We start from the raw sequence: 56063 nt of genomic DNA, 5'->3' as shown, positions 1-56063 counted from the left end.
CCATTGTGCGCCAGTCCCGTCGGCCCCTAGACAATTTCGGTGTCGAGGGTCACGGGCCCGGCCGGGGGACCTTCGTCGAGCAGCCTGCGCAGCAGCTCGGCGAGTCTGGTCGGATACACCGTCTCATGTGCCCGGGTGAGTTCCCGACACGTCCACCAGCGTGCTCCGGCCACGCTGCGCCGCTCCAGCTCGGTGAGGGCCAGTGCCTTGATCGCCGTCTGGGTCGTACGGGCCAGGTAGTACCACTCGTCCTGGTCCCAGCGGCGGCCCGCGAACGGGAACGAGCACCGGCGCCGCCACAGCACCGGGCCGAGGTCGGCGTCCGTGATGCCGGTCTCCTCCGCGAGTTCCCGCAGTGCGGCCTCTTCGCGCGTCTCGTCGCCCTCGACTCCCCCGCCCGGGGGTGAACCACCAGTCGTCGGAGGGGTCCTCCGGTTCGTGGCCGTGGAGCAGCAGGATGCGGTCCTCGGGGTCGAGCAGCACGACCCGGGCCACCCTGCGGACCCCGGCGCCGGCCTCGTCCCCGGCCTCGTACTGGCCGTCGGCCTCAGCTGGCACGCGCGGGCTCCGCTCCTCCGCGCGAACGGCCCCCGAGCCGTTTGGCGACCGGTCCGTAGGCCCCGCCGCCCAGGACGAGCACCGCCCCGGCGACGATCATGAGGCCCATGGTGCGCAGCGGTCCCTGCGCGGACAGCGGGCCGAGCTTCTCGAAGCCGGTGGCCTGCTCCAGCATGCCGTTCATGGGCCATACGACGGCTTCCACGCGGGCCGAGACGGCGCTGCGGGCGACCGTGCCGCGGGCGGCGTCGGTGAGGTGGGCGGTGGAGTCGAGGGAGCCGCTGCGCTCGTCGCCGAGGAGGAAGAGGCGTCCTTCGGGGACCTTCACGCTCGGGAAGTCCTGGAGTTCGGCGAGGCCGTCGTCGGCCAGGTAGGGCTCGTCGATCCGCTTGCCGTTGACGGTGAGCTTGCCGTCGGTGCAGCAGGCGACGGTGTCGCCGCCGACGGCGACGACGCGCTTGACGACGGGGGCGTTGCTCACCCAGGTCTTGTCGGTGAAGACGACGACGTCACCGCGGTGGATGTCGCCGCTGCCGATGCGCTGGGCGAGGACGCGGGCGCCCGCGTCGATCGTGGGGGCCATCGAGCTGGTGGGGACGGTGTAGGGCCGGTACACGATCGCTCCCCAGACGAAGCCGCCGAGGAACAGCGCCAGGCCCAGCGCCACGGCCAGCCCGGACAGCACCTGTCCGGTCCGGCCGCCCGCCGGGCCCTTGCTCGCGCCGGCACGCGGCGCCGTTCGTATCGTGCTCTCGCCACCCATGGACCCGCACCCTACCCGGCGGTACCGGCGCCGGGCAGCCCCTCAGGAGCGCCCGGAGCGGCGGCCGGGCAAAGCTCTCCCCAGCTGCGGGTGCGAAACGGAACGGCCGATGCCGCACTCCGCGGCGCGCCCCCTGAAGCGCCCACGCGAAGTACGGCACCACCCACCGGACAAGACGCCCCGTCCTCAGCGCGTCTCCGACGCCTTCGCCCGCTGCCGCCGCCACAGCACCAGCGGCACCGCGCCCGCGAGCGCGAGGCTCGGCGGGGCGATGACCGGGGCCGCGGAGCGCGCGCTCAGGTCCTGGTCGAAGGTGTCCGGAACCGGCAGGTTGTCCCAGCGGCTGATGGGCCACGCGATGACGACGGCGCGGCCGACGACCTTGTCGACGGGGACCATGCCGTGGTTCTTGTCGGACTGGTTGTAGCGCGAGTCCCGGGAGTTCTGCCGGTGGTCGCCCATCACCCAGATGAAGCCCTGGGGGATCTTCACCTTGAACTGGCCGCCCTGGTCGTCCTGGCTGCACGAGGTGTTGCCCGGGTAGACGTAGGGCTCGTTCAGCGCCTTGCCGTTGACCGTGAGCGGACCGGTGCCCTTGCACTCGACGGTGTCGCCGCCGACGCCGATCACCCGCTTGATCAGGTCCTTCTCCTCGGAGGACGGCATCAGGCCGATCCAGCTGAGGAAGGTCTGCAGGGCGTTCGGGTCGGGGGCGGGCTGGCCCGCGAGCCACTGGTCGGGGTCGTGGAACACGACGACCTCGCCGCGCTCCGGCTCGGAGCCGAACCAGGGGGTGAGCTTGTCGACGAGGACGCGGTCACCCTGCTGGAGGGTGTTCTGCATCGAGTCGGAGGGGATCGAGAACGCCTGCACCAGGAACGTCTTGATGAGCAGCGCGAGGACGAGCGCGATCCCGATCAGGATCGGCAGCTCCTTCCAGAAGGAACGCTGCTTCTTCGCGGGGGCGGCCCCGCCCGACCCCTGGCCGCCGGTCGGGGGCTCTCCGCCCGACCGTCCGCCGTCATTGCCGGATCCGGGTCCATCCCCGGAGGTCACGGCGCCGTCCGCGGCCGGGTCGGCTGCGCCCACGGGACGTCCGCGGTGCTCCTCGCCGTCGTGCCCGGACCGTGCGCCAACCGCCACATCCCCCACGCCAACTCCTTACTCTGTGCCGCTGCCTGCCCCATGCGCGGCGCAGGCCCACCACTCCCATAACGAGCGGGAGTTCCGCAGGGCTCGGGAGCTGGAGCGTTCCGTTCGATTCGTCGGAGGCAACCCTATGCGACGGCGAGAGGGACGCGGTCGACCCCGGGCCCGAGTCGGCCACGGAGGCGTAGGTGTTCGGCTCGTCGAGGCTGGTCCAGTGCCCGAGGGGCCAGGCGATCCACTTGGCGCGTCCGACGACCTCGTCCTCGGAGACGGTGCCGCCGTACTTCTGGTCCTGGTGGACGCGGGAGTCCGCGGAGTTGGACCGGTGATCCCCCATGACCCAGAGCCGGCCCTGGGGGACGGTGATGTCGAACTGGATCTTGGAGGGGGCGTTGCCCGGGTACAGGTAGTCCTCGTTCAGAGGCACGCCGTTGACGGTGACGCGGCCCTGTGCGTCGCAGCATTTGACGCGGTCGCCACCGACACCGACGACCCGTTTGATCAGGTCTTTCTCATCGTCGGAGGGCAGCAGGCCGATGAAGGTGAGGGCTTCCTTGACCTGCTTGACGACAATGGGGTCCTCTTTCTTCACGGTCGTCTGCTCGCCCTTGAGCCAGCCGCCGGGGTCCTTGAAGACCACGACGTCGCCGCGTTCGGGTTTGTTGCCGAACCAGGGGGTGAGCTTGTCGACGAGGACGCGGTCGCCGATCTGGATCGTCTGCTCCATGGAGCCGGACGGGATCACGAAGGCCTGGACGAGGAAGGTCTTCAGGACGAGCGCTATCAGGACGGCGACGCCGACGAGGAGGGGTATCTCCTTGATCGCGGAGCGCCTGCGGCGGCGTTTGACCTTGCGCTGGAGTTTGCGGCGCTCGGCGCGGCTGCGGCCGCCCGTGGGGCCGGAGGCGCGCCGCGAGCCGGTGGGGAGCAGGTTGTCGGCGGCGCTGCTGGGGACGCCGCGCGGCTTGCCGCGGTTACCCATGGGCGCCGTCCGGGGCGGGCACGCGCGCGTAGGCGTCCGGACGGTGCAGTCGGGTCCAGTGGCCGGCGGGCCAGACGACGGCGTCGGCGCGGCCGATGACGGCGTCGACGGGGATCATGCCGCCGCCGGGTGAGCCCAGGTGGTCGCGGGAGTCGCTGGAGGCGCTGCGGTGGTCGCCGAGGACGAAGAGCCGGCCGTCGGGGACGACGACGTCGAACCGTACGGAGGACGGGCGGTCGCCGGGGTACAGGAAGGCCGACTCGTCTACCGAGCGCCCGTTCACCTGGATCCTCCCCTCCTTGTCGCAGCAGACCACGTGGTCTCTCCCCACACCCACAACGCGTTTGATGTAGTCGGCGTGCCCGAAGTTCCCGGTTCCGTCGAACACGACGACATCGCCGCGCCGCGGCCCGGCATCGAAACGGTACGCCAACTTATTTACGAGGACGCGGTCGCCGATCCTCAATGCGGGCTCCATGGATCCGCTGGGAATCTCGAACGGCCGTGCGGCGAACATGGTGAGCAGCAGGGTGCACACCAGGACCAGCAGCAGGGTCAGGCTGTAGCGGCCGCCGGGGACGCGGGCGGTGATCCCGGTGGCGAACGCGAAGCGCGACCGGTCCTCCCGCGCCTCCGGTTCCGGGGTGTCCCCGGTGCCGGAAGGGCGGGAGGAGCGGTCGCGCTCCGTGTGCTGTGCTTCGGTGTCCATCGAGGCCAGATGCTATCCGGCCGCGCCGCGGACCCCTCGGGGGCGAGCCCCCGGAAGCGCTCAGTTCTCGCGCTTCTCCTTGATCTTCGCGGCCTTGCCGCGCAGCTCGCGCAGGTAGTACAGCTTGGCGCGACGCACGTCACCGCGGGTGACGAGCTCGATCTTCTCCACGATCGGGGTGTGCACCGGGAAGGTGCGCTCGACGCCGACGGAGAAGGAGACCTTGCGGACCGTGAAGGTCTCGCGCACGCCGGCACCCTGGCGGCGGATCACGACGCCCTTGAACTGCTGCACACGGGAGCGGTTGCCCTCGATGACGCGCACGTGGACGTTGACGGTGTCGCCGGGGCGGAACGCCGGGACGTCGCTGCGCAGCGACGCGGAGTCGACGGAGTCGAGCAGGTGAGACATTTCGTCTGCTTTCTTCGCTGATGCCACAGGTCATCAACGGAACTAGGTGTTCGATGAGAGTGTGCTGTGCCCGTCGGGGCGGGCGTCGTGTCCCCCTGTGGCAGGGGCGCACGCCGGACGGCGCACAACAGCGGCCTATTCTTCCACGGCCTCGGTCCTGCGCCAAAATCGGCCGAAGCGCGCGCCCTCCGGGTCGGGCATCCAGCCCAGGATGGAGAGCATCTCGCGGTCCTTCTTGTCGAAGGCGGCGGGCTCGCAGCGTTCGATCAGGTCGGGACGGTTGGCCGTGGTGCGCCGCAGCGCCTCGTCGCGGCGCCAGCGGGCGATCTTCCCGTGGTGGCCGCTGAGCAGCACCTCCGGGATGTCCCGGCCGCGCCACTCGGGCGGCTTGGTGTACACGGGGCCCTCGAGCAGGCTCGCCATGGCGCCGGGCGCGAAGGAGTCGTCGCGGTGCGACTCGGCGTTGCCGAGGACGCCGGGCAGCAGGCGGGCCACGGCCTCGGTGATGACGAGGACGGCCGCCTCGCCGCCGGCGAGGACGTAGTCGCCGATGGACACCTCGTGGACGGGCATCCGGGTGGCGTACTCGTCGATGACGCGGCGGTCGATGCCCTCGTAGCGGGCCGGGGTGAAGATCAGCCAGGGCCGCTCGGACAGCTCGACGGCGAGTTCCTGGGTGAAGGGGCATCCGCTGGGGGTGGGGACGATCAGGGTGGGCCGGCCCGCGCCGCCCTCGTAGCCGTCGGCGAGGACGGAGTCCAGCGCGTCGCCCCAGGGCTCGGTCTTCATGACCATGCCGGGGCCGCCGCCGTACGGGGTGTCGTCGACGGTGTTGTGGCGGTCGTAGGTCCACTGGCGCAGGTCGTGGACCTGGACGTTCAGCTGCCCCCGCGCGCGTGCCTTGCCGACGAGGGAGACGTTCAGCGGGTCGAGGTACTCGGGGAAGATCGTGACGACGTCGAGCCGCATCAGCTCTCGGCCTCCGCGTCGCGGGTGGAGGCGATCTCGGCGCGGTCGTCGATGAGGCCGGGCGGCGGGGTGATGACGGCCCGCTGCTCCTCCAGGTCGATCTCGGAGACGATCTCGGAGACGAACGGGATCATGACCTCGCTGCCGTCGGGCCGCTCCACGACGAAGAGGTCCTGGGAGGGCAGGTGCGAGATCTCGGTGATACGGCCGACCTCGACGCCGTCGGCGGTGACCACGTCCAGGTCCATGAGCTGGTGGTCGTAGTACTCGTCCTCCTCCTCGGGCAGCTCGTCGGGGTCGACGTCGGCGATGAGGAGGGTGTTGCGCAGGGCTTCGGCGCCGGTGCGGTCGCGTACGCCCTCGAAGCGCAGCAGGAGGCGTCCGCTGTGGACGCGGCCGCTCTCGATGGTGAGGGGTCCCGTGGAGGCGGGATCGGTGGCGAGCACGGCTCCGGGCGCGAGCCGCAGCTCCGGCTCGTCGGTGCGTACCTCGACGGTGACCTCGCCCTTGATGCCGTGGGCCCGGCCGATCCGTCCGACTACCAGCTGCACGTCTTCACTGTCTCCTGTCCTTACGACTACGGGCCGGGGACGGCCAGTGGCCCTCCCCGGCCCGAGCCGGTGCTGTGTTCGGCGTCAGCGGACGTGGTCCACGTCGACGAGGTCGACACGGACACCGCGGCCGCCGATGGCGCCCACGACGGTGCGCAGAGCGCGTGCGGTGCGGCCGTTGCGGCCGATCACCTTCCCGAGGTCGTCGGGGTGGACCCTGACCTCCAGCACACGCCCGCGGCGCAGGTTGCGCGAGGCGACCTGCACATCGTCAGGGTTGTCGACGATGCCCTTCACGAGGTGCTCGAGAGCCTCCTCGAGCATGCTCAGGCCTCGGCCGACTCGGACTCGGCCGGGGCCTCGTCCTTCTTCTCCGCCTTCTTCTTCTGGGTGATCGCCTCACCCTTGCCCTCGTCGTCGCCGCCGAGGGCCTCGAACGACGGGCGCGCCTTCTTCGGCTCGGCGGTCAGCAGCGGAGCCGGGGCGGGCTCGCCCTTGAACTTCTGCCAGTCGCCGGTCTTCTTCAGGATGGCGAGGACGGGCTCGGTCGGCTGCGCGCCGACACCCAGCCAGTACGCCACGCGCTCGGCGTCCACCTCGATGACCGACGGGTTGTAGGTCGGGTGGTACTTGCCGATCTCCTCGATCGCACGGCCGTCACGACGGGTGCGGGAGTCGGCGACGACGATGCGGTAGTGAGGCGAACGGATCTTGCCCAGACGCTTCAGCTTGATCTTGACTGCCACTGGAGTGGGTTCTCCTGGATTTGACGTGGTTGGGCACGGCAGGACTGCCGCGTGGGGTTGCGGTACCCGAGTGCCCGATGGACGCGTCAGCCGGAGGAGAGAGGGGTCCTGTGCGGCTGTCGAGTACAGCTAGCCATTGTGCCACACCCGGCGGGTCGCTCCCCGCCGCGGACGGCCGGGAGCACGCGGGCATGACGAAGGGGCACCCGGCGAACCGGGTGCCGGTGAGCATCGGCCACGACCGGCCCGACGCCGCGGGATGCCGCCCTCACCGGGCCGTGCCGCACCTCGGCGGTACGGCGGTCCGGGTCAGGACGGCACCCGCCTCGCTCCGCGTCCCTGACCGGCAGCCACGAGATGCCGGTGCCGGACGCCGCGCGAGTGCGTCACGCCGCTCCCATGACCTCCGGGATGCGGAACGGCTTGCCGCAGCCGCCGCACACGATCGGGGCCTGGGCGAGGACCGAGGGAACGACGCGGACGTTGCGGCCGCAGTCGCAGACCGCCTTGACGCGGACGCCGCCTCCGGAGGAGCCGTGCCGGGCGGCCGGGCCCCGAAAGGTCCTGCCGGTGTCGGAGGAGGTCGCCGCCGTATGGGCCTTGAGGGCCCGCTGGAGGCGCTCGATGGTCGGCCGGTAGCGGCGCTTGGCCTCGGGGTTGAGCGTGACCAGGGAGAAACCGCTGCTCGGGTGCGGCTCCTCGGGATGGTCCAGGCCCAGCTCCTCGGCGATGGTGAGGAATCTGCGGTTGTGGTAGCGGCCGGCCCGGGACGTGTCCCGGATGCCGCGGGCGGCGGCGATGCCGTGGACTGCCTCATGGAGCAGTCGCTCGAAGGAGAGTTCGTGACCGCACGCGGACGACGACTCCCCGATCAGGGACTCTGGCGCGGCGAGATCCGGCAGCTCGGGGTGGTACCGCTGAATGTCGGCCCACGCCTGTGCCAGCTCTGCGGCGAGAACAGGTGGTGTCTGTGTCGTGCTCACGTAATGACAACGAGCCGGGGTGCCCCTGTGTTCCGATTCCAGGGCATCCCAAATAATTTGCACGTACCCGTCAGTCGGGAATGATGCGCACCGACGAGGGCGGGTGCGCTGATCTGCGGAGAAAGGCTTACAGCTCGTACCAAGCCGGTGCGTAGCCTGACGTACGACCCGGCGCGTAGGCCGTGTCCAGACGCGGTCACCCCTGTGATGGGCGTGTGCGCAAGAGGCGTTTCGGTCGCTGTCGCTCCGCCGGCGTCATCTCAGTAAGCGCGCGCGACGACCGCGACGTTACCGGGTGCGTCCTCGGCGTCGGGCACCGACCCGTCCCCGGCGACCAGACACCGTACGGTCACCGCGTGTTCGGCGAGCCTGGCCTCCCCTTCCGGGCCGAGCGCGGCCCACGGCAGGCGCGCCCAGCCGCCGGCGGTCACCGCCTCCACGGCCTCGTCTGCGGTCGCCACGTCCGCGGTCCGGGAGGCGCGGCGCTCGCGGGACTGTGCGAGGAGCAGCGCCTGGTCCTCCTCGAGGAGGGCGGGCAGCCGGGCGGGAAGCGTGTCGAGGGCGACGGGCTCCTTGCCGCCGGGGATCCGCCGGGCCAGCATCGCGGTGCCGGCGGCCAGGTCACGGGGGCCGACCTCGACGCGGGCCGGTACGCCCTTGAGTTCCCAGTCGACCGCGCGGCGGCCGAAGGGGGTGTCCGTGCGGTCGTCGACATGGACGCGCAGACCCGCGGCGGCGAGCCGGTCGCCGGTCTCGCGGACCTTGGCCAGAACCTGTTCGTCGCCCTTGACCGCGATCACGACGACCTGGGTCTGCGCCAGCCGGGGCGGGACGCGCAGTCCGTCGTCGTCGCCGTGCATCATCACGAGCGCGCCGATCATGCGGGTGGTGGAGCCCCAGGAGGTCTGCCAGACGAGTTCCTGCCGGCCCTCCGGGGAGAGATAGCGGGTGTCGAACGCCTTGGCGAAGTTCTGGCCGAGTTCATGGCTGGTCGCCATCTGGAGGGCCTTGCCGTCGCCCATCATGCCTTCGAGGGTGAGGGTGTTGACGGCTCCGGCGAAGCGCTCCTTCGCGGTCTTACGGCCGGGCAGGACGTCCATGGCGAGGACGTTCACCATGAAGTCCTCGTAGACCTCGCGGTGGATGCGCGCGGCGAAGGCGCGGGCCTCCTCGTAGGTGGCGTGCGCGGTGTGGCCCTCCTGCCAGAGGAACTCGGTCGTGCGCAGGAACAGACGCGGCCGCAGCTCCCAACGCACCACGTTGGCCCACTGGTTGATCAGCAGCGGCAGATCGCGGTAGCTCTGCACCCACTTGGCGAAGTACTCGTTGACGATCATCTCGGAGGTGGGCCGGACCACGGCGGGCTCCTCCAGCGGCTTGCCGCCGCCGTGGGTGACGACCGCGAGTTCGGGGGCGAACCCCTCGACGTGGTCGGCCTCGCGGGCCAGGGAGGACTGGGGGATCAGCACCGGGAAGTACGCGTTCTGTGTGCCGGTGGCCTTGATGCGGGCGTCCATCTCGGCCTGCATGCGCTCCCACAGGCCGTACCCGTAGGGGCGGATGACCATGGTGCCGCGCACCGGTCCGTTGTCGGCCAGCTCCGCCTTGGCGACCAGGTCCTGGTACCAGCGCGGGAAGTCGTCCGTCCGGGGCGTGAGTACGGGTGCCTTGGCCATGTCGGGATCGTACGGGCTTCGATTACCGGAATGTGAATTTTGGCCACGGACACGGGGAAGCCACAAGCAGGGCCCCGCAACCCCTGGACGCGGGGACGGGCGCGGAGTTACCTGGCATACGGGGGGAGCGCGAGCGCATGCCACGGGGGCGACGGAAGCGGGCATGGCGACAACTCTCGGCGGATTGGGGCGCTTTACATGACACCTACGCTCGTGCGGCAGCATCTGCCTCGCGCGGGCCGGGCACCCCGCGTGGACCCGTGTGCACGCGCGCGTGACTGGTCCGAGATCCAGGAGCGGATGCTGGTCCCGCTCTACGAGGCGGTCTACGAGCGCTTGGAGGTGGGTCCCGGCAGCAGGCTGCTGGGCCTGGGCTGCGGCAGCGGACTCGCCCTGCTGATGGCGGCGTCCAGAGGCGCGGCCGTCACCGGCGTCGACGCGTCCGCCCCCGAGCGGCTGGCCCTGGCGCGGCAGCGGCTGCTCCCGGCGAACGGGGGCGCGGGCGCGCGGAGCGGGACCCGGCTGGTCGACGCTCTCGGGGACGCGAGGGAGCCGGGTTCGTCCGCCTTCACGGTCGTGACGGCCTTCGAGCCGATCGGGTGCCTGGCGGGTGACGCGGAGGGGCTGGCGGGTCTGCTGGCGGCCGCGACGCCGCTCGCCGGGCGGGGCGCTCCGGTGGTGCTGGCGGGCTGGGGGCCGCCGGAGCGGTGTGCGACGACGTCGGTGCTGCGGGTCGCCACGAAGCTGGCGGATCCGCTGCGGAACGCGGGCAGTTGGCGTCCGGCGCTGCGGGACGACCTGGAGGAGGTCGCCCAGCGGGCGGGGCTGCGGATCGACGGTTCGGGGCGGGTGGCCTGCCCGTTCGGGTACGCGGACGTGGACAGCGCCGTTCGGGGGCTGCTGTCGACGGGGCTGTTCGACGCCGCGGTCACGGCGACGGACCAGGTGCAGGTCGACAAGGAGCTGGCGGAGGCGCTGCATCCGTATCAGCGGCGGGACGGGACGGTGTGGATGCCGAACGTCTTCCGGTACCTCATCGCGCGCGTGCCGTGAGCCAAGGGCTCTCCCGCGATCCGCGGTGGACGCGCGATGCCGCGAATTGCGGGCCGGCCCTCAGCCGGTCTCGCCCTTCGCCAGGCGCGGGATGCCGGCGACCCGGTAGGCGTCGGCCTCCTCCAGGGTCTCCTGTTCCAGCAGGGCCGCCGCGAGGGCGTCGAGCCGGTCGCGGTGCTCGCGGAGCTTGCGGCGGGCCTCCTCGTAGCAGTCGTCGACGATCCGGCGCATCTCGGCGTCGATGACGTCCAGGGTGCGGGGGGCCGCGGAGAGCCCGTACGCCTGCTGGGCGTCGCTGGGCAGGGCGGACAGCCTGCCGACGGCCTCGCTCATGCCCCAGCGGGCGACCATGCCGCGGGCGATGGCGGTGACCTGTTCGAGGTCGTTCTCCGCGCCGGTGGTGACCACGCCGTAGACCTCTTCCTCGGCTGCCATGCCGCCCAGGGCTCCGATGATGCGGCCGCGCAGGTACTCCTCGGAGTGCGCGTACCGCTCCACCTCCGGGGTGGACATGGTGACGCCGAGGGCGCGGCCGCGCGGCACGATGGTGACCTTGCGGACGGGGTCGGCGCCGGGCTGGAGCATGCCGAGCAGGGCGTGGCCGCTCTCGTGGTAGGCGGTGCGCCGGCGGTCCTCCTCGGGCATGACGAGGGTGCGTTCGGCGCCCAGCTGGACCTTCTCCAGCGCCTCGGACAGGTCCGTGGCGGTGACCTGGGACTGACCGCGCTTGACGGCGAGGAGGGCGCCCTCGTTGGCGAGGTTGGCCAGGTCGGCGCCGGTCATGCCGGGGGTGGTGCGGGCCAGCTGGGTGAGGTCGACGTCGTCGGCGAGCGGGATGTCGCGGGTGTGGATGCGCAGGATGGCCTCGCGGCCGCGGCGGTCCGGCGGGGAGACGTTGACGACGCGGTCGAAGCGGCCGGGGCGGGTCAGGGCGGGGTCGAGGATGTCGGCGCGGTTGGTGGCCGCGATGACGATGACGCCCTCGGAACCGGTGAAGCCGTCCATCTCGGTGAGGATCTGGTTGAGGGTCTGCTCGCGTTCGTCGTGGCCGCTGACGGAGGCGCCGCCGCTACGGACGCGGCCGATGGTGTCGATCTCGTCGATGAAGATGATCGACGGTGCCACCTTGCGGGCCTCGGCGAACAGTTCCCGGACGCGGGAGGCGCCGACGCCGACGATCATCTCGATGAACTCGGAGGCGGAGGCGGAGAAGAAGGGCACGCCGGCCTCGCCGGCCACGGCCCGGGCGAGCAGGGTCTTGCCGGTGCCGGGCGAGCCCGCGAGGAGGACGCCGCGGGGCATCTTCGCGCCCATCGCGCGGTAGGCGTCGGGGTGCTCCAGGAAGTCGACGACGTCGTCGAGTTCGCCCTTGACCTCGTCGATGCCGGCGACGTCGGCGAAGGTCGTGCGGTGCCGGCCGGGCAGCAGCTCGACCGGTCTGGGCGGCGGCTTGCGTCCGAACATTCCGCCGGCGCCGCCGCGGCCGGGGCCGAAGCGCCGGGCGATGAAGATCCACACGGCGACGATGATGACGATCGGCGCGAGGGAGATCAGCAGGTTGGTGAGGGCTCCGCGTTCTTTGACGACCGGTTCGGCGGTCACGGTGACGCCTCGGCTGTTCAGCTCCTGCCAGAGGTCGTCCTCGGCGAACGCCGGGCGCTGGGTGCGGAACGTGGTGTAGTCGCCGTGGTCGCCGGGGGCGTCCCGGGCGCTCTTCAGCTCGCCCTGGATGGCGTCGCCCTTGGAGTAGATCTTGGAGACGTTGTCCGCCTGCACCTGGCGGCTGAACTCGGTGTACGAGATCGTCGGCTCGTCGCCCCGGTCGAGGTAGTTCAGACCGATGTAGGCGAGCAGGAACACGACCACCGCGGTGACGGCCAGCCCCCACCAGCGGCCGCGCATCCGCCGCCCACCGGACCGCCCGGGCGGCTCCTCCGGTGTGCCCTCGGTGCGCCACGGCTGGTCCGGAGCCTTCCGTCGTGGCGCGGAATCGCTCATATCTGGACGTTACGGCAGTCCCGGGGCCTCGGCATGCGCAAGGGCGCCCCTCCCGGAGGAGGGACGCCCTGTGCGGCGTACGGGAGCGGTCAGCCCATGAACTTCTTGAACTCGTCGGGCAGCTCGAAGTCCTGTCCGGCCTGCTGGCCCGGCACCCCGAAGGCCCCGCCGCCCTGCGCGGCGGCGGCGCGGCGGGCGGCCTCCTCCTGCTCCTGCTGCTTGCGCTTCATCGGGTTGCCGGAGCGCTGCTTGCCCTTGGCCTTCTTCGGCTGCTTCTTGGAGCGGCCGGGGCCGCCGCCCATGCCCGGCATCCCCGGCATGCCGGGCATTCCGCCGCCCTGGGCCATGCGGGACATCATCTTGCGGGCCTCGAAGAACCGCTCGACGAGGTTCTTGACGGCACTGACCTCGACGCCGGAACCCTTGGCGATACGGGCGCGACGGGAGCCGTTGATGATCGTCGGGTCCTGGCGCTCGCCCGGCGTCATCGACTTGATGATCGCGGCGGTGCGGTCGACGTCCCGCTCGTCGAGGTTGTTGATCTGGTCCTTGATCTGGCCCATGCCCGGGAGCATGCCGAGCAGCTTGGAGATGCTGCCCATCTTCCGGACCTGCTCCATCTGGGCCAGGAAGTCGTCCAGGGTGAAGTCCTGGCCCTTCTTGGACGCCAGCTTGGAGGCCATCTTCTCGGCCTCTTCCTGGCTGAACGTCTTCTCCGCCTGCTCGATCAGGGTGAGCAGGTCACCCATGTCGAGGATGCGGGAGGCCATCCGGTCCGGGTGGAAGGCGTCGAAGTCGTCGAGCTTCTCGCCGTTGGAGGCGAACATGATCGGCTTGCCGGTGATCTGCCGGATCGACAGGGCGGCACCACCGCGGGCGTCGCCGTCGAGCTTGGAGAGCACCACGCCGTCGAAGCCGACGCCGTCGCGGAAGGCCTCGGCGGTGTTGACCGCGTCCTGACCGATCATCGCGTCGACGACGAAGAGGATCTCGTCCGGGGAGACGGCGTCGCGGATGTCCGCGGCCTGCTGCATCATCTCCTGGTCGATGCCGAGCCGGCCGGCGGTGTCCACGATCACGATGTCGTGGACCTTGGCCTTGGCGTGCTCGATGGAGTCCTTGGCGACCTTCACCGGGTCGCCGACGCCGTTGCCCGGCTCGGGGGCGTAGACCGCGACACCGGCGCGCTCGGCGACGACGCTCAGCTGGTTCACGGCGTTCGGTCGCTGCAGGTCGGCGGCGACGAGCAGCGGCGAGTGGCCCTGCTCCTTCAGCCAGCGGCCGAGCTTGCCCGCGAGGGTGGTCTTACCGGCACCCTGCAGACCGGCCAGCATGATCACGGTGGGCGGCTGCTTGGCGAAGCGCAGCCGGCGGGTCTCGCCTCCCAGAATCGTGACGAGCTCGTCGTTGACGATCTTCAGGACCTGCTGGGCGGGGTTCAGCGCCTTGGAGACCTCGGCGCCGAGCGCCCGCTCCTTGACGTTCTTGATGAACGTCCGCACGACGGGCAGCGCCACGTCGGCTTCGAGGAGCGCGATACGGATCTCGCGCGCGGTGGCGTCGATGTCCGCTTCGGAGAGCCGTCCCTTGCCACGCAGGTTCTTGAACGTCGCTGAGAGGCGATCGGAAAGAGTATCGAACACGGCGCTCGCGGTCCTCGGGGTCGGTGGCAGCTGGGAATCGCCCTCCAGGGTATCCCGGCGACACAGGTGACCGGGATCCCCCGGGTCAGCCCCGCAGTGTCTCCTCCAGCTTGCGGGCCACGGACACGGCCTCCTCACCGGGCAGGGGCGCGCCCTCGGGACCTGTGACATAGAACGCGTCGACGGCGTTGGCGCCGAGCGTGCTGACGTGGGCGCTGCGCACCCGCACGCTCGCGTCCTCCAGCGCCCGGCCGATCCGGAACAGCAGGCCCGGCGCGTCCTGGGCGCGCACCTCGATGACGGTGGCCAGCCGGGACGCGGCCGGATGCACGGTGACCCGGGGCGGCGGTGCCACGACCCCGCGCCGCCGCGGATAGGCGGCGTCCCGCTCCGCGAGCCGCCCGGCGATGTCCAGCGAGCCGTCCAGGGCCCGTACGAGGTCGGCGCGCAGCCGGGCCGCCTGCGGCAGCGAGCCGTACTCGGCGGCGACCCGCCAGTTCAGCAGGAGGACGGAGCCGTCGACGCCGTCGGGCAGGTCCAGGGCCCTCAGCTCGGCGGTGCGCACGGTCAGCCGGTGCATGGCGAGAACGCCGGCCACGGCGGGCAGCACGCCCGGCTGGTCGGGTACGGCGATGAGGAGCTCCACGCCGAGGGGTTCCGGGTCGCCGGCGGGCCGTTCCTCGGCGGGCGGCTCGGTCTGGGCACGCAGGGCCAGGACGGGGCTGCCGATGGCGACGGCCTCCAGGGCGAGCCGTTCCTGCTCGGCGGTGGGCGCGGCGGCCTCCGGCTCCTCGGGGACGTCCCCGGCGAGTACCGCGCCGACCCGTTTGACCAGGTCGGCGACGAGGGAGCCGCGCCAGGCCGACCAGGCGGCGGGGCCGGTCGCGAGGGCGTCCGCCTCGGTCAGGGCGTGCAGCAGCTCCAGCGTGCCGGGCGAGCCGACGGCGTCGGCGACGGCGCGTACGGTCGCCGGGTCCTCCAGGTCGCGCCGGGTGGCGGTCTCGACGAGCAGCAGATGGTGCCGGACGAGGGTGGAGAGCACGGCCACGTCGTCGCGGTCGAAGCCGATCCGGGCCGCCATGTCCTTGACGATGATCTCGCCGGCCACCGAGTGGTCGCCGGGCCAGCCCTTGCCGATGTCGTGGAGCAGCGCGGCGACCAGGAGGAGGTCGGGGCGGTGGACGCGGCGGGTGAACTCGGAGGCGCGTACGGCGGTCTCGATGAGGTGCCGGTCGACGGTCCAGACGTGCACGGCGTTGCGCTGGGGGCGGCAGCGGACCCGCTCCCAGTCGGGCAGGAAGTGGGTGATCAGCCCTTCCGCCTCCAGGGCCTCCCAGACCTCCACGGTCGGTCGGCCCGAGCCCAGCAGCGTGACGAGCTGCTCGCGGGCCTCGGCGGGCCACGGCGTGGGCAGCGGGCGCACCCCGGTGGCCATACGGCGGACGGCGTGCAGGGAGAGCGGGAGTCCGGCCTGGGCGGCGGCGGCCGCGGCACGCAGCGGCAGGACGGGGTCGCGGTCGGGGCGCGCGGCGCGGGCGAGCACGACCTCGCCGTCCTGTTCGACGACGCCCTCGGCCAGCGGGGAGCGCTCCGCGGTGGGTTTCCCGCCGCCCAGCATGGCCCGCAGCCGGGGCCGTACGGCACGGGAGCGCAGCACACGGCCGACCTCGCGCCAGGTGACGTCGCTGGCGTACGAGATGACCCGGGCGGCCTCGTAGACCTGGCGCAGCAGGGTGTCGGCGTCGAGGAGGCCGAGTTCGGCGGCGACCTGGTCCTGTTCCTGGAGGGCGAGCCGGTCGGTGGCCCGGCCGGTGGCGAGGTGCAGGGCGTCGCGGACGTCGAGGAGCCGGCGGCGGGCGTCGGCGAGGCCCTCGCGGGGGGCGTCCGCCAGCCAGGAGGCGGCGACGGCGCGCAGGATGGTGGCGTCCCGCAGCCCGCCGCGGGCCTCCTTGAGGTCGGGTTCCAGCAGGTACTGGAGTTCGCCCTGGCGTTCGGCGCGCTCGACGGACAGCTCCTGCAGTTCGGGCAGCCGTTTGGCGGCCTGGTTGCGCCAGTCGGCGAGGACGGCGGTGCGCAGGCCCGTGGTGAGGCCGAGATCGCCGGCGATGTGCCGGGCGTCCAGCAGGCCGAGCTGCACCTTGAGGTCGTCGGCGGCGGTCTTGCGGGCCTCGGCGGGGGTGCGCACGGAGTGGTCGAGGGCGAGGCCGAGGTCCCAGACGGGGTACCAGATCCGGTCGGCGAGGGTGGCGACCGCCGCGCCGTCCCCTCCGTCGTGCAGCAGCAGGAGGTCGAGGTCGCTGCGTGGGGACAGCTCGCCGCGTCCGTAGCCGCCGACCGCGACCAGGGCGACGCCCCGGGTGGCCTCGGCGCCCGCCGCGAACAGGCCGGTCAGCCAGTCGTCGGTGAGCTCGGCGAGGGCGGAGCGGCGCGGCGGCCCGGACCGCGCCCCCTCGGTGAGGAGGCGCAGCCGGGCCGCCGCGTAGCCGCTGGGTCCCGAGTCCTCTGCTTTGTCACGCACATCCGTACTCGACACCCGGCAGCTCCTGTTCTTCGTCTGGTCAGAGCGCGTCGGGGCCGCGCTCGCCGGTCCGGACCCTGACGGCCGTCTCGACGGGCAGGGACCAGACCTTGCCGTCGCCGATCTTGCCGGTGCGGGCGGCCTTGACGATGACGTCGATCAGCTGTTCGGCGTCGTCGTCCTCGGCCAGGACCTCGATGCGGATCTTCGGGACCAGGTCGACGGTGTACTCGGCACCGCGGTAGACCTCGGTGTGGCCCCGCTGACGACCGTAGCCGCTGGCCTCGGTGACCGTCAGGCCGTGTACTCCGAAGGCCTGGAGGGCTTCCTTGATCTCGTCGAGCCGGTGGGGCTTGACGACTGCGGTGATGAGCTTCATGCGTCCACCTTCTTGCTCTCGGCCGCGGCGACCGGGGCCGGGGTCGCGGCGGTACGGGCGGCACCGCCACCGGCACCGCTGAAGTCGTATGCGGTCTCGGCGTGCTCGGCCTGGTCGATGCCGGCGATCTCCTCGTCCTCGGAGACGCGCATCCCGATCGTCTTGTCGAGCAGGAAGGCGAGGATCGCGGAGGCGATCAGCGAGTAGGCGAGGACACCGAAGACACCGGCGCACTGCTTCCAGAACTGGTCGAGGCCGCCGCCGTAGAAGAGGCCGGCCACGTCGGACTGGCCGCCGCCGGTGGCGAAGAAGCCGATCAGCAGGGAGCCGATGACACCGCCGACGAGGTGGACGCCGACCACGTCGAGGGAGTCGTCGTAGCCGAACCTGTACTTCAGGCCGACCGCCATGGCGCACAGGACACCGGCGATCAGACCGACGGCGATGGCGCCGAGCGGGGAGACCGCGCCACCGGCCGGGGTGATGGCGACGAGGCCGGCGACCGCGCCGGAGGCGGCACCGAGGGTGGTGAACGCGCCGTGGCGGATCTTCTCGTAGGCGAGCCAGCCGAGGACGGCGGCACCGGTGGCGACCTGCGTGTTGACGAACATCAGCGCGCCCACGCCGTCGTCGTTGCCGAGCCACGAGCCGGCGTTGAAGCCGAACCAGCCGAACCACAGCAGGCCGGCGCCGAGCATGACCAGCGGGAGGCTGTGCGGGCGCATCGGGTCCTTCTTGAAGCCGACACGCTTGCCGATGACCAGGATCACGCCGAGCGCCGCGGCACCCGCGTTGATGTGGACCGCCGTACCGCCGGCGAAGTCGATCACGCCGAGCTCGAAGGCCCAGCCGCCGGAGCCCCAGACCCAGTGGGCGACCGGGAAGTACACGACGGTGACCCACAGCGTGATGAACAGCGCCCAGGCGGTGAACTTCACGCGGTCCGCGAGGGCACCGCTGATCAGGGCCGGCGTGAGGACGGCGAACATCAGCTGGAAGACGGCGAAGACGTACACCGGGATGGTGTAGCCGTCCCAGAGCTCGGTGAGACCGATCCCGCTGAGGCCGACGAAGTCGGAGGACCAGCCGATGAGGCCGCCTGAGTCGGTGCCGAACGCCAGGGAGAAGCCGTACAGCACCCACAGGATGGTGACGATCCCCAGGCTGATGAAGCTCATCATCAGCATGTTCAGTGTGCTCTTGACGCGGACCATGCCTCCGTAGAAGAAGGCCAGGCCCGGGGTCATGAGCATCACCAGGGCGGAACAGATGAGCATGAAACCTGTGTTGGCGGCGGACAACTCGGGAGCGTCTGCCGCAAGCGTGATGGCTGATGCCATCGGCGTCTCCTCGTCATAGGTACGGCGGCCCCGTGCGGGCGAAGCCTGAGCGGAGTGAGGGGTGGGCCGGTATGGGCCAAGAGATTGGCGCAGCGCGGTTTCGGTGGAAGCCCCTCGTTGTTTCGCCGCCGTGACGAAGGTCCCTCGCGTGTTACGCGTCGATGAACTGCCGGATCCGTGTCCGCTCGATCGTTATCGTGGCGCAACCTTCGTGGAGGGATGCAAACCGGCCGCGGTCGGCCTTCCGATGACCTGGCATGGGGGAGCCGAGTCGGGCAGTTCGGGAGGGCCGGCCGCGGCCGGGGTCAGGGGTGCCCTGGGGACACGCGCGTGGTCAGACCGCCTCCGCGGTCTCGGGCAGTTCCACGGCGAGCTTTTCGGTCAGGTCGACGACCTCGGCCAGTTCCCCGAAGTCGCGGACGGCGGTGTCGACCGTCTTTCGGATACGAGTGTTCACACGCTCGGAGCGGACCTTCTTGGCGATCCGCATGGCGCGCTCGGCGTAGCCGACGCTCTGCTCGGGCTCGCGCCGCAGCAGATGCACGGTGGCCATCCCGATGAGGTTCAGCGCGTACGACCGCTGGTGCTCGCTGTCCTCGGCGAACAGCTCCACGGCCCGCTGCATGACGGGCTCGGCGAGCGAGGCGTAGGCGGGGCTGCGGCCGGCCACGTACGCGAGGTCGCGGAAGGAGTGGCTGTTCTCCCCGTACAGCTCGGCCTCGGAGAAGAAGCGGATCCAGTCGGGGTCCGGCTCGTCCCACTCGTCGGCCTCGGCGAAGGTGTCCTCGGCCATGCGGACGGCCCGCTTGCACTTGCCGGGCTGGCCCATGTTGGCGTAGGCGCGGGCCTCCATCGCATACAGCATGGACTGCGTGCGGGGGCTGGCGCAGTCCCGGCTGCCGTACTGCGCGAGGTGGATCAGCTCCAGGGCGTCGTCGGGCCGGCCGAGGTGGATCATCTGGCGGCTCATGCTGGACAGGACGTACGAGCCGAGCGGCCGGTCGCCGGCCTCCTTTGCGGCGTGCAGCGCGAGGACGAAGTACTTCTGCGCGGTGGGCTGCAGCCCGATGTCGTACGACATCCAGCCGGCCAGCTCGGCCAGTTCGGCGGCGACCTTGAACAGCGTGCGGGTGGTGGCCTCGGGCTGCGGCTCCTGGAGCAGGTCGGTCACCTCGTGCAGCTGCCCGACGACGGCCTTGCGGCGCAGGCCGCCGCCGCACTGGGCGTCCCACTGCCGGAACATCACGGTGGTGGACTGCAGCAGGTCCAGCTCGGGCTTGGACAGGCGGCCGCGGGCCCGGGAGGACGGGACGGCCCGGGAGTCGCGGTCCGCGCCGGCCGGGGCCGGGACCAGCCAGCGCTGCATCGGCTCGATCAGCGCCGGCCCGGCGGACAGGGCGAGGGAGCTGCCGAGGAAGCCGCGCCGCGCCAGCATGAGGTCGCTGCGGGAGAACTCGCTGAGCAGGGCGACCGTCTGCGGTCCGGTCCAGGGCAGGTCGACGCCGGACACCGACGGTGACTGGCGGGCCGCGCGCAGGCCGAGGTCCTCGACGGAGACGACGCAGCCGAACCGCTCGGAGAACAGCTCGGACAGGATCCTGGGGATCGGCTCGCGGGGGTTCTCGCCGTCGAGCCAGCGGCGGACGCGGGAGGTGTCGGTCGAGATGTGGTTGGCGCCCAGCTGGCGGGCCCGGCGGTTCACCTGGCGGGCCAGCTCGCCCTTGGACCAGCCGCTGCGCACGAACCAGGAGGAGAGGAGGTCGTTCGGGCGCTTGTCCGTGTGCGACGCGCCGGTGGCACTCGTACCGCTTCCGCCGTTGCCGCTCACTGGAACGCCCCCATCCCTTGGACCACTTGTCACCGAGTGCGCCAAGCCCTATCAGAATGCCGGTAAACACCGTCACTCGTCCGGCAGTTGTCACCCTTCGAACGGAAACCCGACTTGCCCGCGGCATACCCACACGTGCATGTGCCCCGAGGCCTCGTGCACACACGGTAATCCTACGATCACTGGTGCGGCCATGGCGTTCGCGGAATCGCCACCATTCGCCACCCCTTCGAATGAACTCACGGACGCCGCAACGCGATTCACTTGACATAGGACGGCCGGAAGTGGGCGGAACGGAGCACCGAGGGGCGCGTGTTGACCGTTCCACCACCCCGTACGCCCCGACGCGCCGCCATGGACGCCGCGGCGCCCGGGGTATCCGGCCCTCCAGGAAACACAGAGGGTCACGATCCGCTTCCGTGCCGTAACCACCGGCGCGCTGGACCCGTTGGAGGGGGCATGGGCTTCACGATCGGCGGTATCCGGGAGATCCGATCCGGCGCGCGTCGGCGCGGCCGCTCCTCGGAGTGCACCGCCGTGGCCGAGCTCACCGGACTGTGGGGCTGGGACGTGGTGCCCGGCGCGCGGGCCACGGCGGGCGTCTGCTCGTGCGGCCGCCCCGGCTGCGCGGCACCCGGCGCGCACCCCCTGGACCTCGCCCCCGTCATCCCGGCCGGCGCCACCCTCGACGAGGTCACCAAGGCCTGGTCGGAGTACCCGGGCGCCTCGGTGCTGCTTCCGGTCGGGCGGACGTTCGACGTGATCGAGGTGGCCGAGCCGGCCGGCCGCCGGGCGCTGACCCGACTGGAGCGCATGGGCCTCCCCCTCGGCCCGGTCATCGCCACCCCCGACGGCCGCGCCCAGTTCCTGGTCGCCCCCGGCGCCGCCGCCGAGCTGCCCGAGCTGCTCTACCGCATGGGCTGGGACGACCCCACCCACCTGGATCTGCACGGCCTCGGCCCCGGCAGCCACCTCACCGCGCCCCCCTCCGACCGGGGCGGCCTGGGCCCGGCCCGCTGGCTGCGCTCCCCCTCGCTGGACACGGCGACGAAGCCCCCGGCGGCCCGTCTGCTGCTGGGCACCCTGGCCTACGTGGCCCACCGTTCGCGCGCGTGAGCGGCAGCCGTACACAGCGAAGCGCCCGCCCCCGACTGCGCCTTGGGTGGCGGGCGCTTCTTCGCGCGGTGCGACCGGCTCGCGGCCGGTGGGGTCACTCCCCGATCAGGGCGTCGACGAACGCCTCGGGCTCGAACGGCGCCAGGTCGTCGGCGCCCTCGCCGAGCCCGATCAGCTTGACCGGGACGCCCAGCTCGCGCTGGACGGCGATGACGATGCCGCCCTTGGCGGTGCCGTCCAGCTTGGTGAGGACGATGCCGGTGATGTCGACGACCTCGGCGAAGACACGGGCCTGCACGAGGCCGTTCTGCCCGGTGGTGGCGTCGAGCACGAGCAGCACCTCGTCGAGCGGCGCTTGCTTCTCCACGACGCGCTTGACCTTGCCGACCTCGTCCATGAGGCCGGTCTTGGTGTGCAGGCGTCCGGCGGTGTCGATGAGGACGACGTCGGAGCCCATCTCCTTGCCCTCCTTCACCGCGTCGAAGGCGACGGAGGCGGGGTCGCCGCCCTCGGGGCCGCGCACGGTGTAGGCGCCGACGCGCTCGCCCCAGGTCTGGAGCTGGTCGGCGGCGGCGGCCCGGAAGGTGTCGGCGGCGCCGAGGACGACGCTGTTGCCGTCGGCGACCAGGACCCGGGCGAGCTTGCCGGTGGTGGTGGTCTTGCCGGTGCCGTTGACCCCGACGACCATCACGATGCCGGGCTTGCGGTCGTCCGGCTCGGTCCGCACGACGCGGTCCATGTCGGTGCCGACCAGCTTGAGCAGCTCCTCGCGCAGCAGGCCGCGCAGCTCCGCGGGAGTGCGGGTGCCGAGCACCTTGACGCGCTCACGCAGGCTGTCGACCAGCTCCTGGGTGGGCCGCACACCGACGTCGGCGGTGAGCAGGGTGTCCTCGATCTCCTCCCAGGTGTCCTCGTCCAGGTGCTCACGCGACAGGAGCGTGAGCAGGCCCTTGCCGAGGGCGTTCTGGGAGCGGGAGAGCCGGGCGCGCAGCCGGACCAGGCGGCCGGCGGTCGGTTCCGGCACCTCGATCGCGGTCGGCGGGAGCTCCTCGACGACGGGCGGTTCCTCGACGGCCGTCGCTCCGCCGCCCGGAAGGTCCACCTCCTCTATGGTCCGGCGCTCTTCGTCGCTCGGTGTCTCGGCCTCGTCGCCGACGTGCGGCTCGGCCGGTGGGGCGGTGATGTCGGGGGCGGCGGGCGGCGGCGGGGGCAGCTGCTTCTTGCGGCGCGTGCCGATGACCAGCCCGCTGACCGCGCCGAGCACGACCACGGCGATGACTACAGCAAGGATGACGATGTCCATAACCCGACCAGTATCGGCCATGGAGTGCCGCGACACCGCTATGGATGTCTGACACACCGTCAGCTAAGGTCCGCCGTGCCACCCGCCCGGCGAAGGGGGACCTCCATGCCCGTCTCGGTCGTGCGCTTCAACCTGGTCGAGCCCGACGCGACCCCCGCCTCGCTCTCCGCCCGCTACCGGGCCGCCCTGGAGATGGCCGCCTACGCCGACCGGCACGGCGTGACCACCGTGCAGACGGAGGAGCACCACGGGGCGGCGAACAACTGGCTGCCCTCCCCGTTCGCGTTCGCGGCGGCGGTCTTCGGCGCGACCCGCACCCTCGCCGTCACCGTCTCCGCGATCATCGGCCCGCTGCACGACCCGCTGCGGCTCGCCGAGGAGATCGCGGTCCTGGACCTGATCGGCGGGGGCCGGCTGGTGACGGTGGCCGGGATCGGGTACCGCCCCGAGGAGTACGCGATGTTCGACGTGGAGTGGAAGCGGCGCGGCCGGCTCCAGGACGAGCTGCTGGAGACGCTGCTGAAGGCGTGGACCGGTGAGCCGTTCGGGTACCGGGGCCGTACGGTACGGGTCACCCCGCGCCCGGTCACCGACCCGCATCCGCTGCTCCTGGTCGGCGGTTCCTCGCAGGCCGCCGCCCGCCGGGCCGCCCGGCTCGGGCTGCCGTTCTTCCCGAGCGCGCATCTGCCGGAGCTGGCGGCGTACTACACGGAGCGGCTGGCCGAGTACGGCACCGAGGGCTGGGTGATGATGCCGGCGGCCGAGACCCCGCTGCTGCATATCGCCGAGGACCCGGACCGGGCCTGGGCCGCGTACGGCCGGCACTTTCTGCACGAGGCCCGCACCTACGCCTCCTGGCAGTCCGGGGACATCCGCTCGGCGGTGCGGTCGGCGGCCACGACGGTGGCGGAGCTGCGGGCCGAGGGCGTGTACCGGATCGTCACGCCCGAGGAGTGCGTGGCGCTGGGCCACGACCACCACGTACTGCACCCGCTGGCCGGCGGGATGCCTCCGGAGGAGGGGTGGCGCAGCCTCACGCTGTACTGCGAGCGGGTGCTGCCCGCCCTCGGCGCCTGACCGGCGGACATGACGGCGCCGCCCCGGCCCGGTCGGTGACCGGGCCGGGGCGGCGACGGGTTACGGGGAGAGGGGCAGCGGGGACTTGGCCCTTCTCCCCGGGTCGGGGGGCGGTCAGCCCATCTCCTCCAGCTTCTTGCCCTTGGTCTCGGGCACGAACTTGAGGATGAAGGGGATGGAGAGGAAGGCGAACACCGCGTACATGACGTAGGTGAGCGACAGGTTCCACTCCGCCAGGTCCGGGAAGGTGATCGTGATCAGCCAGTTGGCGATCCACTGGGCCGAGGCGGCCACGCCCAGGGCGGCGGCGCGGATCTTGTTCGGGAAGACCTCGCCGAGCATGACCCAGACGACCACGCCCCAGGACAGGGCGAAGAACAGCACGAAGGCGTTGGCGGCGATGAGCGCCACATAGCCCTGCGCGGTGGGCAGCGGGTCGTTGCCGTGCTGGAAGGAGAAGGCCCAGGCGGCCGCGGCGAGGGAGATGCCCATACCGATGGAGCCGATGAGCGCGAGCGGCTTGCGGCCGATACGGTCGACGAAGATCATCGCGATCACGGTGCCGAGGATGTTGATGATCGAGGTCTCGAACGAGTAGAAGAACGAGCTCGACGGGTCGACGCCGACGGACTGCCACAGCAGGTTCGAGTAGTAGAAGATGACGTTGATGCCGACCAGCTGCTGGAAGACGGACAGGCCGATACCGATCCACACGATCGGCAGCAGGCCGAAGCGGCCGCCCAGCAGGTCCCGGAACGTGGACTTGTGGTCGCTGCGCATGGCGTCGTCGATCTCGGCGACGCGGGCGTCCAGGTCGATGTCGCCCTCGACGTCGGCGAGGACCTTCTTGGCGTCGGCGGTGCGGCCGACGCTGATCAGGTAGCGCGGGGACTCGGGGATGGCGAAGGAGAGCAGCCCGTAGACGAGGGCGGGCACCAGCATCACGCCGAGCATCCACTGCCAGGCCTCGAGGCCCGCGACCTGGCCGCGCTCGGCGCCGTCGGCGAGGTTGAGGATGGCCCAGTTGACGAGCTGGGAGACCGCGATGCCGATGACGATGGCGGCCTGCTGGAACGAGGCGAGCCGGCCGCGGTAGGCGGGCGGGGCGACCTCGGCGATGTAGGCCGGGCCGATGACGGAGGCCATGCCGATGGCGATGCCGCCGAGGACGCGCCAGGCGGCGAGGTCCCAGGCGGCGAAGGGCAGCGCGGATCCGACGGCGCTCACGGCGAACAGCACCGCCGCGATCTGCATGACGCGGATACGGCCGATGCGGTCGGCTATGCGGCCGGCGATCGCGGCACCCAGGGCGCTGCCGAGCAGGGCGCTGGCGGCGACGGTTCCGGTGACACCGGAGCTGAGGTCGAAGCGGGCCTGGATACCGCCGTTGGCGCCGTTGATGACGGAGCTGTCGTAGCCGAAGAGGAAGCCGCCCATGGCGGCCGCCGCCGTGATGAAGACGACGTGCCCGAGATGCTCGGGGTGAGCCGTCCTGGCTCCTGCTGGCTGCGCCTGCGCTGTGCTGGTCACGTGTAACTCCTCGGGCCCCCGGCAACGTCGCCGGATGGGGGGATCAGCCCCTTCAGGCCGTGATACCTGAAGGAAAAAGCAACGCTGGTGACCCTATGCCTTCAAGTTCCGAAGTCAATAGGCAGAGGAGTGTGACTTCCAAGACCACTCAAGGCCGCCATGTGTTCATTTATTGAAGAGTTGGAGTGAAAGGGAGGTAGTGCAGGGCCTCACCTGGGCCTCCGCGACGCTCAGCGCAGCCGCTGGCTGATGACCTTCGACACACCGTCGCCCTGCATGGAGACGCCGTACAGGGCGTCGGCGACCTCCATCGTGCGCTTCTGGTGCGTGATCACGATGAGCTGGGAGGCCTCCTGCAGCTCCTGCATGATCCGGATGAGCCGCTGGAGGTTGGTGTCGTCGAGGGCGGCCTCGACCTCGTCCATGACGTAGAACGGGCTCGGCCGGGCCTTGAAGATCGACACCAGCAGGGCGACCGCCGTCAGCGAGCGCTCACCGCCGGAGAGCAGGGACAGACGCTTGACCTTCTTGCCGGGCGGGCGGGCCTCGACGTCCACACCGGTGGTGAGCATGTTGTCGGGGTCGGTCAGGACCAGCCGTCCCTCACCGCCCGGGAAGAGCCGGCTGAAGACGCCCTCGAACTCGCGTGCGGTGTCCCGGTACGCCTCGGTGAAGACCTGCTCGACGCGCTCGTCGACCTCCTTGACCACCTGGAGCAGATCGGCGCGGGTCTTGCGCAGGTCCTCCAGCTGCTCGCTGAGGAACTGGTGCCGCTCCTCCAGCGCCGCGAACTCCTCCAACGCGAGCGGGTTGACCTTGCCGAGCTGCTGGTAGGCCCGCTCGGCGGACTTCAGCCGCTTCTCCTGCTCGGCCCGCACGAACGGCTTGGGCCGGTTGCGCGGATGGTCGGGGTCCTCCGGGAGCTGCTCCCCCTCGGCGGGCAGCGACGGCGGTACGAGCTGGTCGGGGCCGTACTCGGAGACCAGCCCCGCCGGCTCCACGCCCAGCTCCTCCAGGGCCTTGGTCTCCAGCTGCTCGATCCGCAGCCGCTTCTCGGCGCCCAGGACCTCGCCGCGGTGCACGGAGTCGGTGAGATTGTCCAGCTCCGCCTTCAGATCGCGGCCCTCGGTGCGGGCGGCCGCCAGCTCCTGCTCGCGGCGGGCCTTCGCGGCCTCGGCGGCGGCGCGCTCCTGCTCGGCGCGGCCCAGCGAGACCTCGACATGGGCGAGGAGCTGCCGGGCGCCGGACGCGACGGCCTCGGCGACGGCCGCCTCGTGCCGCAGCCGCGCCCGTCGCTGTTCGGCACGCGCGCGTGCCTCGCGTTCGGCGCGGGCGGCCCGGTCCAGCGAGTCGGCCCGCCCGGCGAGTCCCTTGACCCGTTCCTCGTGCGTACGGACCTGGAGGCGGGCCTCCATCTCGGTCTGCCGCGCGTTGGCGCCGTCGGCGGCGAGCCGGTCGCGCACGGAGGTGTCCGGTTCCTCCTCGACCGGCATCTCCTCGGCGACGGCGAGCCGTTCCGCCAGCTCCTCGACCTCCTGGAGCGCCTTGTCGAGCGCCTCCTGGGCGCGGGCGGCGGCGGCCGCGGACCGCTCGGCCTCCCCGGCGGCACCGCGCGCCTGCCCGGCGAGCCGGCCGAGCTGCTGGGCGACGGCGGACTTCTCCCGGTCGGCGGCCCGGCGCCGCTCCCCCAGCTCCTCGACGAGCGCAGCGCACTCCCGCCGCCGTTCGGCGGCCGCGTGCTGCGCCTCGGTCAGTTCCTCGCACCGTACGGCCAGCTCGTCCAGCTCGGCGGCGGCCTCGTCGACGGAGGCCTGCACCTCCAGCAGACTGGGCGCGCCGGCGGAGCCGCCGTGCGCGAAGTGGGCGCCGAGGAGATCGCCCTCGGCGGTGACCGCGGTCAGCTCGGGGTGGGCGTAGACCAGGTCCTCGGCGTCCTCCAGGGTGCCGACGACCACGATCGCGCGCAGCAGGCGTCGTACGGCGGGCATGAGCTCGGCGGGACCGGTGACCAGGTCGGCTGCGTACCGGCCCGCGGGAGCCGGACCCGAAGTCGGGTCTGGCGCCGGGGCGCCGGCGGGCAGGAGCGAGGCGCGGCCGGCGTCCTGCTTGCGCAGCAGCCGGATGGCCTCGGCGGCGGCCGCCGGGGACGTCACCGCGACCGCGTCCGCCGCTGACCCGAACGCGGCGGCGAGCGCCACCTCGTGTCCCGGTGCCACGGTCAGCAGTTCCGCCGCCGGTCCGAGCAGACCGGTCAGGCGGTCCCGCGCCCCCAGCAGGGCACCGGTGCCGTCCTTGCGGCGCAGACCCATGGCCAGGGCCTCGTGGCGGGCCTGGGTCGCGGCGCGTCGGCGTTCGGCGGCGGTGGCGGCCTCGCGGGCGGCGGTCAGCGCGGCCTCCGCCTCGGCGAGCTGCCGCTTGGCCGTCTCGTGCCGCTCGCCGAGTTCGGCGTCACCGGCGTCCAGGCCGTCGACCTCGGCCTTCAGGGCCTCGTACTCCTCCTGGGCGGCGACGGCCCGCTCCTGCGCCTCGTCGCGGGCGGCGGCCAGCCGGTCGATCTCGGCCTGCGCGGAGGCGGCGCGTGAGCGGGCCGCGTTGACCTGGCCGTTCAGCCGGGCGAGACCTTCACGGCGGTCGGCGATGGCGCGGGCGACGTCCTTCAGACGGCGCTCCTCGACGGCGAGCTCGCGCTCCAGTTCGGCGCGGTGCTCGACCGTGTTCTCCAGGGCGCGTTCGGCCGCCTCGAGGGCCGCCTCCAGCTCCGCCTCCTGCTCGCGGATCCGGGCGGCCTCCCGCTCCATGTCCTCGGGGTCGCGGCCCCGGCGCTCCTCGGGCGGCGCGGAGGTCGCGCTCTTCACCCGGGCGTCGGCCAGCGAGATCGTGCCGCGTACGCGCTCGGCGAGCTGGGACAGTTCGTACCAGGTCTGCTGGGCCCGCTGGAGGCGCGGGGCGAGCCGGCGCACCTCGTCCTCCAGGAGCGCCTCGCGCTGGAGCGCCTTCCTCAGCTCCTGCTCGGCGGCCTCTTTGCGGGCCTTGAGCGCGGCCTCGTCGGCGACCTCGGCGTTCAGCGCCTCCCGCAGCCGTACGAGATCGTCGGCGAGCAGGCGCAGTCGGGCGTCGCGCAGGTCGGCCTGGATGACGGCGGCCCGGCGGGCGACGGCGGCCTGGCGGCCGAGGGGCTTGAGCTGGCGGCGGAGCTCCTCGGTGAGGTCCTGCACGCGCGCGAGGTTGGCCTGCATCGCGTCCAGCTTGCGGAGCGCTTTCTCCTTGCGCTTGCGGTGCTTGAGGACGCCGGCCGCCTCCTCGATGAAGGCGCGGCGGCCCATCGGATCGGCGTGCAGCACGGAGTCGAGCTGGCCCTGGCCGACGATGACGTGCATCTCGCGGCCGATACCGGAGTCGGAGAGGAGCTCCTGGATGTCGAGGAGGCGGCAGGTGTCGCCGTTGATCTGGTACTCGCTGCCGCCGTTGCGGAACATGATCCGCGTGATGGTGACCTCGGCGTACTCGATGGGCAGCGCCCCGTCGGAGTTGTCGATGGTCAGGGACACCTCGGCGCGGCCCAGCGGGGGGCGGCCGGTGGTGCCGGCGAAGATGACGTCCTCCATCTTTCCGCCGCGCAGCGACTTGGCGCCCTGCTCGCCCATGACCCAGCTGAGCGCGTCCACGACGTTGGACTTGCCCGAGCCGTTCGGTCCGACGACACACGTGATCCCCGGCTCGAACCGGAGCGTGGTCGCCGAGGCGAACGACTTGAACCCTCGGAGGGTCAGGGCCTTGAGGTGCACGCCGCCGGACTCTACCGTCCGGCGAAGTCTCGCTCCATGAACGTACGGTTTCGCCGGTGAACGCCGGGGGCACACCAGACGTTGAAGAAGGTGAAAGGATGCGCGGGGCAATAAGGCGGGGGGAAAGAAAGAAGGGACGCCGAAGCGTCCCTTGCAATTTCTGACAACTGGAAGCCCAGTCGTCCGACAACTGCCGAGCGGTTGGATACGGGCCGCCCGACCACTGCCGTGCTTTCGTGGAGCGATGCAGTGATCAGGTGAGCGCAGGCTCCGCCTGGTGTGCGTCGATGCTCTCCATGATCCTGTCGTGAGAAGCGGCAGCCGTCAGCGCCTCGTTCTCGGCCTGGATCCGTACGAGTTCGGATTCCAGGTCCTGGACACGCTGCTGGAGCCGTCGCATCTCGGCGAGGAGTCGCGGGTCGGAGCCGCCGACGTAACCGAGAAGCGCCTTTGCCATGATGGATGGTCCTCCACACTGAGTGACCGACCGATGCGGTGTGGGTCGTGAGGGATTCGCACCCGTGGATGCTTGACGGAGCTTGACGGGCCTTGAGTTGTACTGCCGTTCAGCCACGCCAAACAGCTGAGGTGCGCGGGGACTTTCAGCGTCTCACCAAAAAGTTTGACGGTCAACACGATCACGCCCCGTATTGGCGGGCGAACCCGGGGGCACACGGCCGGACGGCGGCACGCGGCGTCTCCTGCGGGGCCCTGGGGGCGTGGCGATCACCGTGAGAGCGGAGCTTGCCACTACGCGCGCTTCTTGGCAACCACCTGCTCATTTCTGCTTCGGGCAGGTGCCGGTGGCATGTCCCTCCGCTTCCCCGGGGCCGGCGCGGGGCCCCTGAGTCACCGGATGGCGAAGCCGTCGTAGCCGCCGCGGGGTGTGTCCCAGATCTCGGTGACGCCGTCCACCCGCCCGGGCGTGTCGGCTCCCTGGAGCCAGTCGAGCAGTCCTGCGCAGTTCTTCCGGGGGCCCTCGGCGACCACCTGGACCCGACCATCCTCCAAATTGAGAGCAAAACCACTCAGGCCGCCGATCTCGAGCGCCTTGGCCCGCGTGAACCAGCGGAAACCCACGCCTTGGACCCGTCCACGCACCCAGGCGACCAACCGCACATCCTCACTCATGACTGCAACCTAACGGGCCAATGTCCCTCGGGGCACGTCCTCCCCTTGCGCCATGCGATACCGTCCCCACTCAATGAATCTCATTTGAAACTCACCTGATCGTGTGAGTTCCGTGAGGGCATGAAGACCGCAGGGACCAGGAAGGCCAGGACATGGGACGCCACCGACGCTCCGCCGCCGGCCGCGCCGCCACGGGCCGCGCCGCGGGGGGCACACACACGGGCGGCTCGTACACGTACGGCGACGACCCGCTGAACCCGCAGGGCGACCGGCCCACCATGGGCATCGCTCCCTACCTGAACCCGGAGGCGTACGCCGAGGCCTACGCGAAGAGTGACGCCTACCTCTTCGCCACGGACGAGGGCTACGACCGGATCACCGCGACCACCACGTTCCCGGGCGACGACCTCACCACCGCCTTCGCCAGCGAGGGCTTCACGCCCGACAGCGGCACCCGGCTGCCGGGCGGCTCGCACCGGCGTCGCAAGAAGAAGGGCCCGGCCCCGGTGAAGACCGGTCTGCTCGGCGTCTCGGCCGCGGTGGCCCTGGGCACGGTCGCGGTCGCCACCGGTGTGGTGCCCGGCATCGACAACTACCAGCTGGGCGGCGGCGGCACCGACCGGGTGCAGTCCGCGGGCACCCCGACCAACGCGCCGAACGAGCTGGGCGGTACGTCGGGCAGCGCCGAGACCCAGGAGAGCGGCGGCGCGACGAGCCGCGACGTCGAGCGGCCCACGTCGCCGGCTCCGTCCGAGACCTCGTCGGCGCCGACGAAGACCCCGTCGAAGAAGCCCTCGGCCACGCCCAGCGAGAAGCCGAAGGACACGCCGTCGCGTACGGCCACGAAGACCCCGCAGAAGCCGGCGAAGCCCCCGAAGGCCGAGGAGCGCACCAGCGCCCCGGTGACGGTCTCCGCGGAGGCCGCCGCCGCGGCCGAGGTCCTCCGCCTCGTCAACGTGGAGCGTGCCCAGGTCGGCTGCACCCCGCTGGCCGCCAACAGCGCCCTGGCCGACCTGGCCCAGGACTTCAGCGAGGACATGGCCCAGCGCGGCTTCTTCGACCACACCGACCCGAGCGGCGCCTCCCCCTGGGACCGCGCGGCGAAGGCCGGCGTCACCGACCTCGGCGGCGAGAACATAGCCCGCGGCCAGGCGGACGCGGCCTCGGTCATGGAAGCCTGGATGAACAGCCCCGGCCACAAGGCCAACATCCTGAACTGCGACTTCAAGACCCTGGGAGTCGGCGTCCACATGGGCCCGGGCGGCCCTTGGTGGACGCAGGACTTCGGGTACTGAGACAACCGCAGGTCAGAGGGACGTACCGGGCCGCCACCAGCGGGCTCCTCGTGGGACGCGATCTACGGCGGCCCGGGCACGGGTCCCGCGCGAGGCAGCCGCAGCCACGTCAGGCGCTCGGCTTCCTCCACAGGTGCCGCTCTTCCAGAGTCCCGAACTGCACATCTCCGCGTTCAAGGTCGACAAGGATGGGCCAGCAGTCGAGCAACTGCTGTCGCGCATCGCGCGAGGCGAGGTACTGCACGGAGTTGTAGGGCGCGATCAGGAGCCCGTTGCTCGCGCGGACTCGCTCAGTGTCGATGGCGAGAGGCGGCTCGTCATCGCGTTGGCTGTGGGCGAGAAACTCCACCGCGAGCTGCAGGGCTTCGTCGTGCTCCATCTTCCGTCTCCAGTCTGTCGGGATCGAAGCGGTTCTGCCGCAAGACGCGGGGAGGGCGGCACGCCCGCGCGACTACTTGCTACTGCCCCCTGTCTCCGATCACGTCTAGGCCGTGGTCGCGTCACACCGCGCAGTGTGACACCGGGACCTGCCGAGTGACATCGGGTTTTGTCCGGGCGGGCCAGGCCGGGCAGGGTCGCGTCAGGCGGGGCCGAAAGATTGGTGATCATCAGGGAATGACCGCCTTGCCGGATCGGGGGCCGGATGTGTTCCGGCCCATGCCGACGGATCGGCTGTGCCGGTGGAAGGCGTACGCCTTTCCGGCCGTCTGGGCGAAGTTGGCGAGGGCCAGGGCTGCCCAGAGGGCGGTGAGGCCGCCGGCTGTGGCGAGCGGTGCGGCGACGGCGGCCAGAACTCCGTAGCAGACGGCGGTCGTCACGAAGCTCGGCACCGTGCGCTTGAGGCCGATGAGGCCGAAGCCGACGACGGCCTGCGCGGCGTCGGGGACGACCACGGCCAGTACCCACGGCAGGAGTCCGGTGATCTGCGGACGTACCTCGGGGTCGCTGGTGAACAGCGGGACGACCCACGCGCTGCACACGATCACCGCTGTGCCGATGAACCCCACGACGGCCAGTGCGAGCCACGTTCCCGCCCGGATGCCGCGCCGGATCCTCGCCCTGACATGAACTTCTGGGCCGCGCACAACAGGAGCGCTCCGCCGGAGATCCTCGCCGCGCTGATCGAGGACCCGGACTGGCGGGTGCGGCACCGGGTGGCCGGCAGACGTGACTGTCCGCCCGCGCTGCTGGACCGGTTGGCCGACGATCCGCACGACTCCGTACGGAGAAGCGTGGCCGGACATCCGAACTCACCCCGGTCGGCGCTCGCCCGTCTCCTCGACGACGAATGGGCCCTGATCGCAGAGGAGGCCCGCGCCCGCTTGACTGAACTTCCCTGACGGCGCTCCGCGTTTCAGATGACCGGCCAGGAACGCGTACGGATGCCCAGGTCCTCCCGAACCCGCTCGTGGTAGGCGTTCAGGCGCCCGGTGAAGCCGTAGCTCTCGCGCGGCGGCTCGTGCCCGCGCACCCGTTCCAGCATCTGCCGGACGGTGAGGTTGACCTCGTGCGCCGCCTCGATCACCGGTGGAGCCGCCAGGAGCACCAGCCCCTCGAACTGCGCTGAGCGCCTGCGCTCACTCGCCTCCATCGCGGCGACCAACTCGCCGTGCGCGCGCGAGCCTTCCTCCACCCGGTGTGAGCGGCGGGCGAAGTCGGCCACCTCCTTCACGCACGCGGCGTACTCGATGTACGTGTCGAGCTTGCGCTGGTCCCAGCGGATGGCCATCTCACGGCGGTGCTTCGAGCGCTCGGTCAGCATGACCGAGAAGTACGACGTCAGGGCTCCGATGAGAACGCCGGTCAGCGTCCATATCTGACTCGTCACGGCTTCGATCATCACACCGGGAGGCCCGGCGAGTGGGCCGGACGGTGAAACTCAGTCCTCGGCCAGTCCGATCGGCCGCAGAGCCGACGTGTAGCGCCGGTCGCGACGAGACGGTCGATGACCTCGGTCATCGCAGAGATGCCGGGGTGGTCCCGGACCAGGAGGTTGCCCCAGCCATATAAGTACCGGCCGTCGAACCGCTCCCCCGTGTCCCGCCAGCGGCATACCCGCCACTCGGCGCTAACTAAATAGCAGCGCATGCGGCGAGGCAGCGCTGTGGGCGCGTACGCTGGACGGCATGGAGAGCATCCAGGAGCAGGAGCGCGACACCGAGCCGGGCCTCCCGTACGACGTGTTCGCGAAGACCTGCCCGTCGCGGGGCACGCTGGAACACGTCACCGGGCGCTGGGGCGGGCTCACGCTGAGCGCCCTGTACGACGGCTCGCTGCGGTTCAACGAACTGCGCCGCAGGGTCGACGGCGTCAGCGAGAAGATGCTGTCCCAGACGCTGCACGCCCTGGAGCGCGACGGCCTGGTGCACCGGGAGGCGCAGCCGACGAACCCGCCGCGCGTGGACTACGAGCTGACCGAGCTGGGCCGCGGCGTGGCCGAGCGGCTGCTGGGCCTCATCCAGTTCCTGGAGGGGCGGATGGACGACGTGCTCGACGCACGCCGGAGCTACGACGAGACGCGCGGCGGCCTCTGACACTTCGGGCAGAAGTAGCTGGACCGGTTCATCCAGGGCCGGCGCCGCATCGGCGTACCGCAGCGCTTGCAGGGCAGGCCCTCGCGCCCGTACGCGTCCAGCGAGCGGTCGAAGTAACCGGACTCCCCGTTGACGTTGACGTAGAGGCTGTCGAAGCTGGTGCCGCCCACCGCGAGGGCCGCGTTCATCACGTCCCGGGCGTGGCCGAGGAGTTCGAGGGTGCGCGGGCGGGTGAGGCTCGACGTCGGGCGGTCGTAGTGCAGACGGGCCCGCCAGAGTGCCTCGTCGGCGTAGATGTTGCCGACCCCGCTGATCAGGGACTGGTCGAGCAGGGCCCGTTTGACGGTGGTCCGCTTACGCCGTAGCGCCTGGTGGAACGCCTCGTCGTCGAAGAGCGGGTCCAGCGGGTCGCGGGCGATGTGCGCGATGACGTCGGGCAGGCCGTCGGCGGTCGTGTCGTGCAACGACAGGCCGCCGAAGGTGCGCTGGTCGACGAAGCGCAGTTCGGTGCCGAGGGCGTCGGCGAAGCGCACGCGGATGCGCAGATGCTTCTCCGCGGGGGCGGTGTGCGGCTGGACCAGCAGCTGGCCGCTCATGCCGAGGTGCGCCAGGACCGCCTGGCCGGTGTCCGCGAGCGGCAGCCACAGGTACTTGCCGCGCCGGCTGGGGACACCGACGCGATGGCCCTTGAGGCGGTGCGCGAAGTCGTCGGCGCCCGCGACATGCCGGCGGACGGCACGCGGGTGCAGCACTTCGGCGTCGGCGACCGTGCGATGGGCGACCCACCGCTCCAGGCCGCGCCGGACGACCTCGACCTCGGGCAACTCGGGCATGGTCTCTCCTGCACACCGTGCGGATACGGGCCGAGCGCCCACCCCGGGGACGGGACGGGCGCTCGGATCGCGCTGTTCGGTCAGGCGGAGGCCGACGCGTCGGCGTCGGCGTCGGGCTCGGCGGCCTTCGCCGCCTCCTCCTTGGCGCGCTCGTCCGCCGCGGCCTTGATGGACCGCCACGCGGACTCGGCGGCCTGCTGCTCCGCCTCCTTCTTGCTGCGGCCGGTGCCGGTGCCGTACGAGACGCCTCCGACGCGGGCGGCAGCAGTGAAGGTCTTCTCGTGGTCGGGGCCGGTCTCCGTGACCAGGTACTCGGGGACGCCGAGTCCTTCGGTCGCGGTGAGCTCCTGGAGACTGGTCTTCCAGTCCAGGCCGGCTCCGAGGTTCGAGGACTTCTCGATCAGGGGGTCGAACAGGCGGTGCACGAGCTCCGCCGCCGAGTCCAGGCCCTGGTCGAGATAGACCGCGCCGATCACCGCTTCCAGGGTGTCGGCGAGGATGGATGCCTTGTCCCGGCCCCCTGTGCCCTCTTCACCGCGGCCGAGCCGGATGAAGGCGCCCAGGTCGAGCCCACGGCCGACCTCCGCCAGCGCACGCGAGTTGACCACCGCGGCCCGCAGTTTGGCCAGTTGGCCCTCGGGCAGGTCGGGGTGGGTGCGGTACAGCGTGTCCGTGACCACCAGGCCGAGCACGGAGTCCCCGAGGAACTCCAGCCGCTCGTTGGTGGGCAGACCGCCGTTCTCGTACGCGTAGGAGCGGTGGGTCAGCGCACGCACCAGAAGGGCGGACTCGAGCTTGTACCCGAGCCGCCCTTCCAACAGCGTGTGGGACGAGGCCTGGTTGTCCGCTGCGTTCTTCTTGGGCGTGGACACAGTGCCTCTCACCGGCCGCTCAGACCTCGAGGACCTGGCGCTTGTTGTAGGTGCCGCAAGACGGGCACGCGATGTGCTGCTGCTTGGGCTCGTGGCAGCGCTCGCACGCAACCAGGGTGGGGACCGCAGCCTTCCACTGCGACCGGCGGTGGCGCGTGTTGCTGCGCGACATCTTCCGCTTCGGAACAGCCACGGCTACTTCTCCTGCTTCTCGTCGACGCCCGGTTCGGCGCCGCTCTTGTCGTCCTTATCGCCGGGTTCGAGTGAATCGGCGAGTCCCTGCAGTGCCGCCCAACGGATGTCGACGGCGTCATGGTGGTGGTCCGGGTCGTCAGCGAGACGTACGCCGCACTCGGCGCACAGTCCCGGGCAGTCTTCCTGGCACACCGGCTGCATCGGCAGTGCGAGCACCACCGCATCACGCAGCACAGGCTCGAGGTCGAACAGGCCGTCCTCGAGGAAGAGCCTGTCCTCGTCGTCCTCGGCGTCGTCGCCCGGTTCCGCGTGGTGCACGCGGCCCCGGTCGTCGGCGTCAGGGTACGAGAACATCTCCTGGAAGTCCGCTTCCACGTCGAGCTGAAGCGGCTCCAGACACCTTACGCACTCCCCCTCGGCCCGTGCACGGGCGGTGCCTGTGACAAGCACACCTTCCATGACCGATTCGAGCCGGATGTCGAGCTCCACCGGGGCGCCTTCCGGCACTCCGACGACCTTCTGGATACCGAGGTCCTTGGGGGCGTCGACCGTGCGGGTCTGGCGCTGCAGCGCACCGGGCCGCCGGCCCAGCTCGTGTGTGTCGAACACGAGGGGGTTGCGGTGGTCGAGGCGGGCTGTCACGCCGTTCCTGCTTTCGATCTGCTGAGCTCAGGGGGTTCCGCCGCCCAGTGGTGCCTGCGGGCAGCGTTGATCGCGGACGTACGCGCGACCGAAGAGCCAGGATACTGGACCTTTCGCTCACGACCCAATCCGGTGGTCGCGCCACCGACCGCGCTACTGACCGCGCCCCTGTTCGTACGCCCTCAGCTGCTCCGGAGTGATCATGCTGGTGTCGAAGAGGCTGGTCTCGTCGAGCGCGTACGACTGCTGGTTCTGCTGGTTCTGCTGGGGCTGCTGGGCCGCCTGCTGCGGGTCGTACGCCTGCTGGCCGGTGTCGTAGCCCTGATACGCGTAGGGGTCGGCCTGCTGGTAGCCGTAGGCGTCCTGCCGGCCGTCGTAGCCCTGCTGGTAGCCGTACGGGTCGGCGGTCTGCTGCTGGTAGCCGTACGCCGGCTGCGCGGCCCCGGGGTCGTACTGCGGCTGCGGCGGTACGGCCGCCTGCTGTTCGGCGGGGGCCGCCGCCGCGGCGTCCTGCTGGGCGAGCGCGGCGAGGTCGGCGAGGTAGTCGGCGTCGCTGGAGTGCTGGACGGTGCTCATGTCGTCGGCGAGGGCGCCGAGGTCGTCGGTGGCGATCCGGCCGTGCAGCTTCTGCCGGCCGCGGCCGACCGCCTCCAGCGTCTTGGCGAGCACGGCCTCGAAGGCGCCGAGCTTGACGTCGACGTATTCGTCGGCGCTGCGGCGCAGGGTCTCCGGGTCGTGGCTGCGCTCGGGGGCGTCCTCGTCCTCGTAGCCGTTCTCGTCGGTGCCCGGGCCGGTGCCGAGGAGCTTCTCGCGGCCGCGGCCGACGGAGCCGAGGGTCTTGGTGAGGACGACCTCGAAGTTGGCGAGCTTGGAGTCGACGTAGTCGTCGGCCTCCGCGCGGATCTCCTCGGCCTCCTGGCGGGCCTCGGCGAGGATGCGGTCGGCCTCGGCCTGGGAGCGGCGGGCGATCTCGGTGCCGGAGATCAGGGAGCCGCGCTCGGCGTGCGCGCCCTGGATGATCCGCTCGGCCTCCTGGCGGGCCTGCTCGACCATCTGCTCGCGGTCGCCGATCAGCTCCTGGGCCTGGGCGAGGGAGCCGGGCAGGGCCTCGCGGACCTCTTCGAGCATCGAGAGCAGTTCGGCGCGGTTGACCACGCACGAGGCCGACATCGGCATCGACCGGGCACTGGAGACCGCCGAGACGATCTCGTCGAGCTTCTTCTGCACGTCCACCGTGTGCTCGCCACTCTCTACAGCTGTGATGGAGACGGACGGGACGACTGTAGCCCCATCAGCTGTGCCGCAGGCGCTTGTTCAGGGCCTCCAGGACCACCGGCGGGACGAGGTGGGAGACGTCGCCGCCCCAGGTCGCCACTTCCTTGACCAGGGAGGAGGACAGGAAGCTGTAGGTGGGGTTGGTCGGGACGAAGAGGGTCTCCACGCCCGACAGGCCGTTGTTCATCTGGGCCATCTGCAGCTCGTAGTCGAAGTCGCTGACCGCGCGCAGGCCCTTGACGATGGCGGGGATGTCGCGCTGCTTGCAGAAGTCGACGAGGAGGCCGTGGAACGCCTCGATCCGGACGTTGCCGTACTCGGCGGTGACCTGGCGGATCAGGTCCAGACGCTCGTCGACCTCGAACAGGCCCTTCTTGGACTTGTTGATCATGACGGCGACATAGACCTCGTCGTACAGCCTGGAGGCGCGGGAAATGATGTCCAGGTGTCCGTTGGTGATCGGGTCGAACGACCCGGGGCATACGGCGCGGCGCACTTGCGATCCCTCGCTCTCCGGTCCGGTCATCGTGCGTCTTCGCACGTAGAGGCGGCGCGACCGTACCAAAACGTTCCCTCGCCGTATCGGCGGGCCCGGAGGCCCTCGAAACCGTCCGGCCACCGGAATTCCCCGCCCCTGGTGCTGCGCTCCACGGTGACGAGCGCGTCGGACGCGAGCCAGCCCCCGGCACGGAGTGTGAGGAGAATCTCCCGAAGATCGTCGTCGGAGACGGCGTACGGGGGGTCGAGGAAGACGATGTCGTACGGCTCGCCGGGCGCCGTCGTGCGGATGATCTGTTCCGCTTTGCCCGACCTCACCTCGGCGCCGGGGAGGCCGAGACTCTTCACGTTCTCCCGGACGACGCGGGCGGCCCGGGCGTCGGCCTCGACGAGCAGGGTGTGGCTCGCGCCGCGGGAGAGGGCTTCGAGGCCGACGGCGCCGGAGCCGGCGTAGAGGTCGAGGACCCGCTCCCCGTCCAGGGGGCCGCCGAGGAGCGACTGCCAGGTGGAGAGGAGGCCTTCGCGCGCGCGGTCGGAGGTGGGCCTGGTCCCGGTGCCGGGCGGCACGGCCAGACGACGTCCGCCGGCGGCTCCGGCGATCACGCGGGTCATTTCACTGTCCTCGGGTGTGGGCGGTTGTGGATATCAGTGTGGCCGGTCGCTCACGGGCCCGGGTACCCGCCTGGTCCATCCGGCCGCGTCCCCCGGACGGGCGGGTCTCACCCCTTCTCCAGGTACTGCTCCCGCTCCTCGTCCAGGAGGGCGTCCAGGGCGGTCCGCAGGCCGGGCAGCCCGGTGAGCTCCGGGTCTCCCTCGACCAGGGCGGCGGCCTCCTGCCGGGCCTGCGCGATGATCTCCTCGTCCTCGATGACGGCCAGCATCCGCAGGCTGGTGCGGGCGCCGGACTGGGCCTGGCCGAGGACGTCTCCCTCGCGGCGCTGCTCCAGGTCGATCCGGGACAGCTCGAAGCCGTCGAGGGTGGAGGCGACGGCGCCCAGGCGCTGCCGGGCCGGGCTCGCCTCGGGCATCTCGGTGACCAGGAGGCACAGGCCGGGCGCGGAGCCGCGGCCGACGCGGCCGCGCAGCTGGTGCAGCTGGGAGACGCCGAAGCGGTCGGCGTCCATGATCACCATGGCGGTGGCGTTCGGTACGTTGACGCCGACCTCGATGACCGTCGTGGCGACCAGGACGTCGGTGTCGCCGGCCGCGAAGCGGCGCATCACGGCGTCCTTGTCGTCGGGGTGCATCCTGCCGTGCAGCACCTCGACCGAGAGGCCCTTCAGGGGGCCCTTGGCGAGCTGCTCGGCCACGTCGAGGACGGCCAGCGGCGGGCGCTTCTCGGTCTCGTCCTCGGGCGACTTGGCCTTGCCCTTCTTCGGGTCGTCCTCCTCGTCGCCGATGCGGGGGCAGACGACGTACGCCTGGTGGCCGTTCTCCACCTCCTCGCGCACGCGCTGCCAGGCGCGGGCGAGGAAGTGGGGCTTGTCGGCTGCCGGGACGACATGGGAGGCGATCGGCGAGCGGCCGGCGGGGAGCTGGTCGAGGACGGATGTCTCCAGGTCGCCGAAGACGGTCATCGCCACCGTGCGCGGGATGGGGGTGGCCGTCATGACCAGCAGGTGCGGGGGCTGCTTGCCCTTGCCCCGCAGGGCGTCGCGCTGCTCCACGCCGAAGCGGTGCTGCTCGTCGACGACGACCAGGCCGAGGTCGTGGAACTGCACCTTGTCCTCGATGAGGGCGTGGGTGCCGATGACGATGCCTGCCTCGCCGGTGACCAGGTCGAGCAGGGCCTGACGGCGGGCGGCGGCTCCCATGGACCCGGTGAGCAGCACGACCTTGGTGGCGTGCTCGGCGCCGCCCAGCATGCCGCCCTCGGCCAGCTCGCCCATCATCTCGACGATCGACCGGTGGTGCTGCTGGGCCAGCACCTCGGTGGGCGCGAGCATGGCGGCCTGCCCGCCCGCGTCGACGACGGCGAGCATCGCGCGTAGCGCCACCATGGTCTTCCCGCTACCGACCTCGCCCTGGAGAAGCCGGTGCATCGGGTGTTCGGTGGCCAGGTCGGCGAAGATCTCGCGGGAGACCTGCTGCTGGCCCTCGGTGAGGGTGAAGGGGAGGCGGGCGTCGAAGGCGGTGAGGAGTCCGTCGGGTGCGGGGCGGCGGGCGACGGCGGGGAGCTGGGCGTCGGCGTGCCGGCGGCGGGCGAGCGCGACCTGGAGGACGAAGGCCTCGTCCCACTTGAGGCGGGCGCGGGCGTCCTCGATGTCGGCCTTGGTGTGCGGGCGGTGGATCTTGAGCAGTGCCTCGGGGAGAGGGACGAGGCCCCGTCCTTCGCGCAGGGACTCCGGGAGCGGGTCGACGGCCTCCTGGGCACTCGGCAGGACCGTCTGGATCGCCTTGCCGATCTTCCAGGACTCGAGTTTGGCGGTGGCCGGGTAGAGCGGGATGAGGGCGCCGGCCCAGCTCTCGACGGCCTCCTCCGAGTCGTCGCGCAGCAGCTCGTACGCCGGGTGGGCCAGTTGGAGCCGGCGGTTGAAGACGGAGACCTTGCCGGCGAACATCGCGCGGGTGCCCGGCAGGAGCTCCTTGTGGGGCTTGTGGACGCCGTTGCCGAAGAAGACCAGTTGGAGGCGGCCGCTGCCGTCCGTGATGGTGACCTCCAGGCGCTGGCCCTTGCCGCGCGGCGCCTTGGCGGAGGCGAAGCTGTGCAGCCGGGCGTCGGCGACCATGGCGACCACGGTCACGTGCTCGTCCATGGGGAGGTCGGCGAGGTGCGTGAGCTGGCCGCGCTCCTCGTATCTGCGGGGGTAGTGGTGCAGCAGGTCCCCGACGGTGTGCAGGCCGAGATGCTCGGCCATCACCTTCGCGGTGGGAGGGCCGAGCACCTTCTTCAGTGGTTCGTCCAGTGCGGGCACGAGATCCATTCCACACCACGGCACTGACATCGCGGCGGGCGCCGCCGTGAGCTTGTGGGTAAACGTCCCGGAAACCCCTGGTCAGCCGGTTCGCCTCGGATCTAGGATGACGCGCCCCGGCCATCCCTTCGCGGTCACCGCCTCACCGGGACCGCCCGACCCCGCGCCGTCGCCCCTCCCCCCACCGGCGCTGCGACGATGGACTCCCAGACCTCACAGTCATCCCAGCCCTCCCTTCCCTCCCCGTCTCCTCACACCTTCCAGGTCGACCTGCGCGGTCTGGTGGATCTGCTCTCCCACCACCTGTACTCCAGTCCGAAGGTCTACCTGCGCGAGCTGCTGCAGAACGCGGTCGACGCCATCACCGCCCGGCATGCCGTCGAGCCGGACGCGCCCGCGCTGGTGCGGCTGTTCGCCGAGCCGGGCGCGCTGCGCGTCGAGGACTCCGGGGTCGGGCTGAGCGAGGCGGACGTGCACGACCTCCTCGCGACGATCGGGCGCAGCTCCAAGCGGGCGGAGGGACTTCAGGAGGCGCGGTCGGACTTCCTCGGGCAGTTCGGCATCGGGCTGCTGGCCTGCTTCGTGGTGGCCGAGCGGATCCGGGTGGTCAGCCGCAGCGCGCGCACACCGGACGCGGCGCCCGTGGAGTGGACGGCGGCCGACGACGGTTCGTACACCGTGCGCACCCTGCCGGACGACGCGCGCCCCGAGCCCGGCACGACCGTGCACCTGGTGGCGCGGGCCGGCGCCGCCGAGTGGCTGGCGGAGGACCGGGTGCTGGCGCTGGCGCGGGACTTCGGCTCGCTGCTGCCGTACGACGTGCGGGTCGGCGAGGAGGCGGTCACCGATCTTCCGGCGCCCTGGGACCGTACGTACCCCTCCCCCGCCGCCCGGCGGGTGGCCCTCGGGCGGCACTGCCACGACCTGTTCGGTTTCACACCGCTGGACGCGATCGAGCTGGACGTGCCGCTCGCGGGGATCCGCGGGGTGGCGTACGTGCTGCCGTCGGCGGTGAGCCCGGCGCAGCGGGCGGGCCATCGCGTGCACCTCAAGGGCATGCTGCTGACCGAGCGCGCCGAACAGCTGCTGCCCGACTGGGCGTTCTTCGTGCGGTGCGTCCTGGACACCGACAGTCTGCGGCCGACGGCGTCGCGCGAGGCGCTGTACGAGGACGAGACGCTGGCGGCGGTGCGGGAGGCGCTGGGGGAACGGATCCGGGCCTGGCTGACGGATCTGGCGGCCGGTGATCCGGAGCGGCTGGCCGCGTTCCTCGCGGTGCACCACCTGGGCGTGAAGTCCCTGGCGCGGCACGACCGGGAGATGCTGCGGACGATGCTGCCGTGGCTGCCGTTCGAGACGACCGACGGCCGGCTGTCCCTGGAGGAGTTCGCGCGCCGGCACCCGGTCGTGCACTTCACGCGGACCGTCGAGGAGTACCGCCAGGTCGCGCCGATCGCGTCCGCGCAGGGCGTCGGCGTGATCAACGGCGGCTACACGTACGACAGCGAGCTGGTCGAGGCGCTGCCGTCGGTGCGGCCGGGCACGGTCGTCGCCGAGCTGGACGCGGACACCGTGACCGCCCATCTGGACGCCGTCGACCCGGCGGTGGAGCTGGCCCTGGCGGGTTTTCTGGCCGCCGCGCGGGCGAAGCTGGACCCGCTGGGCTGCGATGTGGTGCTGCGCGCCTTCCATCCGCTGTCGGTGCCGGCCCTGCACCTGGACGACCGGGCCGCCCGGCACGAGCAGGCCCGCGCGCAGGCCGAGGAGGAGGCCGACGACCTGTGGGCCGGCATCCTCGGCTCGCTGCGCGGCGAGGCGCCCCGCGCGCGTCTGGTGCTGAACCACCTCAGCCCGCTGATCCGGCGGATCGGTTCGCTCGGCGAGCCGGAACTGATCGGCACCGCCGTGGAGTCCCTGTACGGGCAGGCACTGCTGATGGCGCAGCGCCCGCTCAGGCCCGCGGACTCGGCGCTGCTGAACCGGGCCTTCATCGGCCTGCTGGAGTGGGCCACGAACGGCGAGGGGGACCGCTGATGACGGAGATCACCGACTTCGACGCGCTGCGCCGGGCGATGGCGGAGAACGGCGAGCAGCCGGAGGGCCCGGCCCGCAACGCGCGCGCGGAGCAGCTGCTCGCCGAGGCGGAGCGGCTGGGCGAGCCGCTCGCCGTGATCGAGGCGCTCGGGCACCAGCTGAAGGTCTACAACTACAGCTCCGAGAAGGCGAAGATGTTCGTCCCGTTCGCGCGGCTGCTGCGCATGTGGGACGAGCGGCCCGAGGACTTCGACGAGTACGAGACGCACAGCCTGCACTGGGTCTTCAAGTGGATGTCGGCCGGGATGTTGGACCAGCCGCACATCCCGCTCGCCTCGATCGAGAAGTGGCTCGGCGAGATGGAGCACCGCTACCGGCTCGCCGGGCACTCCGAGCGGGCGGTGCGCAGCGCCGAGTTCAGCGTCGCCGCGCACGTCGGCGACCTGGAGCGGGCGGAGCGGGCGTACGCGGCGTGGCTGGCGGCCGACCGGGACACCATGGCCGACTGCCACGCGTGCGAGCTGCACGGGCAGGGCTGGTGGCAGGCGGTGCGCGGCCGGGACGCGGAGGCGGTCCGGCTGTGGCGGCCCGTCCTGGACGGCGAGTACTCCTGCGCCCACGAGCCGCACACCGTGCTCGCGTCCTCCCTGACGCCGCTGCTGCGTCTGGGCCGGGTGGACGAGGCCCGCGCCAACCATCTGCGGGGCTTCCGGCTGGTGCGGCCGATGGAGAGCATGCGCGGCGCGTACGCGGACCACGTGGAGTTCTGCGCGCTGACGGGCAACGAGGCGCGCGGTCTGGAGCTGCTGGCGGAGCGTCCGGCGTACTTCACGGACGACGGGCAGCCGCGCAGCAGGCTGGACTTCATGGCGGCGGTGACCCTGCTCATGGACCGCCTGACCGAGCTGGGGCTGGGCGGGCAGCGGGTGCCCGGGCCGGCGGACCGGACGTGGACCGCGCGCGAACTGGCCGTCCACGCGCGCGAGGAGGCCCTCGCGCTGGCCGCGCGCTTCGACGAGCGCAACGGCACGTCGTACACGAGCGGGCGGGCCGTACAGCGGATGGCGCAGCGCCCGCTGGTGGAGCGGCTGCCGCTGGGCGTGCGGACGGCGAACCGCCCGGCGGCGTCGGCCGCCCCCGTCGCGCCCGCCCCCGAGGCCACCGACGAGGCGCCCGGGCTGCCCGAGCTGCTCGCCGAGGCGCGGCGGCTGTCGGACACCCTGCGGCCGAGCGCCATCGAGGCGTGGGCGGCGGTGTCCCGGGCCGCCGAGGGCGTCGAGCTGGACGCGCGGGACCGGGCGGAGATCGCCGACCACCGGGCGATGGACCTGGGCCCCGAGGGCGTCCCGCTGTTCGAGGAGGCCGCCGCGCTGTACGCGGAGGCGGGCGATCCGGGCGAGGCGCTGGCGGCACGCGCGCGCGGGGCGTACGTCCGGGCGCTCACCGGCGAGGTGTCCGCGGCGCTCGACACGATCGGCGCCCTGTACGACCAGGTCCTCGCGCTGTACGCCGAGGACGGCACGGGGGTGCGGCAGACGGCGGCCGTCCTGATGAGCCGGGCGCGGATCCTGATGCGCCGGGTCCACGAGGCCGAGGAGGGCACCGAGGCGGCCGCCCTGTCCGCCGCCGAGTCGGCCGTCCGCGAGGTGCTGGCGTTCGTCTCGGGGCGCACCGGGGACGACGTACGCCTGCTCGCGCGGGTCGCGGAGGCCAGGGCGATGCTGGCCGAGCTGGCGGCGCTGACCGGTGATGTGGAGGGGGCCGCCGAGCTGTTCGCGCGGGCCTCGGGCGAGTTCGTCGGGGCGGGGCTGCCGTGGTTCGCGGTGGAGTACGAGGCCCGGCTGGCCGGTCTGGCCCACCATCTCGGCGACACGGCCCGGGCCGAGCGGGCGCTGCGGGCCGCCCTGCAGCACGGCGGGCCGTATCTGGAGGCGACCGGGCGGGCCCAGCTGCATCTGCAGCTGGCCGAGGTGCTGGGCGGCACGGGTGTCTCCGAGGAGGCCGCGGAGCACGCCCTGGAGGCGGCGCACTGGGCCGACGAGGCCGGTGAGAGCCGCACGCTGGGCGCATGGGCCCGGCACCAGCTCGGCGGGTTCCTGGTACGGCAGCAACGTTTCGCCGAGGCGGCGGAGGTGCTGGAGTCGGCGCTGCCCGACCTGTCCGCCGAGACGCACGGCGACGGGGCGGTCGTCCAGACGCTGTGGTGGCTCGGCGACTGTCTGAGCGAGCTCGGCGACCACCGGGACGCGGCGGAACGGCGGCTGCAGGCGGCCGCGATCGCCCGGGAGTGGCCCGAGCAGCACGATCACGCGACGCTGGCGCATCTGGCCGCCGAGTCGCTCGGCCACGCCGGGCTGCACACGGAGGCCGACCGTGCCTACACGCGCGCGGGCGAGTTGTGGCGCTCCCTGGGCAACGTCCACGGTCTGGTCCGCTCCCTGCGCGCCCGCGCGTGGCTGGCGCTGCGTGTGGAGGACGGCAGCGGAGCGCGGGCCGCCGAGTTGATGGCGGGCGCGGTCGAGGAGTGCACGGCGGCGCTGGACGAGGCGGCCGACGAGGAGGCGCGGCAGCGGCTGGTGGCCGAACTCGGCCAGACGCACCGTCAGTTCGGCGACCTCCTGGCGCGCTCGGCGGCCGAGGACGCGGAGGACGACTCGATCCGTACGGCGATGGAGGAGGCCCTGGCCCAGATGACCCGGGCCGTCGCGGTGTTCGCCTCCCTCGGCGATGACGCCCTGCACGGCCGTACCGGCGCCGAACTCGCCGCCGGCTGGCTCCAGGCCGACCTGAGCCGTCCGGCCGAGGCGGCGGCACACGCGCGTGCCGTCCTCGCCGCCTACGAGGACGCCGACCCCCGCGACGAGACGGTCCGGCAGCGCCGGGCCGAGGCCGGACAGATGCTCCAGGTCGTCGAGGAACAGGAGCGGGACGGCGGCTGACCCTCGGGTCACTCCACGCCGATGAGGAGAAGCGCTCCCTGCCGGCCGCCCCGGTAGACCACCGTGTCGACGGCGAGGTACGCCTCGCGCACCCGGTCCTCCAGGTGCTCCGCGATCGTCCCGGGCGCCTCGTCGCCGAGGACCAGGGTGACGAGTTCGCCGCCGGCGGCGAGCATCCGGTCGAGGACGGTCTCCGCGACGGCGGTGACGTCGGCGCCGATCACGGCCACGTCCCCGTCGATGAGACCGAGGACGTCCCCGGCCTGGCAGATGCCGGCGGAGGTCCAGGACCGGTGCTCGGCGACGGCGACCTCGGCGTGCCGGGTCGCGCCGGCCGCGGAGGTCATCGAGACGACGTCCTCGTCGAAGCGGCGCTCCGGCTCGTGCACGGCGAGCGCCGCGATGCCCTGGACGGCGGAGCGGGTGGGGATCAGCGCCACCCGGATGCCCTCGGCGCGGGCCTGCTCGGCGGCCGCGGCGGCGGTGTGCCGCAGATCGGCGTCGTTGGGGAGCAGCACGACCTCGCGCGCGTGGGCCCGCCGTACGGCCTCCACGAGCTCCCCGCTGGCCGGGGGCTCGCCGGGGCGGGCCAGCACGGTGGTCGCGCCGGCCTCGCCGTACAGCCCGGCCAGTCCCTCGCCGGGCACGACGGCGACGACGGCCCGCTGGACGCGTTCGCGGGGTGTGCGCTCACCGGTGCTGTGCGCGTCGCCGGCCCCGAAGTGGGTGATCCGGATCCGGTACGGCCGTCCGGCCTCGACCCCGGCCTCCACGGCCGCGCCCGCGTCGTCGACATGGACGTGCACGTTCCACAGACCGTCCCCGCCGACGACCACGAGGGAGTCGCCGAGGCCGTCGAGCCGCTCCCGGAGCCGGGCCACGGCCGCGTCCTCGGCCTCCAGCAGATAGATGACCTCGAAGGCGGGGCCGCCCTCGCCGGGTCCGTCGGCGCAGTCCTCGGCGCCCGCCGGGCCGTCCCCCGGTGCGGGGCGTACGCGCGTGGCCGCCCCGGGGACGACGGGCGCCGCCTCGCCGGTGAACGTCTCGACCAGCGCGCCCAGGACCGCGACCAGTCCGCGTCCGCCGGCGTCGACCACCCCGGCGCGCTCCAGGGCGGCCAGCTGCCCGGGGGTCGCGGCGAGCGCCGCGCGCGCTCCCTCGAAAGCGGCCCGGGCGATCGCACCGCAGTCGTCGCCGGTCGCCGCACCGGCCGCGTCGGCGGCGGCCGAGGCCACTGTGAGGACGGTGCCCTCGACGGGGTGGGCCACGGCCTGGCGGGCGGAGTCGGCGGCGGTCCGCAGCGCCAGCCGCAGCCCGGTGCCGTCGGTGTGGGCCGTCCCGCCCCCGTCGGCGAGCACCTGGGCCATGCCGCGCAGCAGCTGGGCGAGGATCGTCCCGGAGTTGCCGCGCGCCCCGATCAGCGCGCCGTGCGCCATGGCGCGGACCGCGTCGGCGAGTGTGGGCTTGCCCACGTCGTAGGCGCTGAAGACGGCCTCCACGGCCGCGACCGCGGACTCCACGGTCAGATACAGGTTCGTGCCGGTGTCCCCGTCGGCCACGGGATAGACGTTGATCGCGTCGATCTCCTCGCGCGCCCGGCCCAGCGACTCCAGCGCGAGGCCGCACCAGGTACGCACCGCGAGAGCATCGAAGAATGTCTGCGGCACCTGCGCCACCTGCGCCTCCTCGGACTGCTGGAACGGGACGCAGCGTAGACCCAGGGCCGGGGCCCGCCGGAGGTGGCCCGGGACCGCCCCCCGCGCAGCCATGGTAGTTTCGTTGTACTGGCGCAGCCGTTGTATGCTGCTCCGGTTGCCCGATCCGATCGGGCCATTCCCCTGGCAACGCCACTCAGATCTCTGATCCTACGATCTCGATCCCGGCCTGCCGGGATCAACCGTAAGTGCATCTGAAGTCTTTGGAGTGACCCGTGGCTGCCAACTGCGACGTCTGCGGCAAGGGGCCGGGCTTCGGCAACAACATCTCGCACTCGCACCGCCGTACGCCCCGTCGCTGGAACCCGAACATCCAGCGCGTGCGTACCGTGGTCGGCGGGACGCCGAAGCGCGTGAACGCCTGCACCTCGTGCATCAAGGCCGGCAAGGTCTCGCGCTGACGCCCACAGCTGAGCGCGCGGCCACTGCTGGTTCGCTGCAAACAGCCGGTCCACCCTCGGGTGGGCCGGCTTTTCGCATGTCCGATCGCTAGCCCAGGTTCCAGCCGTGGTGCACGGGCCCGATCCCGGCGCCGAGGGCGAACCCGGCGGCGATCGCCCCGGTGACGTACTCCTTGGCGGCCATGACCGCCTCGGGCACGGTCTGCCCCTTGGCGAGCTGCGAGGCGATCGCGGAGGCGAGGGTGCAGCCGGTGCCGTGGGTGTGCCGGTTGTCGTGGCGCGGGGCGCGCAGCCAGTGCGCCTGCGAGCCGTCCGTGAGCAGGTCCACGGCGTCCCCGGCGAGATGGCCGCCCTTCACCACCACCCAGCGCGGCCCGAACGCCAGCACGGCCTCAGCGGCCCGCCTGAGGTCGTCCTCCGACTCGACGCGCACCCCGGTGAGGTGCGCCACCTCGTCCAGGTTGGGCGTCGCCACGGTCGCCACCGGCAGCAGCGCGGTGCGGACGGAGTCGAGCGCGGACGGGGCGAGCAGCGCGTCCCCGTGCTTGGACACCCCGACCGGGTCGACGACGGCCGGCGCGTCCGTCCCGGCGATCAACTCGGCGACCGTCTCGACGAGTTCGGCCGAGGACAGCATCCCTGTCTTCACGGCCCGTACGCCGATGTCGTCGACGACGCTGCGGTACTGGGCGCGGACCGCCTCGACGGGCAGCTCCCACGCCCCCTGGACGCCGATCGAGTTCTGCGCGGTGACCGCGGTGATCACGCTCATGCCGTGCACGCCGAGCGCCAGCATCGTCTTCAGGTCGGCCTGGATGCCCGCCCCGCCGCCGGAGTCGGAGCCGGCCACGGTGAGTACGCCCGGTATCACGACTCGATGTCCCCTCCGAAGTGGTCCCAGCCGCCCTTGCGGGTCCAGGGCGCCCCGTCGACCGTGACCTGCGGCAGCGCCGACGGGTTGAGGACCTCGCCGATGACCTTCCAGCGGGCCGGGAGCTTCACGTCGGGCGGGAAGGTCGCCACGATCGCGTGGTCCTCTCCGCCGGTCAGCACCCACTGCATGGGGTCCACGCCGACGGCCTGCCCGATGTCGTTCATCTGGGTGGGGATGTCGATGGCGCCCGAGCGGATGTCGATGCGCACCTTGCTGGCCTCGGCGATGTGCCCGAGGTCGGCGATCAGTCCGTCGCTGACGTCGCACATGGCGGTCGCGCCGAGCCCTGCGGCGGCCGGACCCGCGTGGTACGGCGGCTCGGGGCGCCGGTGCGCCTCCACGAAGGCGCGGGGCGAGCGGAAGCCCCGGGAGAGCACGGCGTACCCGGCGGCGGACCAGCCCAGCCAGCCCGTGACGGCGACGAGGTCGCCGGGCTGGGCGCCGCCGCGGGTGACGGGCTCCTGGTTGCGCAGATCGCCGAGCGCTGTGATGGACACGGTGATGGAGTCGCCGCGGACGACGTCGCCGCCGACCACCGAGGCGCCCGCGACCTGACACTCGTCGCGCAGTCCGTCCATCAGCTCGCTCGCCCAGGTCACCGGGAGTTCGGCCGGCACGACCAGGCCGAGCAGCAGCGCGGTCGGCACCGCGCCCATGGCGGCGATGTCCGCGAGGTTCTGGGCGGCGGCCTTGCGGCCGACGTCGTAGGCGGTGGACCAGTCGCGGCGGAAGTGCCGGCCCTCGACGAGGATGTCCGTGCTGGCTACCACCCTGCGGTCGGGGGCGGCCACCACCGCGGCGTCGTCGCCGGGGCCGACCCGGACCGCCGGGGTGGTGGTGAGACGGGAGGTGAGCTCCCTGATGAGCCCGAACTCCCCTAGCTCACCAACAGTGCCCTTCATTGCCCTTACGCCCCTTCTGTCCCTGTTCGCACCCGGTCGCGCGTCCCTGCTGCCCTCGTTACGGTCGAGGTGCACGTCACCTTCTGCCGTGCGCGCACCCCGGCGCGCAAGCCCCGGCCCTCGCAGGTCTCCCCGCGGCGAGCGGCGACGCGATACCGTGGCGTTCCTTTTCCCCACATGATCCTCGTGGCCGCCCTGGAGGTTCCGTGGTACAGGCGTACATCCTGATCCAGACCGAGGTCGGCAAGGCGTCGACCGTCGCCGAGACCATCGGCAAACTCCCTGGAGTCATCCAGGCCGAGGACGTGACAGGACCGTACGACGTCATCGTGCGCGCCCAGGCCGACACCGTCGACGACCTCGGTCGCATGGTGGTCGCCAAGGTCCAGCAGGTGGACGGCATCACCCGCACCCTGACCTGCCCCGTCGTCCATCTCTAGCCCCCGTCTACCCTTGGCCGGTGAACTCTTTCCGTCATCGGCGCCCCGTCGTCCTCGGGCTGCCCGCACTCGCCGTGCTCATCACCGCCGCGGGCTGCTCCTCAGCAGACGGCGGTGCCTCGGCGGCGGTTCCCAGTCCCGGTGCGAAAGCCACGGGGCTGTGCCGGAACCTCGACAAGGTGCTGCCGGCCGAGGTGGACGGGGCGGACCGTGACGATCCCTCGCCCGCGTCCGCGTTGACCGCGGGCTGGGGGGACCCGGCGATCATACTGCGGTGCGGTGTGGAACGGCCGCCCAAGATGCTGGACCCGAAGGTGGCCGAGGGCAGGGACCCCGACGCGGTGCCCGGCGGCGTGGAAGGCGTCCGCTGGCTGATGGAGAAGCGCGACGACGGCGGGTACCGGTTCACCTCGGCCCTGCGCCGGGCGTACGTCGAGGTCGACGTGCCCGAGGGCCGGGACAGTTCGGGCGTGCTGATCGATCTGGCCCCGGCCATCAAGAAGGCGATCCCCGAAGGGATCGCCGACTGAGCCCCCGCCCGGACAGCTGCTAGCGCAGCCCGGTGGAGCGCCGCAGGGCCGCCTTGATGAGCCGGTCGATCAGCTCCGGGTAGGCGACACCGCTGGCCTGCCACATCTGCGGGTACATCGAGATGGGCGTGAAGCCGGGCATCGTGTTGATCTCGTTGATCACGAACTCCCCGTCCTCGGTGAGGAAGAAGTCCGCCCGCACCAGGCCCTCGCACGAGGCCGCCTCGAAGGCCTCCACGGCCAGGCGCCGCACCTCGGCCGTCTCCTCGGCCGTCAGCGGGGCCGGGACGATGCCGGGCGTCGAGTCGATGTACTTGGCCTCGAAGTCGTAGTACGCGTGGGCGTCCGGCGGCGGGATCTCGGCGGGGACGGAGGCCCGCGGGCCGTCCTCGAACTCCAGCACCCCACATTCGATCTCCCGGCCGCGCAGGGCCGCCTCCACGAGGATCTTCGGGTCGTGCCGCCGCGCCTCGGCGATCGCCTCGTCCAGCCCGGACAGGTCGTCGACCTTGGTGATGCCGATGGAGGAGCCCGCGCGCGCGGGCTTCACGAACAGCGGCCAGCCGTGGTCGCCGGCGAGGTCGATGATCTTCTTGCGGGCGGCGGACTCGTCCTGCTCCCACTCGCGCGGCCGGATCACCACGTACGGGCCCACCTTGAGCCCGAACGACGTGAACACCCGCTTCATGTACTCCTTGTCCTGGCCGACGGCCGAGGCGAGCACACCCGAACCCACGTACGGCACACCGGAGAGCTCCAGCAGCCCCTGCAGGGTGCCGTCCTCGCCGTAGGGGCCGTGCAGCACCGGGAAGACGACGTCGATCTCGCCGAGCGCCTTGGGCACCGAACCGGGCTCGCTGTAGACGACTTCGCGGTTGGCCGGGTCGACGGGCAGCACCACACCGCCGTCGTGGGACTCGGCGAGCTGGTCGACGCTGGGCGTACGGCGCTCGGTGATCGCCATACGGTCCGGATCGTCGGCGGTGAGCACCCAGCGGCCGCTCTGCGTGATGCCGATCGGCAGGACGTCGTACGTGGTCCGGTCGATCGCGCGCAGCACGGCCCCCGCGGTGACCGCGGAGATGCCGTGCTCGGAGCTGCGTCCGCCGAAGACGACGGCCACCCGCGGCTTGCGCGCCGGCCGGTCGGGGCTCTGGGGGAGGTTCTCGGTGCTCATATCGCGATGAGAGTACCCGGTGGTACGGGGCCGAGTCAGCGTCCGTTGACGGGTGGCGGTTCGAGGGCTGCCCCGAAAGGGTGGCTCAAGCGGAACCGGTCGCTCAGCGCCGCTCGGGCTTCGCGCTGCGCGACATCAGCTCCTTCAGGGCGACGACCGGCGGCTTGCCCTCGTGGACGATGCCGACGACCGTCTCCGTGATGGGCATGTCCACTTTGTGCCGGCGGGCCAGATCCAGCACGGACTCGCAGGACTTGACGCCCTCGGCGGTCTGCTTGGTGACCGCGATGGTCTCCTGCAGGGTCATGCCCTTGCCGAGGTTGGTGCCGAAGGTGTGGTTGCGCGACAGCGGCGAGGAGCAGGTGGCCACCAGGTCGCCGAGGCCCGCGAGTCCCGAGAAGGTCAGCGGGTCGGCGCCCAGCGCCATCCCGAGCCGGGTGGTCTCGGCGAGCCCGCGCGTGATGAGCGATCCCTTGGCGTTGTCACCGAGGCCCATGCCGTCCGCGATGCCGACGGCGAGACCGATGACGTTCTTCACGGCACCGCCCAGCTCGCACCCGACCACGTCGGTGTTGGTGTACGGGCGGAAGTACGGCGTGTGGGAGTGGGTCTGGAGCTTCTGGGCGACCGCCTCGTCGGTGCAGGCGACGACCGCGGCGGCCGGCATCCGCGCGGCGATCTCGCGAGCCAGGTTGGGCCCGGTGACGACGGCGATCCGGTCCGGGCCGACCTTGGCGACGTCCTCGATGACCTCGCTCATCCGCATCGCGGAGCCGAGTTCGACGCCCTTCATCAGGGAGACGAGGACGGTGCCCGGGGCGAGCAGCGGCGTCCAGTCGGCGAGGTTGGCGCGCAGGGTCTGCGAGGGGACGGCGAGGACGGTGAAGTCGGCGTCCCGGGTGGCCTCGGCGGCGTCCGTGGTGGCCCGCAGATTGCGGGGCAGTTCGACGCCGGGGAGGTAGTCCGGGTTGGTCCGGGTGGAGTTGACCGCGTCGGCCAGTCCGGCACGCCGGGCCCACAGGGTCACCTCGCAGCCGGCGTCGGCGAGGACCATCCCGAAGGCGGTGCCCCACGATCCGGTGCCCATGACGGCCGCCTTGACGGGCTTGCTCACGTGCCCTGCCCCTCCTCCTGCTCGGCCTGCTCCCCCTGAGCCCGGCGGTTCTGCGCGGTGGTCCTGCGGCGCTGCTCGATGCGCTCGCGACGCGGGTCGTAGGGCACGTCGGGCGCCTTCTCCCCGCGGATCTCCTCGAGCTGGCGGGTGATCGCGGCCATGATGACCTCGGTCGCCTCCTTCAGCACCTCGGGGGTCATCTCCTGGTCGTAGAACGCCGAGAGGTCGACCGGGGGTCCGGCGAGCACGCGGTGCGTCTTGCGCGGGAACAGGTGCGGCTTCTTGGCGTACGGCGGCAGCAGTTCGTTGGCGCCCCACTGCGCGACCGGGATCACCGGGCACTTGGTCTGCAGGGCGACCCGCGCGGCACCGGTCTTGCCGGTCATGGGCCACAGCTCCGGGTCGCGGGTGAGGGTGCCCTCCGGGTAGAAGGCCACGCATTCGCCGCGCTCCACGGCGTCGATCGCGGCGCGGAAGGCGCTCAGCGCGTCCGTGGTCTCCCGGTACACGGGGATCTGACCGGTGCCGCGCATCGCGGCGCCGACGAATCCCTTCTTGAAAAGGCCGCTCTTCGCGAGGAATCGCGGAACCCTGCCGGTGTTGTACTGAAAGTGCGCGTACGCGAAGGGATCCACGTGCGAATTGTGGTTCACCGCGGTGATAAATCCGCCCTCGGCCGGAATGTGCTCCATTCCACGCCAGTCCCGCTTGATCAGAACCACCAGCGGCGGTTTGCAGATCACCGCGGCGAAGCGGTACCAGAAGCCGATTCTGCGGCGGGGCACGCGGACACCTTCCTCTAGGAATCAACGACATCGGGCCGGGGGGCCGCACAAGTGTCGCCCCAGGCCGCCGGTCTGTCGAGAACACTACGCCCGCCCGTTGCGCGCCCCCACCCCTCCACAGCGCTCCGCCCGCCGCCCCGGCACCGGCCGCCGGACGCCCCCGGCGACGGCTGGGCGACAATGACCGACGACGAGAGAGGGGCGGAACACCGGTGCAGTGGACCTTGGTCGTACCCCTGAAGCCCTTGGCACGGGCGAAGAGCAGGCTGTCGGACACCGCGGCCGACGCCCTGCGCCCGGGGCTGGCCCTCGCCTTCGCCCAGGACACCGTCGCGGCGGCCCTGGCCTGCTCGGCGGTGAAGGATGTGGCCGTCGTCACGGACGATGTGCTGGCCGGCCGCGAGCTGGCGCTGCTCGGCGCCCACATCGTCCCCGACGAGCCGCGCGGCGGCCTCAACGCGGCGCTGGCCCACGCCGCGGCGGTCGTACGGTCGACCCGCCCCGACGGAGCCGTGGCCGCGCTGAACGCCGACCTCCCGGCCCTGCGCCCGCTGGAATTGACCCGGGTCCTGGACGCGGCGGCGGAATTCCCCCGCGCCTTTCTCCCGGACGCCGCGGATATCGGTACGACGCTGCTGACGGCGGCGCCGGGAAACGCGCTGCTGCCGGAGTTCGGGGAGAACTCGCGCGCCCGGCACCGCGCCTCGGGAGCCCGGGAACTGCGCCTCCACGATGTGGACTCGGTACGCCAGGACGTGGACACCGGCGCGGACCTGCGCGCCGCCCTGGCGCTCGGCGTCGGCCCGCGCACGGCCCGGGCGGCGGCACGGCTGCTCACCGAGGGCCCGTAGCGGACGCGGGGACGCCCCCCCCCGCGTTCCGGCGAACACCCCCTCGCGGCCCCCCGGCAGAGCGCATAGGCTGCGAACATGCAGGCCACCGCATACACCTACGACGCCGACACCCGCTCCGGCAGTGTGCTGCTGGACGACGGCACACCGGTCCCCTTCGACGCCCCGGCCTTCGACGCGGGCGGCCTGCGGCTGCTGCGCCCCGGGCAGCGGGTCCGTATCGAGACGGAGGGCGACGGGGGTTCGCTGCGCGTGACGCTGGTGACGCTCCAGACCTTCTGACGCTCCCGGACCTTCTGACGGGGTCTGGAAACGCCGCGGGCCGGACTCCCTGCGGAGTCCGGCCCGGCGCGTGAGTGCCCCTGCGGTTCTACCTCTTGCGGGCGGTCGCCTTGGCGGTGGTCTTGCGAGCCGTCGACTTCTTGGCGGGCGCCTTCTTGGCGGTGGCCTTCTTGGCCGGAGCCTTCTTCGCGGCCGTCTTCTTCGCGGTCGCGGTGGTCTTCTTCGCCGTCGTCTTCTTCGCGGCGGCCGTCGTCGTCTTCTTCGCGGGCGCCTTCTTCGCAGCCGTCTTCTTCGCGGTCGCGGTGGTCTTCTTCGCCGTCGTCTTCTTGGCGGCGCCCGTCGTCTTCTTCGCGGCGGCCTTGGTGGTCTTCTTGGCGGCGGCCTTCTTGACCGTGGCCGAGGCACCGCCGGACAGGCTGCCCTTGGGCGCCTTCTTCACGGAGACCTCTCCGCCGCGCGGCAGCTTCTTCGAGCCGCTCACCAGGTCCTTGAAGCCCTGACCGGCGCGGAAGCGGGGAACCGAGGTCTTCTTGACCCGAACCCGCTCGCCCGTCTGAGGGTTGCGGGCGTACCGGGCCGGGCGGTCGACCTTCTCGAACGAACCGAAGCCGGTGACCGACACCCGCTCCCCCGCCACGACGGCGCGGACGATGGCGTCCAGTACGTGGTCGACAGCATCGGCGGCCTGCTGGCGGCCGCCCA

The 56063-nt window shown here is 71.9% G+C and carries 53 protein-coding genes and 1 pseudogene (1 of these 54 running past the window's edge); 13 read left to right on the top strand and 41 right to left on the bottom strand.

All coding sequences use genetic code 11. The features are described from left to right. Positions 1 to 26: 26 nt before the first annotated feature. The 12 genes and pseudogenes from DC008_RS25240 to proS all read right to left on the bottom strand — a co-directional run bounded on the left by DC008_RS25240 (position 27) and on the right by proS (position 9497). Positions 27 to 558: pseudogene (locus DC008_RS25240) on the bottom strand (NUDIX hydrolase). Continuing rightward, positions 548 to 1321: a signal peptidase I gene (gene lepB / locus DC008_RS25235; protein WP_108708902.1), complete on the bottom strand. Its 774-nt coding sequence runs from the start codon at positions 1319 to 1321 to the stop codon at positions 548 to 550. Before lepB (DC008_RS25235) ends, DC008_RS25240 begins: the two are co-directional and overlap by 11 nt. Before the next feature lie 186 nt (positions 1322 to 1507). Next, complete coding sequence (lepB, locus tag DC008_RS25230; RefSeq protein ID WP_108710843.1) at positions 1508 to 2410, bottom strand: signal peptidase I; 903 nt, start codon at positions 2408 to 2410, stop codon at positions 1508 to 1510. Then, the gene (gene lepB, locus DC008_RS25225) at positions 2343 to 3452 is read right to left on the bottom strand and encodes a signal peptidase I (RefSeq protein ID WP_108708901.1); all 1110 of its coding nucleotides are present in this window, start codon (positions 3450 to 3452) and stop codon (positions 2343 to 2345) included. The genes lepB (DC008_RS25230) and lepB (DC008_RS25225) overlap by 68 nt, the downstream gene beginning before the upstream one ends. Then, positions 3445 to 4161 carry a signal peptidase I gene (gene lepB / locus DC008_RS25220; protein WP_108708900.1) on the bottom strand — a complete coding sequence of 239 codons (717 nt, stop codon included), beginning with the start codon at positions 4159 to 4161 and terminating at the stop codon, positions 3445 to 3447. The genes lepB (DC008_RS25225) and lepB (DC008_RS25220) overlap by 8 nt, the downstream gene beginning before the upstream one ends. Positions 4162 to 4221: 60 nt before the next feature. Beyond that, positions 4222 to 4572, bottom strand: a complete 351-nt coding sequence (gene rplS / locus DC008_RS25215; RefSeq protein WP_004924850.1) for a 50S ribosomal protein L19 — start codon at positions 4570 to 4572, stop codon at positions 4222 to 4224. A 135-nt stretch (positions 4573 to 4707) separates the two neighbouring features. Further along, entirely contained in the window at positions 4708 to 5541 is an 834-nt protein-coding gene (trmD, locus tag DC008_RS25210) for a tRNA (guanosine(37)-N1)-methyltransferase TrmD (protein WP_108708899.1), read from the bottom strand. Next, the gene (rimM, locus tag DC008_RS25205) at positions 5541 to 6092 is read right to left on the bottom strand and encodes a ribosome maturation factor RimM (protein WP_108708898.1); all 552 of its coding nucleotides are present in this window, start codon (positions 6090 to 6092) and stop codon (positions 5541 to 5543) included. The genes trmD and rimM overlap by 1 nt, the downstream gene beginning before the upstream one ends. Before the next feature lie 84 nt (positions 6093 to 6176). After that, positions 6177 to 6416, bottom strand: a complete 240-nt coding sequence (locus DC008_RS25200; RefSeq protein WP_003973401.1) for an RNA-binding protein — start codon at positions 6414 to 6416, stop codon at positions 6177 to 6179. 2 nt (positions 6417 to 6418) lie between these two features. Then, positions 6419 to 6838, bottom strand: a complete 420-nt coding sequence (rpsP, locus tag DC008_RS25195; RefSeq protein WP_055623288.1) for a 30S ribosomal protein S16 — start codon at positions 6836 to 6838, stop codon at positions 6419 to 6421. Between the two features lie 386 nt (positions 6839 to 7224). Next, complete coding sequence (locus DC008_RS25190; RefSeq protein WP_055623289.1) at positions 7225 to 7821, bottom strand: hypothetical protein; 597 nt, start codon at positions 7819 to 7821, stop codon at positions 7225 to 7227. 260 nt (positions 7822 to 8081) lie between these two features. Further along, positions 8082 to 9497 (bottom strand): proline--tRNA ligase, encoded by a 1416-nt coding sequence (gene proS / locus DC008_RS25185; protein WP_108708897.1) that lies wholly within the window; start codon positions 9495 to 9497, stop codon positions 8082 to 8084. Between the two features lie 198 nt (positions 9498 to 9695). On the opposite strand from proS, the gene DC008_RS25180 reads away from it, so the two are divergent. Next, positions 9696 to 10550, top strand: a complete 855-nt coding sequence (locus DC008_RS25180) for a class I SAM-dependent methyltransferase (protein ID WP_108708896.1) — start codon at positions 9696 to 9698, stop codon at positions 10548 to 10550. A 60-nt stretch (positions 10551 to 10610) separates the two neighbouring features. Here the strand turns inward: DC008_RS25180 and ftsH are convergent, their stop codons facing one another. From ftsH to nsdA, 6 genes are all read right to left on the bottom strand, one after another. Beyond that, complete coding sequence (ftsH, locus tag DC008_RS25175; RefSeq protein ID WP_108708895.1) at positions 10611 to 12548, bottom strand: ATP-dependent zinc metalloprotease FtsH; 1938 nt, start codon at positions 12546 to 12548, stop codon at positions 10611 to 10613. Between the two features lie 89 nt (positions 12549 to 12637). Continuing rightward, positions 12638 to 14191: a signal recognition particle protein gene (ffh, locus tag DC008_RS25170; RefSeq protein ID WP_108708894.1), complete on the bottom strand. Its 1554-nt coding sequence runs from the start codon at positions 14189 to 14191 to the stop codon at positions 12638 to 12640. Between the two features lie 85 nt (positions 14192 to 14276). Further along, on the bottom strand, positions 14277 to 16724 hold the full coding sequence (locus DC008_RS25165; protein ID WP_108708893.1) for a [protein-PII] uridylyltransferase: 2448 nt from the start codon (positions 16722 to 16724) through the stop codon (positions 14277 to 14279). A gap of 25 nt (positions 16725 to 16749) precedes the next feature. After that, positions 16750 to 17088 (bottom strand): P-II family nitrogen regulator, encoded by a 339-nt coding sequence (locus DC008_RS25160; protein ID WP_003997576.1) that lies wholly within the window; start codon positions 17086 to 17088, stop codon positions 16750 to 16752. Next, on the bottom strand, positions 17085 to 18428 hold the full coding sequence (locus tag DC008_RS25155) for an ammonium transporter (RefSeq protein ID WP_108708892.1): 1344 nt from the start codon (positions 18426 to 18428) through the stop codon (positions 17085 to 17087). The genes DC008_RS25160 and DC008_RS25155 overlap by 4 nt, the downstream gene beginning before the upstream one ends. Before the next feature lie 334 nt (positions 18429 to 18762). Next, positions 18763 to 20256, bottom strand: a complete 1494-nt coding sequence (gene nsdA / locus DC008_RS25150) for a transcriptional repressor NsdA (RefSeq protein ID WP_108708891.1) — start codon at positions 20254 to 20256, stop codon at positions 18763 to 18765. A gap of 459 nt (positions 20257 to 20715) precedes the next feature. Between nsdA and DC008_RS25145 the strand changes: the two genes are divergently transcribed. Beyond that, complete coding sequence (locus DC008_RS25145) at positions 20716 to 21372, top strand: bifunctional DNA primase/polymerase (RefSeq protein WP_108708890.1); 657 nt, start codon at positions 20716 to 20718, stop codon at positions 21370 to 21372. Between the two features lie 94 nt (positions 21373 to 21466). Here the strand turns inward: DC008_RS25145 and ftsY are convergent, their stop codons facing one another. Continuing rightward, positions 21467 to 22675: a signal recognition particle-docking protein FtsY gene (ftsY, locus tag DC008_RS25140; RefSeq protein ID WP_108708889.1), complete on the bottom strand. Its 1209-nt coding sequence runs from the start codon at positions 22673 to 22675 to the stop codon at positions 21467 to 21469. Between the two features lie 105 nt (positions 22676 to 22780). On the opposite strand from ftsY, the gene DC008_RS25135 reads away from it, so the two are divergent. Continuing rightward, the gene (locus tag DC008_RS25135) at positions 22781 to 23752 is read left to right on the top strand and encodes an LLM class flavin-dependent oxidoreductase (protein WP_108708888.1); all 972 of its coding nucleotides are present in this window, start codon (positions 22781 to 22783) and stop codon (positions 23750 to 23752) included. 114 nt (positions 23753 to 23866) lie between these two features. Here DC008_RS25135 and DC008_RS25130 read toward each other — a convergent pair whose 3' ends face one another. The 4 genes from DC008_RS25130 to DC008_RS25110 form a co-directional block, all read right to left on the bottom strand. After that, the gene (locus tag DC008_RS25130) at positions 23867 to 25282 is read right to left on the bottom strand and encodes a sugar porter family MFS transporter (protein ID WP_055623300.1); all 1416 of its coding nucleotides are present in this window, start codon (positions 25280 to 25282) and stop codon (positions 23867 to 23869) included. 230 nt (positions 25283 to 25512) lie between these two features. Further along, positions 25513 to 29067 carry a chromosome segregation protein SMC gene (gene smc, locus DC008_RS25125; protein WP_108708887.1) on the bottom strand — a complete coding sequence of 1185 codons (3555 nt, stop codon included), beginning with the start codon at positions 29065 to 29067 and terminating at the stop codon, positions 25513 to 25515. Positions 29068 to 29320: 253 nt separating this feature from the next. Continuing rightward, positions 29321 to 29524, bottom strand: a complete 204-nt coding sequence (locus DC008_RS25115; protein ID WP_055623302.1) for a hypothetical protein — start codon at positions 29522 to 29524, stop codon at positions 29321 to 29323. Between the two features lie 392 nt (positions 29525 to 29916). Further along, positions 29917 to 30198 (bottom strand): acylphosphatase, encoded by a 282-nt coding sequence (locus tag DC008_RS25110; protein ID WP_108708886.1) that lies wholly within the window; start codon positions 30196 to 30198, stop codon positions 29917 to 29919. 152 nt (positions 30199 to 30350) lie between these two features. Between DC008_RS25110 and DC008_RS25105 the strand changes: the two genes are divergently transcribed. Further along, on the top strand, positions 30351 to 31493 hold the full coding sequence (locus tag DC008_RS25105) for a CAP domain-containing protein (protein WP_108708885.1): 1143 nt from the start codon (positions 30351 to 30353) through the stop codon (positions 31491 to 31493). A gap of 109 nt (positions 31494 to 31602) precedes the next feature. On the opposite strand, the gene DC008_RS25100 is transcribed toward DC008_RS25105, so the two are convergent. Together DC008_RS25100 and DC008_RS25095 are read right to left on the bottom strand one after the other, a co-directional pair. Then, complete coding sequence (locus DC008_RS25100) at positions 31603 to 31872, bottom strand: hypothetical protein (protein ID WP_108708884.1); 270 nt, start codon at positions 31870 to 31872, stop codon at positions 31603 to 31605. A 229-nt stretch (positions 31873 to 32101) separates the two neighbouring features. After that, positions 32102 to 32578: an MATE family efflux transporter gene (locus DC008_RS25095; protein WP_164492369.1), complete on the bottom strand. Its 477-nt coding sequence runs from the start codon at positions 32576 to 32578 to the stop codon at positions 32102 to 32104. Here DC008_RS25095 and DC008_RS25090 point away from each other — a divergent pair. After that, positions 32558 to 32833 (top strand): hypothetical protein, encoded by a 276-nt coding sequence (locus tag DC008_RS25090; protein WP_108710842.1) that lies wholly within the window; start codon positions 32558 to 32560, stop codon positions 32831 to 32833. The two genes, DC008_RS25095 and DC008_RS25090, sit on opposite strands and share 21 nt — an antisense overlap. 14 nt (positions 32834 to 32847) lie before the next feature. Here the strand turns inward: DC008_RS25090 and DC008_RS25085 are convergent, their stop codons facing one another. Beyond that, positions 32848 to 33321 carry a hypothetical protein gene (locus tag DC008_RS25085; RefSeq protein WP_123954031.1) on the bottom strand — a complete coding sequence of 158 codons (474 nt, stop codon included), beginning with the start codon at positions 33319 to 33321 and terminating at the stop codon, positions 32848 to 32850. A 298-nt stretch (positions 33322 to 33619) separates the two neighbouring features. Between DC008_RS25085 and DC008_RS25080 the strand changes: the two genes are divergently transcribed. Continuing rightward, positions 33620 to 34027 carry a winged helix-turn-helix transcriptional regulator gene (locus DC008_RS25080; RefSeq protein WP_055623308.1) on the top strand — a complete coding sequence of 136 codons (408 nt, stop codon included), beginning with the start codon at positions 33620 to 33622 and terminating at the stop codon, positions 34025 to 34027. On the opposite strand, the gene mutM is transcribed toward DC008_RS25080, so the two are convergent. The 8 genes from mutM to recG all read right to left on the bottom strand — a co-directional run bounded on the left by mutM (position 34000) and on the right by recG (position 41266). Continuing rightward, complete coding sequence (mutM, locus tag DC008_RS25075; RefSeq protein WP_108708881.1) at positions 34000 to 34860, bottom strand: bifunctional DNA-formamidopyrimidine glycosylase/DNA-(apurinic or apyrimidinic site) lyase; 861 nt, start codon at positions 34858 to 34860, stop codon at positions 34000 to 34002. The genes DC008_RS25080 and mutM overlap by 28 nt on opposite strands. 80 nt (positions 34861 to 34940) lie before the next feature. Further along, entirely contained in the window at positions 34941 to 35732 is a 792-nt protein-coding gene (gene rnc / locus DC008_RS25070) for a ribonuclease III (protein ID WP_055623310.1), read from the bottom strand. 19 nt (positions 35733 to 35751) lie between these two features. Next, positions 35752 to 35925 carry a 50S ribosomal protein L32 gene (gene rpmF / locus DC008_RS25065; protein WP_003951102.1) on the bottom strand — a complete coding sequence of 58 codons (174 nt, stop codon included), beginning with the start codon at positions 35923 to 35925 and terminating at the stop codon, positions 35752 to 35754. A gap of 2 nt (positions 35926 to 35927) precedes the next feature. Continuing rightward, positions 35928 to 36569 carry a YceD family protein gene (locus DC008_RS25060; protein ID WP_055623311.1) on the bottom strand — a complete coding sequence of 214 codons (642 nt, stop codon included), beginning with the start codon at positions 36567 to 36569 and terminating at the stop codon, positions 35928 to 35930. Between the two features lie 153 nt (positions 36570 to 36722). Then, positions 36723 to 37802, bottom strand: coding sequence for an ATP synthase F0 subunit B (locus tag DC008_RS25055; RefSeq protein WP_108708880.1), 1080 nt, complete (start codon positions 37800 to 37802; stop codon positions 36723 to 36725). 58 nt (positions 37803 to 37860) lie between these two features. Then, the gene (gene coaD, locus DC008_RS25050; RefSeq protein ID WP_055623313.1) at positions 37861 to 38340 is read right to left on the bottom strand and encodes a pantetheine-phosphate adenylyltransferase; all 480 of its coding nucleotides are present in this window, start codon (positions 38338 to 38340) and stop codon (positions 37861 to 37863) included. Between the two features lie 26 nt (positions 38341 to 38366). After that, positions 38367 to 38954 (bottom strand): 16S rRNA (guanine(966)-N(2))-methyltransferase RsmD, encoded by a 588-nt coding sequence (gene rsmD, locus DC008_RS25045; RefSeq protein ID WP_108708879.1) that lies wholly within the window; start codon positions 38952 to 38954, stop codon positions 38367 to 38369. 107 nt (positions 38955 to 39061) lie between these two features. Then, positions 39062 to 41266, bottom strand: a complete 2205-nt coding sequence (gene recG / locus DC008_RS25040; protein WP_108708878.1) for an ATP-dependent DNA helicase RecG — start codon at positions 41264 to 41266, stop codon at positions 39062 to 39064. Positions 41267 to 41455: 189 nt separating this feature from the next. Between recG and DC008_RS25035 the strand changes: the two genes are divergently transcribed. Both DC008_RS25035 and DC008_RS25030 read left to right on the top strand, forming a co-directional pair. After that, the gene (locus tag DC008_RS25035) at positions 41456 to 43291 is read left to right on the top strand and encodes an HSP90 family protein (protein WP_108708877.1); all 1836 of its coding nucleotides are present in this window, start codon (positions 41456 to 41458) and stop codon (positions 43289 to 43291) included. Further along, a complete protein-coding gene (locus DC008_RS25030) occupies positions 43291 to 46230 on the top strand; it encodes a methyl-accepting chemotaxis protein (protein ID WP_108708876.1) in 2940 nt (979 codons plus the stop codon). The genes DC008_RS25035 and DC008_RS25030 overlap by 1 nt, the downstream gene beginning before the upstream one ends. An 8-nt stretch (positions 46231 to 46238) precedes the next feature. Here the strand turns inward: DC008_RS25030 and DC008_RS25025 are convergent, their stop codons facing one another. Continuing rightward, positions 46239 to 47906, bottom strand: a complete 1668-nt coding sequence (locus DC008_RS25025) for a DAK2 domain-containing protein (RefSeq protein ID WP_108708875.1) — start codon at positions 47904 to 47906, stop codon at positions 46239 to 46241. A 254-nt stretch (positions 47907 to 48160) separates the two neighbouring features. On the opposite strand from DC008_RS25025, the gene rpmB reads away from it, so the two are divergent. Then, the gene (gene rpmB / locus DC008_RS25020; protein ID WP_004924906.1) at positions 48161 to 48346 is read left to right on the top strand and encodes a 50S ribosomal protein L28; all 186 of its coding nucleotides are present in this window, start codon (positions 48161 to 48163) and stop codon (positions 48344 to 48346) included. Between the two features lie 88 nt (positions 48347 to 48434). Here the strand turns inward: rpmB and thiD are convergent, their stop codons facing one another. Both thiD and DC008_RS25010 read right to left on the bottom strand, forming a co-directional pair. Next, a complete protein-coding gene (gene thiD, locus DC008_RS25015) occupies positions 48435 to 49217 on the bottom strand; it encodes a bifunctional hydroxymethylpyrimidine kinase/phosphomethylpyrimidine kinase (RefSeq protein ID WP_108708874.1) in 783 nt (260 codons plus the stop codon). After that, positions 49214 to 50182 (bottom strand): thiamine-phosphate kinase, encoded by a 969-nt coding sequence (locus tag DC008_RS25010; RefSeq protein ID WP_108708873.1) that lies wholly within the window; start codon positions 50180 to 50182, stop codon positions 49214 to 49216. Before DC008_RS25010 ends, thiD begins: the two co-directional genes overlap by 4 nt. Positions 50183 to 50388: 206 nt before the next feature. Here DC008_RS25010 and DC008_RS25005 point away from each other — a divergent pair, with 206 nt between their 5' ends. Both DC008_RS25005 and DC008_RS25000 read left to right on the top strand, forming a co-directional pair. Further along, on the top strand, positions 50389 to 50622 hold the full coding sequence (locus DC008_RS25005) for an Lrp/AsnC family transcriptional regulator (RefSeq protein WP_055623321.1): 234 nt from the start codon (positions 50389 to 50391) through the stop codon (positions 50620 to 50622). 20 nt (positions 50623 to 50642) lie between these two features. Beyond that, complete coding sequence (locus tag DC008_RS25000; RefSeq protein WP_108708872.1) at positions 50643 to 51152, top strand: DUF3515 domain-containing protein; 510 nt, start codon at positions 50643 to 50645, stop codon at positions 51150 to 51152. 19 nt (positions 51153 to 51171) lie between these two features. Here the strand turns inward: DC008_RS25000 and DC008_RS24995 are convergent, their stop codons facing one another. The 3 genes from DC008_RS24995 to DC008_RS24985 all read right to left on the bottom strand — a co-directional run bounded on the left by DC008_RS24995 (position 51172) and on the right by DC008_RS24985 (position 54228). Continuing rightward, positions 51172 to 52329 carry a D-alanine--D-alanine ligase family protein gene (locus DC008_RS24995; protein WP_108708871.1) on the bottom strand — a complete coding sequence of 386 codons (1158 nt, stop codon included), beginning with the start codon at positions 52327 to 52329 and terminating at the stop codon, positions 51172 to 51174. A 103-nt stretch (positions 52330 to 52432) separates the two neighbouring features. Then, a complete protein-coding gene (locus DC008_RS24990; RefSeq protein WP_055623324.1) occupies positions 52433 to 53443 on the bottom strand; it encodes an NAD(P)H-dependent glycerol-3-phosphate dehydrogenase in 1011 nt (336 codons plus the stop codon). Beyond that, on the bottom strand, positions 53440 to 54228 hold the full coding sequence (locus tag DC008_RS24985; RefSeq protein WP_108708870.1) for a lysophospholipid acyltransferase family protein: 789 nt from the start codon (positions 54226 to 54228) through the stop codon (positions 53440 to 53442). Before DC008_RS24985 ends, DC008_RS24990 begins: the two co-directional genes overlap by 4 nt. A gap of 212 nt (positions 54229 to 54440) precedes the next feature. Here DC008_RS24985 and cofC point away from each other — a divergent pair, with 212 nt between their 5' ends. After that, complete coding sequence (gene cofC, locus DC008_RS24980; protein ID WP_108708869.1) at positions 54441 to 55079, top strand: 2-phospho-L-lactate guanylyltransferase; 639 nt, start codon at positions 54441 to 54443, stop codon at positions 55077 to 55079. A gap of 78 nt (positions 55080 to 55157) precedes the next feature. Continuing rightward, a complete protein-coding gene (locus DC008_RS24975; protein ID WP_055623327.1) occupies positions 55158 to 55361 on the top strand; it encodes a hypothetical protein in 204 nt (67 codons plus the stop codon). A gap of 88 nt (positions 55362 to 55449) precedes the next feature. On the opposite strand, the gene DC008_RS24970 is transcribed toward DC008_RS24975, so the two are convergent. Next, a protein-coding gene (locus DC008_RS24970) for an HU family DNA-binding protein (RefSeq protein ID WP_108708868.1) crosses the window boundary here: on the bottom strand, positions 55450 to 56063 show its 3' portion. Its footprint extends 40 nt past the window's final position; only the last 614 of its 654 coding nucleotides appear in the window; its start codon lies beyond the right edge, outside the window — the gene reads right to left on this strand; the stop codon is at positions 55450 to 55452.

The organism is Streptomyces nigra, assembly GCF_003074055.1.
Classification (GTDB): domain Bacteria; phylum Actinomycetota; class Actinomycetes; order Streptomycetales; family Streptomycetaceae; genus Streptomyces; species Streptomyces nigra.
The sequence above is the reverse complement of the archived record's forward strand: the minus strand, read 5'-3'. Positions and strand labels throughout refer to the sequence as shown.

Excerpts from the sequence above, each read along its gene's own strand:
- lepB (WP_108708902.1), bottom strand. The coding sequence starts at position 1,321 with ATGGGTGGCGAGAGCACGATACGAACGGCGCCGCGTGCCGGCGCGAGC.
- lepB (WP_108708901.1), bottom strand. The coding sequence starts at position 3,452 with ATGGGTAACCGCGGCAAGCCGCGCGGCGTCCCCAGCAGCGCCGCCGAC.
- lepB (WP_108708900.1), bottom strand. The coding sequence starts at position 4,161 with ATGGACACCGAAGCACAGCACACGGAGCGCGACCGCTCCTCCCGCCCT.
- rplS (WP_004924850.1), bottom strand. The coding sequence starts at position 4,572 with ATGTCTCACCTGCTCGACTCCGTCGACTCCGCGTCGCTGCGCAGCGAC.
- trmD (WP_108708899.1), bottom strand. The coding sequence starts at position 5,541 with ATGCGGCTCGACGTCGTCACGATCTTCCCCGAGTACCTCGACCCGCTG.
- DC008_RS25200 (WP_003973401.1), bottom strand. The coding sequence starts at position 6,416 with ATGCTCGAGGAGGCTCTCGAGCACCTCGTGAAGGGCATCGTCGACAAC.
- proS (WP_108708897.1), bottom strand. The coding sequence starts at position 9,497 with ATGGCCAAGGCACCCGTACTCACGCCCCGGACGGACGACTTCCCGCGC.
- DC008_RS25180 (WP_108708896.1), top strand. The coding sequence starts at position 9,696 with ATGACACCTACGCTCGTGCGGCAGCATCTGCCTCGCGCGGGCCGGGCA.
- ftsH (WP_108708895.1), bottom strand. The coding sequence starts at position 12,548 with ATGAGCGATTCCGCGCCACGACGGAAGGCTCCGGACCAGCCGTGGCGC.
- DC008_RS25160 (WP_003997576.1), bottom strand. The coding sequence starts at position 17,088 with ATGAAGCTCATCACCGCAGTCGTCAAGCCCCACCGGCTCGACGAGATC.
- DC008_RS25155 (WP_108708892.1), bottom strand. The coding sequence starts at position 18,428 with ATGGCATCAGCCATCACGCTTGCGGCAGACGCTCCCGAGTTGTCCGCC.
- DC008_RS25145 (WP_108708890.1), top strand. The coding sequence starts at position 20,716 with ATGGGCTTCACGATCGGCGGTATCCGGGAGATCCGATCCGGCGCGCGT.
- ftsY (WP_108708889.1), bottom strand. The coding sequence starts at position 22,675 with ATGGACATCGTCATCCTTGCTGTAGTCATCGCCGTGGTCGTGCTCGGC.
- DC008_RS25135 (WP_108708888.1), top strand. The coding sequence starts at position 22,781 with ATGCCCGTCTCGGTCGTGCGCTTCAACCTGGTCGAGCCCGACGCGACC.
- DC008_RS25115 (WP_055623302.1), bottom strand. The coding sequence starts at position 29,524 with ATGGCAAAGGCGCTTCTCGGTTACGTCGGCGGCTCCGACCCGCGACTC.
- DC008_RS25110 (WP_108708886.1), bottom strand. The coding sequence starts at position 30,198 with ATGAGTGAGGATGTGCGGTTGGTCGCCTGGGTGCGTGGACGGGTCCAA.
- DC008_RS25105 (WP_108708885.1), top strand. The coding sequence starts at position 30,351 with ATGGGACGCCACCGACGCTCCGCCGCCGGCCGCGCCGCCACGGGCCGC.
- DC008_RS25100 (WP_108708884.1), bottom strand. The coding sequence starts at position 31,872 with ATGGAGCACGACGAAGCCCTGCAGCTCGCGGTGGAGTTTCTCGCCCAC.
- DC008_RS25090 (WP_108710842.1), top strand. The coding sequence starts at position 32,558 with ATGAACTTCTGGGCCGCGCACAACAGGAGCGCTCCGCCGGAGATCCTC.
- DC008_RS25080 (WP_055623308.1), top strand. The coding sequence starts at position 33,620 with ATGGAGAGCATCCAGGAGCAGGAGCGCGACACCGAGCCGGGCCTCCCG.
- mutM (WP_108708881.1), bottom strand. The coding sequence starts at position 34,860 with ATGCCCGAGTTGCCCGAGGTCGAGGTCGTCCGGCGCGGCCTGGAGCGG.
- rsmD (WP_108708879.1), bottom strand. The coding sequence starts at position 38,954 with ATGACCCGCGTGATCGCCGGAGCCGCCGGCGGACGTCGTCTGGCCGTG.
- recG (WP_108708878.1), bottom strand. The coding sequence starts at position 41,266 with ATGGATCTCGTGCCCGCACTGGACGAACCACTGAAGAAGGTGCTCGGC.
- DC008_RS25035 (WP_108708877.1), top strand. The coding sequence starts at position 41,456 with ATGGACTCCCAGACCTCACAGTCATCCCAGCCCTCCCTTCCCTCCCCG.
- DC008_RS25030 (WP_108708876.1), top strand. The coding sequence starts at position 43,291 with ATGACGGAGATCACCGACTTCGACGCGCTGCGCCGGGCGATGGCGGAG.
- DC008_RS25010 (WP_108708873.1), bottom strand. The coding sequence starts at position 50,182 with ATGAAGGGCACTGTTGGTGAGCTAGGGGAGTTCGGGCTCATCAGGGAG.
- DC008_RS24995 (WP_108708871.1), bottom strand. The coding sequence starts at position 52,329 with ATGAGCACCGAGAACCTCCCCCAGAGCCCCGACCGGCCGGCGCGCAAG.
- DC008_RS24975 (WP_055623327.1), top strand. The coding sequence starts at position 55,158 with ATGCAGGCCACCGCATACACCTACGACGCCGACACCCGCTCCGGCAGT.